We start from the raw sequence: 57671 nt of genomic DNA on the forward strand, positions 1-57671 counted from the left end.
GAAGATGACCACAATTTTTCAACCCAATAAAATTTAACTGATCAATTTGTTTTATTTTTTTGATTTCTTTTGTCCCAAGAATTCTATCATTTTCTCCACAAATAGTTTTAATTGATATATTTTTCATATATTTATATGACCCTGCAAATCCTCCGCTTTTTGCAAAAGAAGCTAATGAATTTCTCCAACCATAACATCCTAAATGAATTGAGGCAATTTGCTCCTCCATTGAACCAACACTTTTATCTGGGTAGGCAAAAGCTTGCCGGCAAAGACTTTTTCTAACTTTAGGCAATCCTAAAAAGCTTGCTCCAATTTGGTTAAATGGAAACGGAATAATTTTGGATTCTCCAAAAAGTCCTGCAGGGGATAACAGGATTATCTTATCAATAAGATCGGGAATTTCCTTCGCCAAGTTTATAGCCACAGATCCTCCCATAGAAGCTCCAATAATCATTAACTTATTTTTTAAAGTTAAAGTATTAATAATATCTTCAAGATTAGAAATTATTTTATGAGCATTATATTCCTGTGTAGCAATCCTAGGAGTGAACCCAAATCCTAATAAGTCAGGTATTATCAACTGGAATTTATTTTTTAAAAATGGATAAATTCTCCTGAATTCTAGAAAACTACTATCAAATCCATGTAATAACAGTACAGGGTCTCCTGAACCTCCAATTACAACAGGAAATTTTGCATGGTTCCATTTTTCGTCAAGTTTTATCCAATTAACATCATTAGATATTTTTTGGCCTAATGGATCTTGAATAGAAAATTTAATTTTTTCAAAATTATCAATATTAAATTTATTGAAGTCTTTATAAAGATTTTTGTTCAAAGAATTTATGAAATCTTAATTTCTTGCCTTTCAAAATTCGAAATAACTTCAATAATATCTTGTTGACTGATTTTAAAAGGTAAAAAATGAATCTCAGATTTATCCCTGCATGTAAAATCGGCAATTCTCTGTAAATTATTATTTTCAAAAACATTTATACCTAATTGAGCGATAGTAGTTGGTAAATTTAATTTCTTCATTAATACCAATAATTGATTAATAGATTGGTTAGCTAATTTATTATTATTTTTGGTTTCTTCTAGTCTTAATTGCAATAATATTCCAACTCCAACAATTTCGCCATGTAAGGGCTTTTGTGTTGAAACTATTTGAGTGATAGCATTATGGAAAGCATGAGCAGCTGCCGTTCTACACTTTTCTCCTCCTATTCCTCCTATCAATCCCGCAGTAAGTGCACATCCTTCAACTACATTGCACCAAGAAGTATTTTGAAGAGATTGACTCTGATAAGCACTCTCTCCATCAATAAGAAGCTGATCTCTTAATACTCGTGATATTTGAATTGCTTGCTGGACAAGTCCATCTTTAACTTTTGAACTAGTTAAAGAAGATTCATACCATTTGGCCAAAGAGTCAGCTATTCCGCTAGAAAGTGTCCTCTTTGGAGCTGTTTTAATAAAGGCATGATCAAATACTAAAATTTTAGGACATGATTTCAACTCAATATCCTTAATGAATTGCCCAGTTGTTGAATAAATGTTTGATAGTGCAGTCCAGCCTGCACAAGTAGATGCACTTAAGGGAATAGTAATAACTGGGATGGAAAGAGAATCTGCTAAAAATTTCCCGGAATCTAAGACTTTACCTCCTCCTATGGCAATAATAGAATCACAATTATTTTTTAGTGCAATGTTTTTTACCCTTTTGAGATCTTCATAACAACAATCGAATTGCAGGTTAGAAATATGTGTATCAAGGTTTTCGCTAAGCAAATCTTTATAGATTTGCTGCCTAATATTATTAGTTACTAAACTTCTTCCTAAAAGTAATGGGCGTTTTGAAATACTTTTAATATGTGGTATAGCTTTTATCCAAGCTCCACTCCCCCTAAATATTTTTTCTGGTGATATTGACTGCATATGCACCTAGATTATTAAAAATTAGCTCCTGCTAATTCTTGAGAAGATTCTTCTGAGGAAATATTTACTGTAACTTTCTTATTTTCATCAATATCGACTAAAGCTTTGTCTCCATCTTTAATTCTTCCTGATAAAACTTCTTCAGCCAAACTATCTTCTAATAAGCGCATGACTGCTCTTCTTAAAGGTCTTGCTCCATAGGCTGGATTATATCCCTCTTCAACAAGTCTTTCTTTAAATGCTTCAGTAACATCTAATTTTATACCCTTTTCATTTAATCGAGAGAATACTTCTTTTAACATTATTTCTGCGATGTCTTTAACTTCGTTTTTAGTTAATTGTCTGAATACAATTATCTCGTCAAGTCTGTTTAAAAACTCAGGTCTAAAGTATTGTTTTAGTTCCTCGTTTACAAGAGATTTGATCCTATTGTATTGGCTATCTTCAACGGAATCGCCGGAAAATTCAAAACCTAAACCACCGCCACCTTTCTCGATAACTTTAGAGCCAATATTAGAAGTCATTATTAAAAGCGTATTTTTAAAATCAACTGTTCTACCCTTTGAGTCTGTTAATCTACCATCTTCAAGAAGTTGTAATAACAAATTAAAAACATCTGGATGAGCTTTCTCCACTTCATCGAATAAAACTACAGTGTATGGTCTTCTTCTTACAGCCTCTGTAAGTTGACCCCCTTCGTTGAAACCAACATATCCGGGAGGGGAACCGATTAACTTACTAACAGTATGTCTTTCCATAAATTCAGACATATCTAATCTAATCATAGCTTCCTCACTACCAAAGAAATATGATGCTAATGATTTAGTTAATTCAGTTTTCCCAACACCAGTAGGGCCTGAAAAAATAAAGCTTGCGATTGGTCTATTAGGATTTTTCAAACCGACCCTAGCTCTTCTAATGGCTTTTGATACTGCTTTTACAGCCTCATCTTGGCCTATAAGTCTTTGATGCAATGTCTCTTCCATATTAAGGAGTTTGACTGACTCGGTTTCTGTTAATTTCTGAACAGGAACACCTGTCCATGAAGCCACTATATGAGCCACATCTTCTTCACTTACAAGAGGGTTTTGAGTAATATCAATGCCACCGTCTTCAGTTTCCGAAGCATTACTTGAATTATTTTTATCTAAGCTCTCTTTTTTACTATCTAAAAGCTCTTTAATTTTTTCAGACAATTCAATTTCCTTTTCCCTTAACTGACCTGCTTGATCAAAATTTTGATCTCTTACTGATTCTTCTTTTTGTTTTTGAACTTGTCTTAATTCCTTATCAATTTGTTTGGCTTCGGGAGGAAGCTTAGAATTTATTAATCTTACTCTACTTCCTGCTTCATCTATAAGATCAATGGCCTTATCAGGTAAAAATCTATCCGATATATAACGATCACCTAAATGAGCGGCTGCTTCTAAAGCATCATCAGTAATTTTTAAACGATGATGTTGTTCGTAACGTTCTCTTAAACCTTTCAAAATTTCGATTGTATCTTCAATAGATGGCTCTCCCACCATCACCGGTTGGAATCTTCTTTCCAGCGCTGCATCTCTTTCTATATGCTTTCTATATTCATCCAAAGTTGTAGCTCCTATGCATTGGAGTTCTCCTCTAGCTAAAGCTGGCTTTAATATGTTAGCGGCATCGATAGCACCTTCAGCAGCTCCGGCTCCGATTAAAGTATGGACTTCATCAATAACCAGAATAACGTTTCCAGCTGATTTGATCTCTTCCATTATTTTTTTTAATCTCTCTTCAAATTCACCTCTATATTTTGTTCCTGCAACAAGAAGTCCTATATCAAGGGTTAAAACCCTTTTATCTTCAAGTATGTCAGGAATTTCTCCAAGTTGAATTCTTTGAGCTAAACCTTCTGCTATAGCTGTTTTACCTACTCCTGGTTCACCAATAAGCACAGGATTGTTTTTAGTTCTCCTACCTAAGATTTGAATAACTCTATCTATTTCCTCATAACGTCCGACAACTGGATCAAGTTTTGATTCACTTGCAAGCTTTGTTAAATTCGTTCCGAATTCATCGAGAGTTGCTGTCTTTAAATTTCCTTTATTTGATGAAGTCCCACCTGTACCAACGTCAGCGGTCTCTCCAAGCATTCTTATAACCTGGGTTCTGACTTTTGTCAGATCAATTCCTAGATTTTCTAAAACTCTTGCAGCCACACCTTCGCCTTCCCTGATTAAACCAAGAAGTAGGTGTTCGGTGCCTATATAGTTATGTCCTAATTGACGAGCTTCTTCGAGAGACAACTCCAATACTCTTTTTGCTCTTGGAGTAAAAGGAATCTCAACTGCAACGAAACCCGAACCTCTTCCTATAATTTTTTCAACTTCTATTCTTGAGTCCTTAAGATTTACTCCTAGTGATTTAAGCACCTTAGCTGCAACGCCAGTACCTTCACCAATTAAGCCTAGTAATATTTGTTCTGTTCCAACAAAATTATGTCCAAGCCTTCTAGCTTCCTCTTGGGCAAGCATAATGACTTTTATGGCTTTTTCTGTAAATCTTTCGAACATTAGAGGGTTTTAGTTCCTTACTAATAACCTACCAGTATTAAGTCGATTTTGTGTTCAGAATGAGCTTTTGTGAATACCCAAAAGTTTCATTTAGTAAAATTAAAATTAACTTATTGATGATATAGCTTCTTTTTTGAGTGATTTCAAGGATTCTGGTAATCCGCACAAAAAAATTTTTAACAATTATTTTATGAATATTTTTTCTTTCAAAACAGCATCAGAACCGTCTTTGTAGTAGTTTTTTCTTCTACCTACAGTTAAAAAATTGAATTTGCTATAAAAGACTTCAGCAATTAGGTTGGTTTCCGAAACTTCCAATAATAATTTTTGTATATTTAGTTTTTCACATTGTTTAAGTAAATAGTTCATTAAATAGCTGCCATAACCTTTTCGACGAAAGCCTTTTTTTATAGAAAAATAATTTATTTGTGCTTCATCAATAATTGTATGAACGACATAAATTCCAATTATTTTGTTACCTATTAATATCCCAACAACTTTGACACCTTTTTTATTAAATTCACTTTCCCATTGTCTTCTAGTCCATAAACAAATTGTATTTGCATCTAATTCAAAGCATAATTCAAATTCTTTATGATCAATTTCTTTAATTGAAATCATTAAATTAATTATTGTCTCTTATAGTAATTTTAAAATTAAATTAATAATAGAAGTTCTGAAAGTTGTAGAATGATTTTATGTGAAAAGAGAACCTATGAATGAAAAAATTTCTTTTTTAAAAAATAAAATAAATTTAAGTAGTCCTAACAAAAATATTGTACCTATAACTACCAATATTGACATTACCGAAAAGTTAAATATTGGTGGTTGTTCTATTGAAGATTTGGTAAAAAAATACGAATCGCCTTTATATATATTGGATGAAATCACTTTAAGAAATTCCTGTAGAGCTTACAAAAAAGCATTAGAAAAATATTATCGAGGAGTGTCCCTACCAATATATGCCTCTAAAGCAAATAGTTCATTATTTATGAGTAATCTGGTAGCTTCAGAGGGATTTGGTCTTGATGCAGTTTCAGAAGGTGAATTACTGACTGCTTTAAAAGGGGGAGTGCCAAATGAAAAAATTGTTTTTCATGGAAATAATAAATCTGATAAGGAAATTGCATTTGCCATAAAAAATAAAATCAAAGTAATTGTAGATAATGAACATGACCTTAAAAGACTAGAAGAAATATCTAATTCATTAAATTTTGATCTAGAAATAATGATTAGATTTACCCCGGGAATAGAATGCCATACCCATGAATACATAAGAACCGGTTCTTTTGATAGCAAGTTTGGCTTTGGAATTGAGTCTCTAACTAAGTTATTCGGAGTGATAATCAAAACCAAGCACCTAAAATTAATTGGATTACATGCTCATATAGGTTCTCAGATCTTTGAACTTGAACCACATAAAGATCTCGGAGAGATAATGGTAAATGTTATGCTCCAAGCTAAAAAGTTTGGCCACAACATAAAAGAACTAAATGTCGGAGGTGGATTAGGAATTAAATATACCCAGGAAGATGATCCTCCTTCCATTGATGAGTGGATCAAAACAGTTTCTTCATCCATTGAACAAGCTTGTAAAAAAAATAAATTAGATTTACCTTTACTTATGTGTGAGCCTGGGAGATCAATAGTTTCTACCGCTGGGGTAACAATATACAAAATTGGCTCATTTAAAGAAATTCCTGGGATAAGGACATACCTATCAGTTGATGGTGGCATGAGTGATAATCCCAGGCCAATCACATATCAATCTAATTATTCTGCTTGTTTAGTAAATGACCCTTTAAATATTAATTCCAAAAATAAATATACTGTTGCGGGTAAGCATTGTGAGTCTGGAGACGTTTTATTTAAGGAAATTGAACTAGGTAAATGTAAAACAGGTGATTTGATTTGTGTTTTTGGTACTGGCGCATACAATAATTCAATGAGTTCTAATTACAACAGAATTCCTAAACCTGCTGCTGTTTTAGTTTGTAATGGGGAAGCAGAAATAATTCAAAAAAGAGAAAGTCCACATGATCTTCTTAAAAACGATGTCTTACCCGATCGCTTTATCAATCAAAGTTAGGTACATTTAAATAAATTAAATTTTAATGTGAATTTTTGGGGGTTTATAAACTTAAAGTTTTTATTAGATGTATTATTTGCAGCTGGATTTGGACTTTTATTATTCTCAAGAGTTAAAGAACAAAGAACGTTATGGCTTTTGAGAGGATATTTATTTTTAGTTTCTTTTGCTTGGTTTATTCAAAGATATGCTTATCTTCCACTAACGTCAAAATTAATTGATGCAGTTGTTCTTGCTTGTTCTTTATCTTTAGCAATTCTTTGGCAAGGAGAGCTTAGAAGATTGATGGAATTACTCGGTACTGGTAGGTTGGCGGTATTACTAGGAAATCCACCTAAAGAATTTAGAGCTACATCTACAACAGTTAATCAGTTAGTTGATGCAGCAGGAAAACTATCTCAAAATAGAAAAGGAGCTTTAATAGTTGTAGATTTAGGATGCGATTTAAGACCTGAAGATTTTTTATATTCAGGTATAAATATTGAAGCGCAATTGTCTACTGATCTTTTAATAAACTTATTTGCAACAGATACCCCATTACATGATGGAGCTGTTTTGGTAAAAGGGAATAAAATAATTTCAGCTGGAGTAATACTTCCTCTATCTCGGCAAGGGATTAGTCGATACGGCACGAGACATTTAGCTGCATTGGGAATAACAGAAAGATTCGACAGATGTATATGCATTGTAGTTTCAGAAGAAACAGGTACTTTGTCATTAGCTAATCAAGGAAAACTTGAAAGACCTATTACAAGTAGTCGATTGCAGGAGCTTCTCATAAAATTTGTAGGTAATCCAAAATCATCTGCAAACAAAAGCACTTTTTCCCAAAATATAAATACGAGTGATAATATTACTATTGAAAACGATTCAAATAAATCAGATTAAAGATTAATTCATGAGATCGCAAAAAATATCAACTAAAGAAAATTCAAAATTATCTAATGAAATAGATAAACTTCGAGTACCGAAGCACATTGCAATAATCATGGATGGGAATGGAAGATGGGCCAGTAAAAAGGGTTTACCCCGATCATTTGGGCACAATAAGGGTGTTAATGTTCTCAAGGAAATCATTAAAGTATCTAAAAACTTAGATTGTCAAGTACTTACTGTTTATGCATTTTCAACGGAGAATTGGACAAGACCTTCTACAGAGGTTGATTTTCTCATAAATTTGTTTGAAAAAGTTTTGAAAAAAGAAATTACTGAGATTCATCAAGAATCAATAAAAATTAAGTTCATTGGAGATTTATCCCCTTTTCCAAAGGCATTAAAATCAATAATAAATAGTTCAGAAACTCTTACAAAAAATAATAAAAATTTCACATTAAATATCTGTGTTAATTACGGAGGTAGGCAAGAAATAGTGAAAGCCGCAAGAGAAATAGCAATTAAATCTTTGGCAGGCGAAATAAAACCCAGTGAAATTGATGAACAATTATTTAATTCACAACTACTAACTCATGGGATCAAGGATCCTGAATTACTTATACGTACCAGTGGTGAGAAAAGAATAAGTAATTTTCTTTTATGGCAATTGGCTTACTCTGAAATTTATATAACTGATGTATTATGGCCTGATTTTAATGAAATTGAATTTTTCAAAGCAATTATTGACTATCAATCAAGGGATAGGCGTTTTGGAGGTATACAATCATTACCAAATAAATCTTGCAAAGATTCTAACTATTCTTCCTAATCAAAAATGATTAATTCAGATAATCAAAAATTTAGCAAAATTAGATTTGACTGGGCAAGGGATGAGATTTTGGAAATATTAAATTACCCATTAGTAGATTTAATGTGGGAAGCTCAAATTATTCATAGAAGATTTAATGAATATAAAGTTCAACTAGCATCTCTTTTCAGTGTGAAAACAGGCGGATGTGAAGAAAATTGTTCTTACTGTAGCCAATCAATTTATAGCTCTAGTCAAATAAAGAGTCACCCTCAATTTGAAGTTGAAGCTGTTTTAAACAGAGCCAAAACAGCAAAAAAAGAAGGGGCTGATAGGTTTTGTATGGGTTGGGCTTGGAGAGAAATTAGAGATGGCAAACCTTTCAACTCAATGCTTGAAATGGTTAAAGGTGTAAAAGAACTTGGAATGGAGGCATGTGTAACTGCAGGGATGCTTACAGATGAGCAGGCCTTGAGACTTGCTGATGCGGGACTAACTGCATACAACCATAATCTTGATACGAGTCCCGAATACTATAAAAATATTATTACGACAAGAACTTATCAAGACAGATTAGAAACTATTAAAAGAGTCAGAAATGCAGGTATAAATGTATGTTGCGGTGGAATAATAGGTCTTGGAGAAAATAATGGAGATAGAGCATCTCTTTTAGAAGTTCTATCAAACATGAATCCTCACCCTGAAAGTGTCCCAATCAATTCTTTGGTAGCTATAGAAGGAACAGGTTTGGAGGAAAAAAAAGAAATTGATTCCATTGAGATGATAAGAATGATTGCTACTGCTCGGATACTTATGCCAAAAAGTAAAATAAGATTAAGTGCGGGAAGGGAGAAGTTAACAAAAGAAGCTCAGATTATTTGTTTTCAATGTGGAGCAAACTCTATTTTTTATGGAGACGAATTACTGACCACATCGAATCCATCTTTTCAAGATGACCGGAAACTACTTAAGGATGTAGGAGTCTTATTTAATAAAGATTTTGAATATTGTGATAAAACTGTCTCGACAGTATGAAGAAGAATAATTATAAAATAGTTTCACTTTATTCTTTTTTCTCATTTCAAGAAAATTCAATAATTGAACTTAAGCAAAACTTGTTAAGGATTGAGAAAGAAAATGATCTTTCAGGCCTATTAATAATTGCTAGTGAGGGAATTAATGGAACCATCTGCGCTGAAGAGAAAATTATTGAGAATATCCTAAACTTAATAAAAAATATTGTTGGTAATAACCAATTAAATATAAAAGTTAGTTATTCAAAAGAGAAGATCTTCAAAAAATTAAAACTTAAAATAAAAAATGAAATTGTTACTATGGGCGTTCCTGAAATAAATCCATTAGAAGACGCAGGAACTTATATTGATTCATTTAATTGGAATAAATTAATTAAAGATAAGGATACAATCGTAATTGATACTAGAAATCATTATGAAGTATCTATAGGAAGTTTTAAAAAATCAATCAATCCAAATACTAAAAACTTTAGTGAGTTTCCTCAATGGGTTGATAATAATTTAGATAATCATTTAGGTAATGAAAATTCAAAAAATATAGCTATGTTTTGTACTGGAGGCATTAGATGCGAAAAAGCTACTACACTACTAAAAAACAAAGGCTACAAAAATATTTTCCATCTAAAAGGAGGAATCCTTAAATATCTCGAGGATATTTCAAAAGAAGAAAGTCTTTTTGAAGGAGAATGTTTTGTTTTTGATAAAAGAGTCGCATTAGATCACGAATTAAAAAAAGGTTCCTATTCAATTTGTCATGCATGTGGAATGCCAATTTCCATTGAAGATCAAACAAAAGTAGAATATATCGAAGGTATTCAATGTCATTTTTGTATTAACAAATTCACCGATGAAGATAGAAAAAGATTTGAAGAAAGGCAAAAACAGATAAATAAATTAAAAGTTAAAAATCAAGAAATTAGTAATAATTAATTGATGAAAATTATGGAAGTTGAAGAATTACAAAACATAGCATATTCCTTAGGTCTAGTTATAAAAATACAAGTTAGAGAAACACTTGGATTATGTTTTTTTAAAATTGTTGTAGCAGAACAAAAAGATAATGTCGTAAAGATTTGGGGAGAAATGAAAGGTTGGAATTTCTTAAACAAGCAAGGTATTCAGCTAGACACATTAAGAATACTTAGTAACTCTCCGCCTCTTGTTTCAGAATTAATATGGGCATCTACCATGGCTTGGGCCATCAAAAAGAAAAACAGTAAAAAAGTAAGGTTGTTAGCGATTTACGACACCGAAGGATATAGTAAAAAACTTGTTAGATATTTTAAGATTATTGGATTTAAAATTGTAAAAGAGGTCGGTTCTAGTCCAATAGATCTTTTTTTAAGGTTAGTTTGGGGAGGGGCAGGAACTCTAATGACAGGAGACAGTTTATATATCTTAAATAAAATTGAAAAAAAACTTTCTTCTATTAATAAGCCTCAACCAGCGTGATAACTACTTCTAACTAAAGGTCCACATGATACTTTCTTAAACCCTAATTTCTTGGAAAAATTTGTTAGATATTCAAATTCACTTGGTTCCCAATATTTTTTAACTGATAAATGCTTCAATGAAGGTCTTAGGTATTGTCCAATTGTAATTTGATCGCAATTTACTTTTTTTAGATCAAGAATTGTTGTTTCTATCTCCTTTAATGTTTCTCCTAAACCCAACATAATTCCTGATTTAGTTTGAATATCAGGAGCAATAGATTTAGCTTTTTCTAGCAAGCTTAAAGAATTTTTATAACTAGCTCCTCTACGAACTTCTTTTTGAAGTCTTTCAACCGTCTCAAGATTATGATTAAAACAAGTTGGTTTTTTTTCTAGTATGGTTCTAAGTCTCTCTTTTTGAAGTTTATCTTTATCTTCAAAACTTTTACCGCCGCCCCATAAATCAGGGGTTAGTACCTCAATTTGAATTTTTGGATCAAACTTTCTTATCTCATTAATCGTTGAAATAAATAAATTAGCTCCATGATCGGGGAGATCATCTCTAGCGACTGAGGTTAAAACGACATATTTTAAATTTAGGATTTTTACTGCTTCTGCGACTTGAATGCTTTCGAAGTTATTTAAGGGAGTAGGTTTACCTTTATTTACCTGACAGAAGGCGCACGCGCGAGAACAAATTGAGCCTCCCAGTAAGAAAGTAGCTGTCCCTGCTGCATAACATTCGGCTCTATTTGGACATCTTCCCTCTTCACAAATAGTATGAATATTCGATTTTTTTATAAGTGTTTGAATCTTCTCAAATTCAGAGGCTTTACTAATTGGAAATTTTATCCAAGAAGGAAGCCTTAAAATCTTTTCTATTTTAATTTGATTTTTATCTTTCATTTTTAAATTAAATTTGTTCTTCCTTCTAGAGCTCTAGCAAGAGTAACTTCATCAACGTATTCAAGTTCGCTTCCCATCGGAAGCCCATAAGCAATTCTTGTTACTTTGGTAAAAGGAGTTAATAATTTTCCTATATAAAGACTAGTAGTGTCTCCTTCAACACTAGGAGTTAATGCCAATATAATTTCATCAATCTCTGATTTACTAACTCTCTCAACTAAACTTCTTATTTCTAATATCTCTGGACCAATTGAATCCATTGGAGAAATCAATCCACCAATAACATGGTATACCCCCTTAAACTCTCTAGCTCTTTCTAAAGCTAATAAGTCTTTAGTCTCTGCTACTACACAAATTATATTTTGATTTCTCTCAGCATTTCTGCAAATATCACATTCTTCTTCTGAAGTTAAATTAAAGCATTTTTTACAATGGCCTACATTACTATGAGCCTCTAATAATGCCTTGGAGAAATCTCTGATACTACTTTCAGATTGTTTCAGAATGAATAATGCCAACCTTTGAGCTGTCCTTGGACCAATTCCTGGAAATTTCTCAAAATGACCAATTAATTTTGAAAGTGGTTTGGTAAAAGTTGTCAAGGTAAAATTTCTTCTAAGATTAATTTAGACGCATATTTTGAAATTTGTTCTATTTGTTTGCTTTTAATGTCTTATTATGTTTTTAATTAATAATTTCTTAAAAATGAAGAATATTAAATTTAAACCTTTTAAATACCTATTATTAATATTTTTATGTTTTACCTTAAGTGCATGCAGTGGAGGACTTAATGCAGGATTAGAGGCTTATCAAAGTCCTGATGGAAGATATGCTTTTTTATATCCAACAGGTTGGACTCGAGTGAAAGTAGATGGCGGTCCTGAAATTATTTATCATGATTTAATTAATAGTAACGAAACACTTAGTTTAGTTATTTCAGAAGTGAATAAAGAAATTGATTTAGAACAATTAGGTAGTCCAACTGAAGTTGGGCAAACTTTAATAGATAAAGTCATTGCTCCTGAAGGTTCAGGTAGATCAGTTCAACTTGTTAATGCAAATAAAAGAGAGTCCTCAAATCATATTTTTTATGATTTGGAATATAAGTTAAATCTTAATGATCAAGATAGGCATGAACTAGCTACTGTAGTAATTGATAGAGGAACTTTATACACATTTGCAGTAGGAACGAACGAAAGCCGGTGGAATAAAGTTAATGGTATGTTTAATAATGTTATTGATTCTTTTAACTTCTTAATCTAGTTAAAGAGATTTTTTTAAATCCCGACCTGTACATTCCACAAATCTGAATATAAATTCTTTTTATTTAGTAAAAACTGATGATTTCCGCTCTCAATAATTCTCCCCTTATCAATAACAATGATATTATCAGCATTTTTAATTGTACTTAATCTATGAGCTATAACTATGGTGGTTCTTTTCTTAGTTATTTTTGATAATGATTTCTGAATTAGAACTTCTGTCTCATTATCAACCGAAGCAGTAGCCTCATCTAGTATCAATATAGGGGCGTCTTTTAAAACTGCTCTCGCTAAAGCTATTCTTTGACGTTGTCCTCCTGAAAGTCTTTGACCCCTTTCTCCAACAATTGTTTTGTAGCCATCTGGTAATTCTTCAATAAATTTATGTGCTTCAGCAATTTTTGATGCTTTTACAATTTCTTTAAATTTCGGACTATTTGCGCCATAAGCAATATTTTCCTGAACAGTCCCATGAAATAAATAAGTTTCTTGACTTACTAGAGAAATACATTTTCTTAAATCTTTTAAATTAATGTCCTTTATGGGAATCCCATCTAAAGATATTAAACCTTTATTGTTATCATAAATTCTAAGAAGAAGTTTAATGATTGTACTTTTGCCGGAACCAGTTAATCCAACAATTCCTAAAGTAGAGTTATTGGGAATTTTAATATTAATATTCTTTAAAGTTGACTCTCTACAAGGATAATTAAAATTCACATTTTCAAAACTAATATCTCCTTTGATATTTTTTGAGTCAATTTTTATAGTTCCATCTTTTATTTTTATAGGCGTATCAATAAGATCTATTACTCTATTTATTGATGCCATTGAGCGTTGAAAATCATCTAATACATGCCCTAGAGTAGTCAAAGGCCATAACAATCTTTGAGTAATAAAAACTAAAAAACTATATGTCCCTACATTAAGTACCTTATTCCAGGTTTGAAACCCCCCGATGAGTAGGATGGCTATAAAAGCAAATAAAATAGCAAATCTTATTAACGGAATAAAAGCAGATGATAATTTTATTGCGGATTTATTACTTCTTTGATATGCAAGACTTTCTTTATTTAATCTATTAAGCTCCCAATTCTCTTTTGCAAAGCTTTTTATTGTAAGAATACCACTTAAATTATTATTTAATCTTGAAGCCAAAAGACCTGCTTTATTTCTAACATCTTTATATTTTGGAGAAAGTCTTCTTTGAAATCTTATTGATCCAACAAAAATCAAAGGGATAGGTAAGAAAGCGAATAATGCAATTTTTGGTGCAACAAAAATCATCGTTCCACCAATAATTAAAACAGTAATAAATAATTGAATAAGTTGATTAGCACCTTGATCAAGAAACCTCTCCAGTTGATTTACATCATCATTTAAAATAGATAGAAGTCTACCAGTATTGTCGTTTTCGAAGAAAGCCATATCTAGTTCTTGAATGTGTTTATAGGCCTTTATTCTTAATTTATGTTGTGATATTTGGGCTAAATTCCTCCATAAAACAGAATATAAATATTCAAAGAAAGATTCCGCTGACCATACTATTCCAGAAACAAATGCAAGAAATATCAATTGACTTGGAACTTCTTTTATCCCAAAACTAGCAAACCAAGAATCCTGTTCTTTAACTACAATATCCACTGCAAGTCCGATAATTACTGGCGGAGCTAAATCTAAAATTTTATTTATTATCGAACTAACAAATGCAAAAAAGACAAGCTTCCTTTCATCTATTAAATTAAGATAAAGCCTTACTATAGGGTTCTGATTAGAAGTAGATCTCATTATCTATTTATCATAAATTAAATTTTTTCTTAGTTTCTAACTTGCATTTATTAATTGCTTTTTGATGACTATTATTTTTTATAAATTCTTCTAAATAGCAATCACAAGTATCTGTTGCAATTTCTTCGTTGTAATCTATTTTTGCCTTTAACATTTCCTCCTTAAAATTTTGTATACAAAATAAATTAATAATAGAAGAATTTTTTATTTGGGCTAAATATTCAATATTTAAATTTCCAAATAATAGAAAAAAGTTTACAAAAACAAAAACTTTTTTTTGAGTAGATCTCATGATCTAAATTTAATTTCTGATTCTTAATTTTCTCAATTTATTCCTAACTTCACCATGCAAATCTTTTGGTAAATCAACCAAACTATATTCATTAAATATTTGTATCTTGCCTATAGATCTACCATTAATATTTGTAGAGTTACATATAGAAGAAATTATATTTGATACTCTAACTCTATCCATTTTGCCGAAATTAAATTTATAGGTTTCAAAAGAATCATTTTGATAATTATTCCTTCTATTTATATTTCTCATCCGATTATTTCCACTTCCATTTCTATTAGATCTATTACGATCAGAATTATTTTGTTTATAAATCCAAGATTCATCTTCATTTAGAAAAAAGGATTTATTTCCTATTGCTAAATTAATAGCTGCCATTGCAATGTTTGATTCATTCATAGAATATTTTTCTCTTAAGATGTCAAGAATATCGATCATCAAAGCTTTTTTTTCTTCGTTATTTTCTTGAGCAAGTGAAATTTCATTTAAATTTGAAATTAATTTCCCCATCCTTTTTTCGTTAATTAATTTATTATTCGGTATCTCAATTTCTTCTATCTTATTTCTTGTAGAGTTTTCCAAGTTCCTTAGAAAATGTTTTTCTCTTTGATTAACAAATAAGATTGCTTCTCCAGATCTACCAGCTCTCCCTGTTCTTCCAATTCTATGAGTATATGTTTCCTTATCGAAAGGGAAATCGTAGTTTATAACAAGTTTAATCCTTTCAACATCTAGTCCTCTCGCTGCCACATCAGTGGCTACAAGAATATCAATAAATCCTTTTTTTAATCTATCAACTGTATTTTCTCTTTGATTCTGTGGAATATCACCGTTAAGTACAGCCACACTATGGCCTGAATTTTCCAATGCTTCAGCTATAGAAGTAGTAAGTAATTTTGTCCTCACAAATATTATTACTCCTTCATTAGTAATTTCTAATATTCTTTTTAGAGCTTCTAACTTATGGTGTCTTTGAACATTAATATATCTTTGGGTAATTAATTGAGTTTCTTTCTTTACGCTTTTAATAAGTATCTCAGCTGGATCATTAAGATATTTTTTTGCTATGTTTCTTATCTCATTTGGCATTGTTGCAGAGAACAATACCATTTGTTTGTTTTCTGGAAGTTTATCTATTATCCATTCAATATCTTCAAGAAATCCCATTTTCAACATTTCGTCAGCTTCATCAAGGACTAGACAATTTATATTATTAATTTTGAATGTGCCTTGTCTAATATGGTCCATTATTCTTCCAGGTGTACCAACAACAACGTCTGTCTTCCTCTTAAGTGATGAGATTTGATTCCTAAAATCAGTCCCTCCATATATTGCTAAAGTCCTTAAATTGGTTGATTCAACACTATAACTCTTGAAAGAATCTGCTACTTGAGTAGCCAACTCCCTTGTTGGGGTCATCACCAAAACTTTAGCGTTTGATTCTTTGTTATTTTCAAGCTTTTCTATTATTGGGAGAGCGAAGGCTGCCGTTTTCCCTGTACCAGTTTGAGCTTGACCTAACAAATCTCTACCAAGCATTAATTCTGGAATTGCGGCTTTTTGTATAGGTGTAGGAATTTTATATCCTTTATTTTCCAATGAATTTAATATTAATTTATTAAACCCAAAGCAAGCAAACCCTTTTTCAATATCTTCCTTCTCGGCAGAAAGTTTATCTTCAGAAATAATTTTCAAATTATTTTCTATTTCTTTTGAATCGTGTTTAGAACTAGTTTCTTCCCCAAAATTATCTTCATCTTTCTCTTCCAATTGTTTTTGTTTATTTGATGCCATGAAAAATGCCTGATTATCTTCTGATCAGGCACTCAACATTTATCTAAAAATCTTAAATTGTTGATTAGCCTTTCAGAGCCGAGTTTCTAATCTAGCATCTAGAGGTTGAAATCCTGCTATTTGCTAGTAATTCAGTTTTAATTTAAATAATAAATATCTAAAAGTTTCTTGGCTCTAGTTATTGCTGTATAAAGCAATCTTTTCTCATAATTATCCCTGAAGAATATATTTTCACTTTCTTTTTTATCGCTATTTATGGATTCATCTAATTTAGTTTTTTTAAGCCATAAAATACTTACTTTCTCAGATTCACTCCCTTGGGATTTATGAATTGTAATTGCAATTGCTGGAACTATATTTTCTAAATTTGATGGGTCTATTAACTGAACAACAAGCTCATTATTATCATTAAACTTCCTAAAAAGGTATTTCCTATTATCATTATTTCCAATTAAAACTCCAATATCTCCATTTGATATGCCAAGCTCATAATTATTTTTAGTACACATAATTGGTAAACCTTCTTCAAGATTTTTAAAATCATAAGGTTTTGTTTTTCCAATAACGGTATCGTTTATATCTTCAACACTCCAATTTCCTGTATTCTTTTCGCATAAAATCAAATGACTTTGTAAATCAAATAAAATTTTATTAACTAAATCTTTTTCATGGGATATTAAGTTATCAATATTATTATCAAAAATATATTTTTTATTACTTAAATTTGATGTTGATTTTCTTAATTTTGAAAGATTATTTTTGATAATATTCAAAAGCTCTATAGGAATATTTGTATTATTACTTTTTAAAATATTTATTTCTTTGATTTTTTTTTCTTTTTCTAATTCATTGATCTTTTTATTAAATAAAGAATTATTATTATTAAATACAAGATTACTAAGTAATGAAATATCCCCACTATTTCTATAAGTTTTTTTTAGATTAACTATACAAGAATTTATTAATTTATTATCAGAATATTCAAATAAATAATTCCATATAGAACAATTTTTAACTGGAGATAATTGATTTCTATCTCCAACAAGAATGATTTTGCAATCTTTAGCTATTAAATCTAAAATTGTTTCGATTATATCAATATTTACCATTGACATTTCATCAATTATGAAAATATCTAGTTCCTTTAATTTAAATTTAAATTCAATAGCTTTATTATTAGAATTGAAAATCCATTTATGTAAAGTTTGACATTCTATTTGATCAAGACTATTACTTAAAAGGATATCTTTTTGTTGATTAAGAGATTCTTTAAGTCGAGATGTTGCTTTACCTGTAGGTGCGGCAAGTCCTATGTTTAAATAAGTATCACTTTTCAAGCAATAGAGTATAAAATTTATAATCATAGTTGTTTTGCCTGTACCGGGTCCTCCTTGCAAAAAAACCAAATTTGAACTTTTAAAAATATTTTTTATTTGATCAAGCTTATTATCATTATTCGAATTTATTGCAATTTTGTCTATTTTTTTTAAGAAGGCATTAAGAACTCTTTTTATTTTCCGAGACCATTTTACTAATGTTAATTTTCTATTATTAAATACGAATGGGGAATTAACTGAATTTAATAATCCTATATCCTTAAGAACTTTTAAATGAATATTAGGCCATCCATCTTTTAATAATTCAAAACCTACTACAGTCTTATCTACGTCTATTATGGTTTCACCATTTTTCTCAAGTTCTAATAATATTTTTAATGTGTCCTTAACATAATCTCCATATTTTTTTTCATTAAATTTAAGTATATCCTTTAGAAGATTAAAGATATGAATATATTCAAATTCTTCAATATCTTGTTTTTTATAATTCATTTAAAAATATTATCCAGATAACTAATCCTATTAATAGGAGCTTGGCTTATAAAAAGACCTGGAGTGTTATCTGTCTCAACAGATTTTTCAAATAAATTGATATCTGGTAATCCTTTTAAAAACAAGTATATATATCCCCCTAGATGAAGATTAGGTTGATAATTTTTTAATCTCCACTTTAATAATCGGTGTAAAGCCAATAAATAAAGATGAGCTTGTAATGGATAATGATGTTTAATCATTTCTTTTTTCATATTTTCATAGTGATAATTTTTAGGGAAACAATCACTATTTTCTTTACTAGAAATAAAATTACTTTTCCAATCAATTACCCACCATTTACTATCCTCTAACGTATTTCCTAAAGGTATTACACAATCAATACAACCTGAATGAAAACCTTTATTTAGAATTTGAAGATCATTGATTTTAGTTGCATACTCTTTACCAAATTCAAATTCTTGATCTAATAAAAAACTTTTTGCAATATCGTTCGAATTTATACTTTTCCCATTATAAGAGAGTGGTAAATCATACTTAACTTCCTTCAGAATATTATTTGAAGAGATATCAATTAATCTTTTATTAAGTAATTTTTTTCCAAACGAAACATTTATGATTCGAAAAATTCCTTCTCTCACTTTTAATGCAAAAGAAGAATCAATTTGAAAGAAATTTAATTCTTCAATTATTAATTCAAGTAATTTCTCAGGGGTATCATTTTGAAAATCAAATCTCTCTAATATTTTATGCAAACAAGTACCAGCAACAGTTCCTTTAGGAAAATCACTTAAGGGATTAGGAAGGTTTAAATATTTAGGATTATTATCTGATTTAACTAATTGAGTCTCCTCGATAGTCTTAAGAATTGAAATGTTATCTTCATAATCCTTGTATAGACTAGAAGACGATTCTGTTTTTTTATCTTTTCTTATCCAAGAGGAATAACTTGAAAAAGAAATAACATCTTCGGGAGAACTCTTTCTTATTTCTTTTGTATTAACTTTATTTATCTTCCAAAGATTATTATTTAAGCTAGAAAGATTAAATTTACTAGAAATTTCTTTAATATTCATTTTTACTACTTTATCTTCTCTTTTAGAATTAATAATATGAATATTTTTTAAGTTTGGTAGTAAATCATTATTAAGGATATTATCTGTATTCTCAATATCATTAAAAATAATAAGCTTATATTTACTTCTTGTAAGAGCCACATAAATTAACCTTTCACTCTCTTTAAATAAATCTCTTTCCTCTATCAGCTTAAGTCCCTCCACCTTACTGTAATTATTAGAAATATTGATATATATAGACCTATCCAAATTTGATTTCCATATTGGACCTTTAGTTTTTTTTGACTTATTAGAAATAATAGAAAGGTATGGACATACAACAACGTCATATTCCAGTCCCTTGCTGTTATGAATTGTCGAAAGGTTAATTCCATTTTGGAGATTATAATCTTTCGCCATATAATCTTCTCCAGTGCAAATTCTTAAAGAATCATCTAACTGATTTTGATACCACTTAAATACTTTGTTTAAATTAAAGTTATTATTTATTAATTCAATTTCAATTATTTCAGACAATTGAAATAAATTTGCATATAAATCCACTTCATTTTTAATTGAGGATGACTTGTAATTAATAATGAGTTCATTAACTACGGTTAGGAATCCTTTTTCTCTTAATTCTAGAGACCATAGAATGCATTGATCAGTTAAATTTTTTATCTTTTTACTAATTTGATGATCAATTAATTCTTCAACATCTATTTCTATAAATTTAGATGTAGCTAACAAACTTATATTTCTAAAAAGCCTTGGCGATAACAATGTTTCAATAAAAAGCAATAAAAGACTACTTGCCTCAGTATCAAAAATATTTTGTTTATTTTTAATTTGGCATGGGATATTGAACTTTAATAATTTGTTTTTTAATTCTAAACATTGAGAATTATATAAGGTTAGTATTGAAATTTTATTAATATCAATTTCCTGATTATTTAACAGAAAATCAACTATATATTCAGTTACAAATTGTTCAATATCAATTTCTTTATTAGAGAATTGTACAATTTCAAATGGACTCTCAAAATCAAATTTATAATTAATACAATTCTTAATTCTAGAATTTAATTTCTTGTAATTTAGGTTTGATTCTTTAAGTCCATTTTTATATAGGTTATTAATAAAATCAAGTAAATCATTTGATGATCTATAGTTATTTATAAGACTAAAAACCTCTTTAGCACTAGATTTAGCGTCTAAATAAGTTTCAATATCTCCACCTCTAAATTTATATATCGCCTGTTTTGGATCTCCAACACATAGTAAAAAGTGATTTTTGTTATTAAAAAATTTATTTATAATGTTCCACTGAACATTATCAGTATCTTGAAACTCATCTACTAAGACACATTTAAATTTATTTTGAATATCAGAAAAACTTCTATCATTACAAATATCTGAAGATAAATATTTATATTCAACAGTCTTTATCAAATCATTAAAGTTAAATATAGATAAACTTTTTTTTGTAGTAATTAGATTTAGATAAGCTAACTGGACAAATATTCTTACAAATTCGGTATAAATACCTTCTTTTATTTTATAAATTTTATCTTGTAGTAATTTAAATCTACTAAAATCTAAACTAAGATTAAATTTATTAATTTCCTTATTAATATTTTTATTATAAAAATATTTAAATAAAAGATCTTCTTTAGAAATATCATACAAAAGTTGACTTATATCTTCCGAATCAAGCCTTAGATTTATCTGTTCTATCCATTCGTTTATCTGAGTAAACTTATTATTTCTTGGTTTGGATGAATATATTTGACTCTTACCTCCAATTCCCTTTATTAATTTGCCTAATTCAATAAGCTGTAGAAATAATTCTTCGCCTTCATTATTCCATTCATTACAAAACTCTCTCCATTCAACAACCAAAAATTCTTTTAAATAATTAGATATATTAATATTTTTATATTTATTAGTTATTTGAATTTTGCAAATGTTTTCTTGGTCGAGATTTTTTAAAATATCAACAAAAAATGATTTGTTGATTTTACTACCGTATATAGAACTTATTTTCTTTTGACTAACTGCAGAAATTATTTCTGGATCAAGATTTAAAAATTCCTCAATCCACAAATCATTTACTATATCTTGATATACATTATCTATATTATTTTCAATAAATGGATCTTGAGGGGAACCAATATCTATACTATATTCTTCTAAAATATTATTACAAAAAGCATGAAATGTAGTTACTTTTAATTTATAAAATGCATTAACAAAATTATCAATCTCAAATATTATATTTTCTGGATATTTTTCTTCCTTATGGTATTTATCATACCATTCTAAAAGAGTATCATCTATTTCAGTATCATCATGATTCTGTAAAAACGATTTTAGTTTATTAAATCTTGAGAGTATTTTATCCTTTAATTCTGAGCATGTGTTTTTTGTGAAACTTAATAAAAGTATTTCCTCAGGTTTAATTTTTTTCTCCAAAACATTTCTTAAAACAAGATGAGCTAAAGTAAAACTTTTACCAGTCCCAGCACTTGCTTCTACTAATTTAAAATTATTATCTAACTTAATTTGATTAATATTCATAATCTTGTTTAATTAATATTTAACTTTATCTTTGTAAAGAATGTAATCTTTAAATTTATTTTTTAAATATTGATCTTCTAAGCTAATCTTAAATTTAATAATCAAGATAAGACTAAGTGTTAAACATAAATAATAAAAAGATAACTTAATTAAAAAAAAGCCAAAAGAAATAAGTATTATTGAATAATACATAGGATGACGAATTAATCGATAAATACCTGTAGTAATTAAGTTACCGTTAGCTATAGGTGTTGGGAAAGGAGATAAATTTCTACCTAAGTCTTTAATTGCTATTAAAAGAACAATCGATGCGATTAGTACAATTATGTAGCCAACAAAACTAAATTTAGAATTATCTTGAATTAGTTTTATCTTAGGAAAAGATTCATATTCTATAAAATGAAGAATGATAATAAAAAACTGTAAAATAACAAGGATTATTTCATTAGAAGTTTTAAGATAAACTTTTAAATTTAATTTAGACATTATTTATTTCTTAATGCTTCAAATAAAGGGGCATATAATCGCAATGATAAATCATCAAATTTATCATTTTCAAAAAAGAAATTAGGTTCTTTTTTATTTCCAAAACACAATTGTATTTCAGTATTGTCTCTTTCTCCTTTGGTAAAACTTTTATTTCCTATCCATCTATCTGAAAAAGCTTTTTTCTCATTTTTTGATTGCATTTTTGCCTCAACATATTTATATGTGCTTTCTGGAGGAAGAGGAAGGCATTTTTCAGAAAAATTCTTAAAAATATTTATATATTCTTCTAATATTTTCCTTGCATAATATGGGTCGGGTGATTGAAGAATTTCTGATTTATATAGATTTTCTTTTCTAAAAATTACTTTTGTCTTTGCTATTTTCTTATCTAAAGACGAAATAAAGAGCAATTTAATCCAAGCCTCTGACAAACGTTTCAAAGTAAGTTTTGAATGAATCAATTCAATAACTACTTCACCTGCAATAAAATATTCTAGTTTATTTGAATTTGATTTAATATAAGTTCTATCAATATTATTGTTTTGACTCAAATTTGTAGCAAGACTCAAAACCAAATCTTTTATCTCTTTTTCTTTTGAAAAAATACTTTTTTTTGGGGCAATTATACCATTTTCAATAAATTGTTCTCTTATGTTCAAATTTTTTAATTCATCAATACAATTATGGTTATCAATTTCTATTTTCTGAATTAAATTGTTAACTAATTGAGACTTCTGGAAATTAGTAACATACTCGTCATCTGGATGATGAATAAATATTCCTTTAGGAGAAATATTGTTTTTGTTGAGCCAATAAAGCTGAGGAGTCTTGAACCAATAAATCAATTCGGATAATTTAAAATTCTTACAATCAAATTTTTTTTCTTCCCAATCAATTTTGTCAATTAACGTATAATGACTTGTGAAGGTATTCTCTTCAGTTTTACTAAATTGCTGTTTATCATAATCAAAATATTTGATAATAGACTTTCTTTGTTTAATAGTTAAAAAACTCTCAAAATAGTTTATGAGCTCTTTTATTGGATAAGAAATATCTAATTTTTTATTATCTTTATCATTATTGACCCAAGAAACTATAAGTTGTTTCCTGCATGAAATTAGTAATTCAAGGAAAAAATATTTTTCTCTATCAAAAACTGATGGATCTCCAAGAGAGTATTTTTTATTTAAAATGTTTATATTTTCTTTTATTGTTAATCTTGGATAATAAACATTATTCATATTAATTAAGAAAATAGTATTACGAGGTATTAGTCTAATCTTCTCAATATCGCTAACTAATATCTTATTTATATAAGATTCATTTTTATACTTAGAATTATTTATACATGAAATTAATATTTCTCTAAAAACATTCAAAACAATTATTTGATCTGATTGATAAGAAATAGAGTAATTATTCATTACTCTATATAAATCACATATTTCTAAATAAAAATTTTGATGAAAATCATTAACATCATTTAATATGTACTTAATCTTTTTAACCCAAACTGAGTAACTAAATGATCCTCTTAGTAAGTTAATATATTCTTTCAATTTAATTAATATCTTAACCCATTTATTCAAATCTAAACTTATATTCTTAGGACTAAATGATTTAAGATTATTGTTTATAAAATTAAATTCTTTATCATAAATAAGGCCTAATATAATTCTATTTATACACCACTCAAGAGAATTTTTTTCTTCACCTAACCTTTCATTACTATCTAAGCCCCAATGAAACCCAACTTGATTTAAAAGAAGAATAATCTCCTCCTTCTCTTTCATATCAAAATTAAAAATATTCTGAGTAAAGTCCTGAGAAAGAAAATATTCTATTTTTTCAAGTGTAATTTTTTCGCCTGCTAATTGAGTAATATTTAATAAGAAATTATATATATTTGAAGAATCTTCATAATCTCCCTCAATAAAAAAATAAGGTAGCTTTTGACCATTTATTAATTCGTTATTAAAGATATACTTGAGGAAAGGCTTTATTAAACCAGTTTGAGGAGATACTATTGCGATATCACTATATTTTATTTCTTCACAAGTTTCTAGTATCTCAATGATTTTATTCCTAACAAATTCTAATTGACTTAATTGATTAAAATGACCTCTAAATATAATAGAATCATCTCTTTCATTTATTATAAAATCATATTTTTTATTATCAATTAATCTTTTCTGTATTTGATTAATTAAAGGAACGTCTTTCTTTCTAGAAGAATTAATAGTTGGATCAATATATATTGATTTGGTGTTCAAATTTATATCTTCAATATTAGAGGTTTCTTCAATTAATTTCTGGTAATTAGCTCCAAATTTACCAAATATACCTTCAATACTTGCATTATTTAAATATAATTTATTTTCAATCCCACCAAAATCAACTTCTCCTTCAATAGAATTTATTCTGTTCCATAAATTATCTCCTACAGATAGTAAATATAAATTTACTTTAGTAAATTCAGCTAACTTTGAATAAAAATCAACATGTAATCTAGATAAATTATTATCAGAGATAATATAAATACATTTAGGTATTTTATTTTTATAATTTTGTAATTTTTTTATATTTTTGATTACCTCAATCATGTATAAACATGACGGTTTTTCCGGCATTTTCTTCTGAAGTAACTTAAATAAAATTGGTTGCCAATACTCATTTGAATTTAAATTATTAAAAAGATTTTGGGAATTCAAATCATATTTATGCCAATTAGATATCATTTCAGGTCTAAAAATAAGATAATCAATAAAATTATTTGCAATCTTTTTTGTCAAATTATAGATATCTCCATCAATTATCTTTTTATTGTTCAAAAATTTATTAATCCAATTACGTATTGGTAATGATTCTTTATAGCTATCTAATTCTTCAAATGAATCTATAATTCCCCACTTTATGGACTCAAAATTCCATACCCCCATATCAATCTCAGGGAATAAATTTGTTAATAAAGTTTCAGTATAATTTGATATCGTCTTTAATTCATAAAGAGCACTTATTTGATTACTTACAGTTATTTCATTCCACAACCACTTTCCTAAAAAATAATTAGGAACAGCTATATCAAGTTTTTCTGTTATTAAAGGAGGACTAATTATTAATTCTTTAGCTAAAAGCTGACTAATAACTTCAATTTTATTTGAATTATAAATATTAAGCAATTTTCTATTATTAATTCTTACTCAACTTTTAGTGGATCAGTAATTTCATTATTGGGACATTCAAATTCTCCTACCGCGACGAATTCTAAGCGAAGCTTTAAGAAAGTAATAAATTTCTTATCTGTAGAAATTACGGCTGCTGGAGTATTTGGGATTTTTTCAAAAAGATCTACAAATTTTGAAGATTTTAAAAATGAAGGATTTTTTAAAAGCCAAAAATCTATTTCCTTTTTGTTTTCTTTGTAGTTACGCGCTCTCTCTTTTAAAATTTCGTGAAGGGGTTCTTCAACTGTCAAAAATTTCTCACTTGCTGCAACGAAAAAATAAGTTGTCATTTTTTAAAAAATTAATTTGTTGAAATAAGGGCCTTCATTTCGCTAACAGCCCTCTCTAGGCCAACGGCTAGAGCCCTAGCAACAATACTATGCCCGATGTTTAACTCATTGATATTGTTAATTGACGCAATCTTTTCTGCATTTTGGTAATTAAGTCCATGCCCTGCATTAACAACTAAGCCAAGATCAAATGCATAATGGGTAGATTCGATAATTTTTTGGAGTTCCACATATCTTTCTTGCCCTTTTAATTCAGAGTATTTACCAGTGTGTAATTCTATAAAGTCGAATCCTATTTCTGCTGAAGAATTAATCTGCTCACTTAATGGATCGATAAAAGCACTTACTTCAATATTTGAACTTTTTAAACTGGTAACGTAATCTTTAAGATATCTCTGATTATTTTTTACATTTAATCCTCCCTCAGTTGTAACTTCCTCTCTTTTTTCTGGTACAAGTGTAACGAAATCTGGAAGTAATTTTTTAGAAATTTTCAACATCTCTTCAGTAGCAGCCATTTCTAAATTTAGTTTAGTTTTAATAGTCTCTTTTAAAAGGAATATATCTCGATCTTGTATGTGCCTTCTATCTTCTCTTAAATGGACAGTTATTGAATCTGCTCCTCCTAATTCTGCCAAGAAAGCGAATTGAACTGGATCTGGCTCAACAGTCCTTCTAGCCTGACGAACATTCGCGATATGATCTATATTTACTCCTAATGTTGCCATAAATTTATAAATTTAGTTTAGACAATCAACTAACCGACTAATAATAGCTAATAAAAAATTACAATCGTATAATTTATTAATATACTATAAATTGAAATTGAAGAAAATTAATATTGATTTCTGTGATGAGATTAACCCTTTTTTAGGTTTGATCGCAATGTTTATAACCCAGGATATTATTGTAAAAATATTTTTTAAAGAAAAAATTATTAAAAACAGAATTTTAATACCTCATAATAGATCAGTTATTCTTGCTCCAACCCATAGATCAAGGTGGGATGGATTAATTCTTACTATGGCCATGGGTAGGAGAGTTACAAAAAAAGACTGTAGATTTATGGTTACGAATTCTGAAATGACAGGAATACAGGGCTGGTTTTTAAAGAGACTTGGTTGTTTTTCAATAAATCAAATTTCCCCCTCTTTTTCAGTTTTAAGATATGCAGTAAACCTCATTGTCAAAAAAAGACAACTTGTTGTTTTTCCTGAAGGAAGAATTAATAAATACGGAAAAAAAATAGCTCTCAAGGGAGGGCTATTTAGACTAGCCAAATTAGCGACAAAAAAAATAACTAATATAACCATAATTCCTATAGGGATTGCTTACAGTGAGGTAAATCCAAAGCTTAGAAGTAAAGTTTCTCTATGTTTTGGAGAGCCCTTGATTGTTAATGATCAAATGGATTTATCAATTAGTGAATTTAATGAAAAATTACATGAAAAAATGAAAACCGCTGAAAACGAAGCATTAAAAAATGTCGGTCGATGAATCTATAATCAGTTAGTATTAATTAGTATTAAATTGAATAAATCAAAAGAATATGAAATTCTTAAAATTAATTCCAATAATCTTTATATTTTTAGGAATATTTCCCTCTTCAAACTTAATTTATGCGGAGGGTCAAGATCCAAATTCTTATAAAGTACTCTCAAATAATAATAAAAAGCTTTCAATTAAAAACGTTCAAGCTTACATAACCGAAGGAGATACTTTTATCGAAAAAGGTAATTTTGATGAAGCTAAAAGCTCATATGATAAGGCACGAAATTTAGCGAAACAACTCGCAGGCTTTTATAGAGATTTAAATGGCGCCTTTAGAGGACTAGATTCTCGAATCCCCGATGAAACAGGTGAAAAGGGTAGGGAATCGATAAGGATTTGGGCAGAGTCTAATGCAAGATTAGTAGCACTTTACAAGAGAAGGAATCAGCCAGAAGTTGCCGTTCCTTTACTTGTAGAGATCATCAGATTAATGTCTCCAAAAAGCTCAACAGGGAAAGAGGCTTATAAAGATTTAATCCAGCTTGGTTTTGTTGAAACACCCTATAGAGGATCCTAGGAAACGTAATGACCACTAGATACGAAGTAATTAACCTGATAAAACAGAAAATTTCCGATTCTGAAGTTTTTGTTGAAAATCTAAAAGGAAATGATCATTTGCAAGTAACAGTAATTTCAGCTGAATTTAATGGATTATCATTAGTTAAACAACACCAATTAGTTTATTCTGCCCTAAAAGAAGAATTAGCTTCAGAAGCTATTCATGCTTTAGCACTAAAAACGGAAATCCCCAATTAAATTATGGAAAACCTTACTAAAAATAAAATCCAAAAACTTATCGACTCTAGTCCTGTTATGGTCTTCATGAAAGGAACTAAATTAATGCCTCAATGTGGATTTTCAAATAATGTAGTTCAAATTCTTAATTCACTGGGAGTAGAATTCGATACTTTTGATGTCTTGAGTGATTTTGAGATAAGAGAGGGCATAAAAGAGTATTCTGAATGGCCGACAATTCCTCAAGTGTATCTAAAAGGAGAATTCTTAGGAGGTTCAGATATTCTTATTGAAATGTACAATTCAGGAACTTTAAAAGAAAAGATTGAAATCGAATTAGCATCTTAAAATATTTACTAAGTATAAATACCGTAATTAAGTTAATAAAAATTAATATTTTAAAACTTTTTTTTATCAAAAAACCCCTTGTTTTCCTCACCATCTGGATTTATAAAACTCGATGGATCTAGTATCCATCTTTCAATTAATCTTTCTAACTTTTCCTGATCTTTCGGCTCTAAAGTATTGCAATTCCTTAATGCTTGAAGATAACCATCGCTAAATAATTTTAAGTCTGAGGGAGTATGAAATCTAGTTACAAGGTCTTGGCAACTATCGCAGATTGATTGAAAATGGCGAATTGATATTGGATTTTCAAATGATGTCATAATTCGATAGATTCTGATTTTTAATTAGCATTTGTTATACCTTATTAAGGATAAACAAAAAATTGCCCAGCCAAACAGTAATTAAGAATGCAATCAACTGAGCAAATCTTAGCTTCAGCTCCTGGTAACTCCCAATTGCCCTCGACCTCTCAAACCCCTTCGAGAGTTCTTGTTGTTGAACCTCACCCCACACTAAGAACTGTCTTAGTGCAAAGACTCCGTCAAGATGGCCATTTAGCCGCCGCAGTCGGATCAGCGAAAGAAGCTGTAGACTTATGCAGAGAGCAGTCTCCAGACTTGTTAGTAAGCGCTGAAATATTAGAGCAAAATACTGCCATGAGATTAGCTAAACAATTAGGTTGTTCAGTAATTGTTCTCACGGCGAGATCGGGAGTTGAAGCATTAGTCAGCTTATTAGATGAGGGTGCTGATGACGTTTTGAGAAAACCTTTTGGATTAGAGGAATTAGCAGCAAGATGTAGAACACTTCTAAAAAGGGGTCGGATAGGCTTACAGGAGAAAGTTGCAGTAGGTCCTTTAGAGGTGCATCTATTACTAAGACAAGTTACCCTAAGTGAAAAGCCTGTAGAATTAAGCCCTAGAGAGTTTGCCTTGCTTTGTGCTCTTCTTATGCCCCCAGGGATGATTAGGAGCCGCCAAGAGCTTCTAAGGTTGGCTTGGCCTCCATTTAGCGGTGGACCAAGATCAGTTGACACTCAAGTTTTGACATTGCGTAGAAAATTAGAGCAGGCAGGATTAGGAGAGGGAGGAGGTATTACTACGGTTCGACAACAAGGATATAGATTTAGTATTGATAATATTTAAATTACAAAAGCTATTATTTCTCCAGCAATCATCAAAACAGACATGTAAGTTAATAATTTATATGTCCACAAAGGCGAAATAAACGATATTTTTTCTATATTTAATTTTGTTTTGTTTTCAACTATAGATACAAACCTTTCTAGATTTTCAATCCTCTGTGGGACAAGAAAACTTTCATTTTTATTAGTAATGAAGTAGTGGACCTTGCTCCCTTGGCTCGTTGGCAAAGATTTGATTAATTTAATATCTTTCCAAAAAATTTCCCAATTTTCTTTTCCAAAAATTTTAGAAATAAAACTTGTTTGATAAGAAATTTTTTTATCACATGTGTATACATAATCATTTGTTATATTAAAAATCAAAAAAAGTCCAAAAGTAAAAGTTATTATTGAGGGTATTTTTAAATTTTCACTTGAAATAAACGGAATAGGAATCGTAAGAGCAAAATATAATGTAATAAGAGAACTTCTAACAAAAAAAAGAGTTTTAAATTTTTCTGTCATCTTATTGAAATTATTGAAACTGGTTAGTCTGGCAAATTAAAACTATTTATATTTAATTTAGATCCTATTTTGTGAGCGCAAGCATAACCACTAAACGCTACTGCATTCAGACCTTGTCCGGGGAAACATGAATCGCCGACGCAATAGAGGTTTCTAATTTTTGTAGTATTGAATGGCATGGGGAGTAGTCCCAATAATTTTTTATTAGGAATTGGTCCATAACTACCTTCGAATCTTCCAAGGAATTTCTTATGAGTTCTTGGAGTGCCAATTTCTTTATGATCAATATTTTGATCTAAGTTAGGAATTAATTTAGAAATTTTTTCAATCATAAAATTATAATATAGTTCCTTTTTCTTGATATAGTCTTTTCTTGATAGGTTCTCCCATTCATCGATTGATGAAGGTGTAAAGGTATGGATAATATGTTTACCTTTTGGCGCTAAAGATGGATCTAGTAAGGTTGGAATAGAAATAAAAATCACCCCTTTTTCATTTTCTAATTCATTCCAATTTTCAACAATAATATGATGACAATTAAAATCTTTATCTATTAAATCTTGATTAACACCAAGGTGAATTGAAACAAAAGATGGCGAAGGTTTATAAGTTTCTGACCATTTATGTTCATTTTTTGGAACCGAATCACTTTTAATTAGTCCTTTTTTTTGATTATCAAGTCCAAAAGTGTCCCATCTTGTAGAGTTAGACACGATAATATTTGAGTAGATTTCTTCTCCATTTGATAGTTTTACTCCTATCGCTTTTTTATCTTTTAAAAGTATTTCAACAACATTAGCTCTATACCGAATTTTACTGCCTAATTTTTCCAATCCTGAAACTAATTTCTCTGCAATCTTGCCTACTCCCCCTTTTGGATAATTAATACCGCCGGCATGTCTATCGGTAAAAACCATACCTGCATTGATCATTGGAGTTTTAATAGCAGGCATTACTGACCAACAAAAACATTCAATATCAATAAATTTCAAAAGTTCAGGATCATTAATAAACCTTCTTGCAACATCGCCAGCATTTATTGGTAGCCATCTCGCTAAACCTAAACAAGATAGTGGCGCCTTAAAGAAAACCTTAAAAAGATAACTAGGGTCTTCAATTGATAAAAGCGGCATTGAATCTAAACAATTGAAAACATTTGAACAAGTTTTATAAAATTTTTTAATTCCCTCCTTCTCATGTGGAAAACGTTCAGACAATTTACTTATAAATTTCTCGTAACTTTTATCTACAGAAATACTGAATCCATCAGGAAGATGATATTCGAGTTGGACAGGATCAGGGATTGTTTCACATTTTTCATTTACATCCTTTAAAGCGCGAGTTAGCAAATTGGTATATCCAGTCTCCCCAAAACCAAAAATCATAGATGCTCCTACATCAAAGGTATAGCCTTTTCTCTTAAATGATCCTCCGCTACCTCCAGGAATAATATATTTTTCAAGCACTAGAACTTTCGCACCTTTGGACGCTAATTGTGAGGCAGTTACCAATCCCCCTATTCCAGAGCCAATAATAATTGCATCAAAACTTTCTTTATAAGATTGCATTTTTAATTTTTTTAATAATTCATTTTAAGTTATCTAAACAAGTATGTGATCTTTTTCAAAAGATGAATCTAATACTTTTTTAAATTCTTTTAATACTTCTAAAGACCTTTTTTGATATGCTTTATATCTTAGTTTTTTATCCTTTATTTTATTATTTAATTCTGGTACCAAACCAAAGGAAGCAGGCATTGGTTGAAATTTATTTTTTTTCTGCTGAGACATTATTTCATTTTTATTACTTATGAAGTTCATTAAAGCTCCAATCATTGATTCGTCAGGAAAAGTTACTGGACTTTTATTATTAGCTAATAATGAGGCATTTAATCCTGCTAACAAACCACCCGAAGCAGCTGCAGCGTAGCCTTCTGTTCCTGTTATTTGACCTGCTGCAAAAAGATTTTCTCTTTTAAGAAATTGAAGTGTTGGCAAAAGTAATTTAGGAGATTCTAAAAATGTATTTCTATGCATCACTCCAAAACGAACAAACTCAGCTTTTTCTAATCCAGGAATCATCCTAAATATTCTTTTTTGCTCTGACCATTTAAGGTTAGTTTGAAAACCCACCATATTAAGTAATTTCCCCTTAAGATCTTCTTTTCTTAATTGAACAATTGCATGAGGCCTTTTTTTTAATCTATTTTCCCTGTCAAATAAATCTCCCCATTTCGGATTCCACAAACCGATAGATTTCAGAGGTCCATATCTCATTGTGTCAACTCCTCTTCTAGCCATCTCTTCTATGGGTAAACAAGCTTCAAAAAAATTTGCAGACTCTTTTTCAAAATCTTTTAAAGTCGCCTGTTCAGCTTCAATTAAAGCATTTCTGAAATTTAAATAATCTATTTTATTCATAGGACAATTTAAATATGCAGGATCTCCTTTGTCGTATCTACTCGCCCTAAAAGCAATATCGTAATTAATTGTCTCCCCATAAATAATGGGGCTAGCTGCATCAAAAAAATGGCAAGAATCTAAACCAGTAAAGTTTTTTAATTTATTAGCTAATTCATTAGAAGTCAGGGGTCCTGTTGCAATAACAGTGATTCTATTTTTATCTGGAAGATCTAGTTGCTCAAACCTCTTTATCTCCACAAGAGGATGATTCGATAATGTTTGCGTTAATGACTTACTGAATTTAGACCTATCTACTGCTAAAGCTCCTCCAGCAGGCACAGAAAATTCATCTGCCGTATTTATTATCAAAGAATTAAAGGTTCTTAATTCTTCCTGTAATAAACCTGCTGCTCTATCAGTGCTTAAAGCTCCAAAACTATTACTGCACACTAATTCACCAAATTCACTCGTATGATGTGCTGGAGTTGAATGAATGGGCCTCATTTCAACAAGTTTCACTTCTACTCCAGAATTAGCTATTTGCCAAGCGGCTTCACAACCAGCAAGACCAGCTCCTATTACGATAACTTCTTTATTTAACAATTAAATTTAATCCTTTTTTCCCAAAAAATCTCGATTAAATTGTTCTCTTGCGGGTTTTTGTATATTAAAAATAACCCACGCAAGAGCAGCAATAATGGGAGCAAATACGACAAGAGTTCTTAACATTTTAAAATTTTAGTTATTTATTCTTTTTATCCTACCTTTCAAACTTAAATAAAGAGAGAAATTTAAAGTTTTGATGTTTTTAATTAAAAAAATATATTTCAATTGTTCAACTTAGGATATTAAGTTGTTTTTTTGGCCTTTAAAAGGGATAATTTCATATGTACTCGATTTTACATTTGGGTCGCTAGCTCAGCGGTAGAGCATCCGGCTTTTAACCGGCTGGTCCTGAGTTCGAATCTCAGGCGACCCACATTTCAAAAGTCGAGTTTATCTTTATGATGCAGGAGAACTTAAAAAATAAATTTTAAGTTAAATCAAAAATACATCCTTTAATTTATGCAATTGTTTGTTATTGATTGGTCGTTCGAAAATAATGAAGATCAACTATTCGCTACAAATGAATTTTGTCAATACCTAAATGAAGGAATTTTAAATGAAACCATTGAAGGGTTTGACTTGAAATTTATTGCTCATACACCACAAAATAAATCTGGTGTAATTATTTGTCTGGCTCAAAATACTTCTGTTTTATTTAAGATTCTGAAATTCTGGAGAGAAAGTTTTAATATTACTTTCAACTTTAAACCGGCTTTAACAAACGAAGAATTACTCTCTTCTCAAAACGAAAAAGTATTCTGGTCAAAAGAATAGTTATCGACATAACAAATATGTATCATTTTTGTTATGTCACTAATAAATAGTCCTAAGAAGTTCAGCTTTTAATCCAATTATGCAAAAATGCTTTACAAAGATTTACATATCCTGTTACAATCATTTACATAAATTATCTTTATTATCATGACTCCTGAAGCAGAACGTTTTAATGGTTGGGCAGCAATGTTAGGTTTCGTTGCAGCCGTTGGTGCATATGTTACTACTGGTCAAATCATCCCTGGATGGTTCTAAAAAACTAATTACTAAAGTCACAGAAAAGGTGGATTGAAAACACCCAAAATGTTGATTTAAATACCATTGTTGATTTCTATTTCCATTTTAAGATTATCCTTTAATCATAAAAAGTTTAAAATCATTGGTAAAAAATAGTATTAATAGCACTAGTTAAAACTAAACAATACCTCTCAAATTTTCCTCTTGATATTTTGATGTTATTTATAGTTTTTCTATAAAATTTAAATTTACGCTATTATTTACAACTTTTATAAAAAGATTTTGGCTATACACCAAAGTCTTTTTTTTTGTTTTTTGATCAATAGGATTTTAAATAAAGAACATTCAAAATCTCAATTTTTGCTTAATTAAAATTTATTTGATCTTTTTATTTCTAATATATGTAAGGCCTTTAATCTGGGAATAATGTTCCTAAAATCCAACTATAATCAAACTCCAATTTTGATATCTCCAACAATAAACTAAAAATAAGTAAAAGAATAAATTACATAAAAAAATAAGATAAAACAAAAAAGATCTTATAACTTTAATTCTCTGGTTTATTATTATTTATCTGTATATTATCTCTGATTAATTATTTATAATTTTTTTGTTATCAATTAATAAAAAGACCTGCCAGGAGGCAGGTCTTTTAATGTGTGTAAGATTTTCTAAATTAAATTAATAAACTTAGAAACTAAATGATGTCTTAACCATTATCCCAGTCTTGTCGTCACTACCAGCTCTATCGGATCCACCGAATATTGCAGGAGTAACGTTAACATAACTCGGACAAATAAAGCAAAAAAATCATATAATCGTCTCCCTATTGGGGAAAGAGATGATTATTGATAAATATAAATAAACTTAAAAAAAAAAAAACCGCTTATTAAAGCGGTTTTAGTAAATAAAACACCGTTTAAGGCATTCTAAATTTTGAGTTAGAACTTAAAGGTTGTTTCAACAACAGCACCTAAATGATCTCTACCCTGTCTACCGGCACTACCAGCTCTATCGGATCCACCGAATATTGCAGGAGTAACGTTAACAGAATCATTAACTTGATAAGAATAATAAGCTTCCCAAGCTATAGGATCAACAGTTGTTTCGTCTTCTCTTGTTTGAGGCTGACCAAAAGCAACTCCAATTTTATCATCAGGAGTAAATGTATCTTCCCATGTTAAACCTACGAAATAAGCCGTAGTATTAGAGTTGGTAGTAGCATCTGTTTCTGAGGTGTCATAACCTAGAGAGATTGAAGGGGTCGCCTTACCAGCATCTTCAGGTCTCCACCAGCCTCTCAAACCGATGTTTGAACTATTACCACCGTTTGGTCTTAATTTACCAAATGGAGTTGTGTAATATGAGTCAGTCCAGCCGTTATACTTCATGTTAAGAATTACAGAAGCAGAGTAGGTTGGCTGTGTATATCCAATTTGAGTAGCCCAACTAGTAGCAGATTCGTTAGTTCCCCAACCACTGGTAGAATCGCCTTCTTTACTTACAACGTTTGAACTGATTGCAAAACCGTTATCAGCTTTGTAAGCCCAACCAAATCCAGGGTTAGTACTTGCACCGTAAGCTGCTCCGTTACCACCTAGTGTAAATTGCTTAGTTATAGGCTGGTATATGGATGGAGTAGTCGCATGCATATAGTAGTTTTCAATTTTTGGACCAATCCAAACTGTGTGTTTTTCACCAACAGGGAATGTGTACCAAATTTTGTCAACTTTTATAGCGTCGGCATTACCTTTAGATGAAGACAAATATGTTCCATATGTATAAGAAGTTTGCCAACCAGTTGCATTACCAGTTTTCAACCTAACATAAAGATTATCATCACCTGTAAAACTTGTATTGAGGTTACCCTGCCACATGTATGTAGCTAAAGTACCTTCAGTTTCTCCTGTTTCTTCAACATTTAATGCACCAACAGTGAAGATTACTTTACCGTCAAGTGTTGTTGTCTCAGAGAACCCACCATCATGACTATGGTTCTCAACTAATCCTTCACCACCCGCAATCAGTTTTTTTGCTGATGAAACATCATCAAAAGTACTTGAATTTATTTCGAACTCTTCAGAGTAGTTTGAAACATCATTAAAATTAACTTCAGATGCATTAGCAGCTAGAGGTGCTAAAAGACCTAAAGCAGCTGGTGCTACCAGCAAACGCTTAAAAAGCTTCATTAAATTCCTCACACAGAATATTCTTTAATATATTAACAAAGGATCACTAATTAGTTAAGAGTTTGTGGGAAAACTTATATATAGTCACATCAAATTATAAAGGACAAAAAAAGACCTGCCAGGAGGCAGGTCTTTTAATGTGTGTAAGATTTTCTAAATTAAATTAATAAACTTAGAAACTAAATGATGTCTTAACCATTATCCCAGTCTTGTCGTCACTACCAGCAGCTGTCTCCTTGATATAAACCAATGGAGTTATAGACATTCCATCATTTATTTCATAGGAGTAGAAAGCTTCGTACATCAAGAATTCAGGATCATATACATCGCCAATAGATGAACCGATAGTTCCTACAGCAGTACCAAGAGTACCTGGTCCCATCTCATCCCACTGAAGTCCAACAAACCATTGTGTTGTATCCGCAAGACCTTCACCTGTTCCTACTTCATAACCAGCACTTATTGATGGAACAGCACCTGTGTCAGATGGAGTCCAGTAGCCATTCAGTCCCAAGAAGTTTCTGTCATCATCTCCAGAATAATCATCTGTTTTCGCATAGGTTACAGAAGCACCATAGGAATCAGCAGCATATGATAGCTGACCGCCAAATACATCTGAACCTTCTTTAGTTGCAATTCCGGAAGTTGAACTCCCAGCGCCGGTGTAACCAACAGCGACTGTAAATCCATTACCGATGTCATAGCTTGCTCCTGCTGCGGTTCCAGCTCCTTCAGTCATCGCTGAATTACCGTTACCACAATCATCTAGATTGTTAGAAGGTCCTCCATAAACACAAGCTGTGTTGTAAAGGGTACTTCCATCGATATTGTCACCAACAACAACAGTTGTTTTATCACCAAGAGGGAAAGTATAAGAAATACCATCAATATTCAAGGCGTCAGATGTAGAGTTGAGATCAAATTCACTACCACCAGCGTTACCAGCATCGATAGAGACATCAAAAGAATCTTCTCCAGTAAAACTAGTGTTTAAATCGATTTGGAACCCATAATATGCTTGAACAGCTTCAGATGTTGTTGAACCATCCTCAGATCCTATTTCGAAATCAGCTGAGAAAGAGGCTGTTGTTGTTTCAGAGAAAGAACCAGCTTCAAAGTTGTTGAATCGAGCCTCTAAACCATCTACACGGCTATTAGTTACAGCCAATTCATTAGCAGGGTTAAAGTCACTAATACCTTTAACTTCCTTAGTGGAAGTATAACCAGAAACATCGGTTAGATTAATTTCATTTGCTGTAACAGACATTGGGGCTAATAAACCTAATGCCGCAGGAGCTACCAGCAAACTTTTAAAAAGTTTCATAAATTTCCTCACACGAAATTTTAAAGAACATTCAAATGGTACCATAAAAGCTACATAAAAAAGTATAATCAGTTACATTTCTGGCATATAGTGCCACTTCCCGATCTGTATTGTTTTTATTAAGGGAATAATTTCAATTGGGGACTCTAATCAGTTATTTTTTTTTGAAATTTTATAAGAAATCTCTTTAGTTTTATATTTTTTTTCTTTTTTGCTTCCAACTGAGTCCACATACCAACCTGTAGCTAATCTAGTATCAATTTCTTCATAGCTTTCATGTAAATTAAGCTTTTTAAGTGATTTTTTTTTATAGTCCATGAATTAATTAGTTTCAATAAGAAATATAGCATTCTGATAAAAATATGTCCTGAAACAAAAAATGATAGTAATACCAATTTTTTTATATGTAAAACAAATATCGTGAGAAATTTGAATTCTTTAGAAAAACGAAAAAAATATAGGATTACTCCTCAACTTTATAAAAAATTAGTTAGTTTTTATGGACAATATTTATTCACCTGAGGAGCACAAGGTAAAATGACTCAAATCAGTCTTTTAGTAAATTCTTTACCAAGAGAATTAGCAGAATTTTCTTTCTTTTTAATAATAGGATTTACGGCTGGATCCATGGGATTAATTTAATCCACTAGTTCCATTATTTAGAGGGATTAAAATCTTTGGATACACTGAATTAAAAATTAATTTCGTAACCAATCCATTAATATTTCTCCTAATAAACATTTAAAAATACATTGAATACCTCTACAAATTAGGCATGGTATTCTCAATAATTCATAAATTTATGAAAAGTTATATTTTGAAATTGCTATAGCTTTCAAAGCATATGGTGAAAAAATAAATTCAATTTTCAAAAAGTTATCGATGATTCAACAGGAAACTTCAATTTAAATCTTCCTTTCAACTTCATCAATTCAACGACAACTAATAATCCTAAAACTTCTTTACCATTACTCTCAAGTAATTTAGAAACACAACTCACCGTTCCACCAGTAGCCAATAAATCATCAACAATCGCATATGAGTTATATTTCTGAAGGCATTTTTTTTGTATTGAAAGTGAATTCTCACCATATTCTAAACTGTATTTTTTTTTTGAAAGTTCTCCTGGGAGCTTACCAGGCTTTCTTGCTACGATCATTGGTTTTGAGGCTTCCAGGGATATTGCAGAACCAAAAATAAAACCCCTAGCATCTATAGAAATTATTGCCTCAGCATTTCTAATGATTTGACTAGATGACATCTTTAAAATAAGTTCTTTAAATATCTTTGGTTCTTGAATAATTCCTAAAACATCTTTGAATTCAATTCCTTTTCTAGGAAAATCATTATATGTTTCAATCAACTCTATAAGCTTATTCTCCATTTCTCAATTTCGATTTAAATAGGTTCTATTAAATTTAATTTTATTTTAATTTTAACTAGTTTAAGTTATTTACACTAAATCTTTTTAAAAGTAGATGAAATTAAGTCCCGAGCAAAAACTACTAAAGGGAAAAGATCAAATTACAAATAAATGGTGAGAAAGTTTTGCAAAAAGTGACTTTATGAGAAACCTCATTATTAATTCAAAATTAATAATCAGAAATCATTGAAAAGACAAGAGGAAGAAGCATCTATTTTTTATCAATTATTTGTTAACTTATCCTTTTGTATATCTCGGCTAAAGACTAATACTTTATAAGCAAGTAGTGAAGCAGCTTGGTAGGCCCAGCTCGTTCGGAGGATCCTTTTTCACAATCGAGAATGTTTGAAAGAAATGATTTTCTTACTTTTCTAACCAATTATATATAGAGAGCAATAGAGATTAAACTCCAATATTGTTAGCGATAAAAATCATTTTCTAAATACAAAAGTGATTTATTATAAAAAAAATAGCACTTTGCTCTTTTATAGATGACTGTTATGAATTAAGATCTTATTAGCGGGGCGTGGCGCAGCTTGGTAGCGCGGGTGCTTTGGGAGCACTAGGTCGCAGGTTCGAATCCTGTCGCCCCGACTCAATCAAAACCAAGTTATACTAGCGAGTTACCCAGACTCGCTTTTTTATTGGAAATATTTGTTCACGCCTAAAGTGGACAGATAGTGGACAAATTACTATCCAAATATATGCATAAAAAATCTTATATTCTAAAATTTATGATTCTAAATTTTAAAAATACTAATAATATCTATATATAAGAACCTGAATGGTTATTCTAAAAGATATTTTATTGAGCAAAAAATTCTTCCCATTTATAAAGCGCGGTCAATCTAAGAATTTAATTTCTATATTATTAATTTCTATTTTTTCTGGTTATGGTTTTCAAAAGACGATAGCTGCAAACAATGAAACTAACATCACCGTTGGTCTAACATGCGGAATAATAGGTTGGAATAATGGAAAATGGGAGGAGCTTTCTTTAAATAGTGGACACTTAGATGCTCCTTGGTATACAGGTGAAAAAGGAGGGAATAGTTGGACAGAAAATGAAAATAATAAAGCTTCAAGGATATGGTCTGATAAATATTTTGAACAAAATTCCATCAATTGGATAAGATTTGCATATTTTTCAGATGAAGTTACCCAACCCACAAGAACGATGGTTCGTCATCATAGATGGAAAAATTCTACTTCTAGTCAATTTACTTGGACTGATGATAATAGAGTTCAAAATTGGGCACAGTATATAGGTAACTGCTCAACTGAGAATGGTATACCTGATGTTGGCATTCCAAATGAAGATATTGAGTTGTTGGCAAAAAATATAGTCTTAGAAGTATCAAATATTAGAGAAAACAACTATAAAATGGCACTAAACTTTTTACCGAAAAGTTTATTTGCAACAGGAGGGAAAGCTATTCAGGCTTATCAAAACGACCTCGTAACTGCAGTTAAAAAGAAATCAAAAAATAATAAAAAAGAAAAAGTTTCAATATGGACGTCAATATTTAGTGGAAATAACTCACCTTTTGATTTCAATACTAATAATTTTGGAGAATATGGGAATTGGAAAAGTGATCACAATGGTTTTCTTATTGGTCTAACTAATGAAGTTGGTTCAAATAAATTTATTTCTATATTTGGGAATAATGGTTCTGTTAAAGTCGATTTTCTTGATCAAGGAGGAGGAACATATAAACCTAAAGGGAATGGTTTTGGAATTGTTATTGGTAATGAATCAGAAAAAAATTATTCGCATTTTCTTTTTAGTAATACTAGCTTTAGTGGGAAACACAATCGCGGACTTATCCCGGTAGGTGACTTTGCTGGTGGATCTGCGAGCGGGAATAAGAGCATAACTTCTTATGTTTTTGATCTAACCATTGGCAAGAAAAAAGAGGTAAATGGATTTCTCATTAATCCTGAAATAAGTGGCACCTGGAATCAAAATGTAGATCATGAATGGAAAGAGTCAGGAGGTGATCCATTTAATCTTCAGTACAGCGAATACAAAGATAATTTTCTTCTCACAGAAATCTCAATTGCCATATCAAAAAAGGCTAAAGTTTATGAGAAATTCATATTAACTCCAACAATTAAAGCTGGATGGATTGTTGATTGGGATTTAAATAATAAGCCAGCAACAATTACTAATCTCAAAAATAACCAAACAATAACTATTAAACCTGATGAACAAAACCAGCAAGGAATATTAATAGAGAGTTCTATAAAACTAGGTTCAACGAAAGAAAGTGAGTCCAAGCTTGAGGCTGAAGTTTCATATGGAATAAAACTTTGGGAATCAAACCAAAAGTTTTCTGATTGGAGCGCCGCAATAGGATTGTCTTATTATTTCGATTAATAATAGATAATCAATTTAGTGGACAAATAGTGGACAAATAGTGGACAAATGTTGCTTGAATTGTAATGACAAAATACGCATAACTAAGAAATAAATTAGTCATAGCCTGAAAACCTAGTGCTGCACTAGAGCTGTTAAGTGCTTTGGGAGCACTAGGTCGCAGGTTCGAATCCTGTCGCCCCGACTCTTAAAAACCAAGTCATATAGAGAGTTTTCCCAAGCTCTCTTTTTTATTGTCTGCAATCTCAAATGAGAAAAGGGATCTGTAGGGGGATCTAAAAAGTTTAAACTTTCTGAAAAAGTGCTTAATTTACAGCAGTGGTGCAAGTAGTAAGCGTTGCATTTTAACTTTTTAACTTCTCTACTAATTTTTTACCAATACCTTTTATGTTCAATAGTTCTTCTTGTGGTGCATTTTTTACAGCTTCTATTGAAAGATAACCAGCATCCCAAAGTAATCCAGCAGTTTTACCACCAACACCATCTAGTTCACATAAAAGATCAGTAAAGAATGAGTCTGGGAATCCATGTTCAGTAACTAGTATTTTATAGATTTTTTTATAGCCAGTTGAACTTTGCGACATTACATCATTAATCTGATATAGCTTTTCTTCAATAGTTAAATCGGACTCCACAATAGTTCTAAAATCAATTAAATAATTTATCCAATCCTTATACATTTGGGATTCTGTTTTTAGGTTTCCAACTATTGTTGGTACTCCTACAGCAGACTCACCCCAACCACCATCTAGAGCAAATTCAGACGTTTGAATCCAATGACCATATCTTCTAAAAGGAGTTCCATCATCTGAATATCCAGTAGGTTCACCAAATAATTCTGGTTCAGTTGCACTTTTTAGTACTTCTTCGTGTTTCTCAAGATGAATTTTAGGTGTTGTTAATTGCAAAGTAGCAAAATATTCCCAAGTTAATAATCCAGTTTTCTCTTCTTCATCTGCTTCTTCCAGCATTTTTACCATATTAGGACTAAAGTTATGTTCTCTAAATTCTTTTTCATCAACCCAACCACGTTTCTTCCATTCGGGTTTAATCTTAGGTTTTAAATCTTTTAGAAAGTCAAACAAACCCATAAAAAGATGACATTTATATTTTCTACTTTAGAGCTACTGTCAATAAGATATTTGGTTTTAAATAAAATGTTATTTGGGCTTTAGTTTCCCCCATATGTATAAAAATTAAGTAGGAGATTTATTGTTTTTTCTTACTTTAATTATTCCTTCATTACTTTCTTGCAAAAAATTGATTAGTTATTATCTATAGACTTAAATGTTCTAATGTTTGAATCGATTTCATTTGTAGTATTAAATTCAGGATTTTGTCCGGACAATTCAGCAATACGTTTTGCTTGAGGTAATAACCTCTTTTCATAAGATCCTTGCGCATCGTTATAGGATTTATTCAATTTAGAAATATTTGAACCTATAGCAGAAAACTTTTCTACAAAGTTTATAAACCTCTTATGAAGTTCCGTAGACATTTGCTGAATCTCATTTATATTTTTTGTCATCTCAGCTCTTTGTATAGTCATAGAAAATCCTTTCAGTATTGCTAGGAGACTTGTAGGAAAAGTAAGAATTATATTTTTCTCAAATGCATATTCTAAAAGATAAGGATCTCGCTCTAAAGCCATGGATAATGCCCCCTCGACTGGAATATACAAAACAACTCCATCAACTACTTCACCAATTTCACTTAATTGATTTGCATAATCCTTTTTAGCTAGTTGATCAATATGGCTACGCACTTTTCTAAGATGGTCTGTTACCGCCTTTTCTTGAAGATTTTGATCAGTTTCTTTTATAGCATCTAAATAACTTTCTATAGGTGCCTTTGAGTCAACTATTAGTCTTCTTGATCCAGGGATAGTAATTACACAATCGGGTCTTAATCTACCCTTCTCTTCAGTTTCAATACTAACTTGCTCGTCAAAATCACAATAATTAATAAGTCCTACAAATTCTAAAATTCTTTTTAAATTAACTTCTCCCCATCTGCCCTTAACGTTGGGTGATCTTAGTGCACTTGTTAGTTGCATTGCAGCACCCTTAACATCATCACTTTTTTTGTCTAAATTAATTGTTGTTTGGTTTAACGCACTCAATTTTTCTATCGAATCCTTTGATAATAATTCCACTTGCTTTCTAAGAATTTCAACTTGTTTTGTAAATGGCTCTGTAACTGTTTCTTTAGTCCTTTTTAATAGATCTTCTTTTGATCCTTTAAGCATTTCGGCACTTAGTGCACGAAATTGTGTAACAAGATTAGCTTTAGCTTGCTCAAGAAATTTAGTTTGAGTTTCTTGGGATTTTAACTGTTCTTTTATTTCAGCAAGTCTATTATTGAGTTTCTCTTTTTCATTTCGAAGAATTTCTTTATCACTTATAGTAATTTTATGAAGCTCTTCTAATTTCTCTTTTTCAGATTCGATGCGTGATGATTCTTCAAATAGTGATTTATTTTGTTCCTTCAATTCTCCAATTTCAATACCAAGAGTTTCCTTTTGGTTTCTGAGATATTCAAAATCTTTTTTAAATTCTCTTTGATTATTCTCCAGCTTTATCTTTTCCTCTGAGACAACCTTTAATTCTGTTTCTTTTATTGCAGCTTTCTCACTTGACTCTAATAAATTCTGTTGATAAATTTTTACTTCTTTTCTTTGATTATTAAGTTCTAATAAAGTTTCTTCAAGGTTCTTTTCAACCTTTAATAGATTTTCTTCTAGAAAGCTTTCTTTACTTCCATCATTAGTCCTTGATTTTTTTGAATAAGAGCGACTAATTATAAAACCCACAATAATTCCAGATAAAACACCTGTGATGAAAAGAAGGACATTATCCAATAGATTCCTTTGCAGTTAAATTAATATTAATAAAATCTTTTAAATCAAACATCAATAAAAAAATTATTTACTATCACATCAAAAGCTCTTTTATTTACGACCCAATTAACCTTTAGCACTAGGTCGTTGAGGGGGATCTGTAGGGGGATCTAGAATGTATAAAGAAGTTAAATCAAGTTTAAACATCATGCAAAAGTGAGACTCAAACATATACCTGTATCTAAAATTATTCTTTACTACAACTGAAGCCTTACGATTTTCTCAAAATAACGTACTGGTGCTTTGGGAGCTCTAGGTCGCAGGTTCGAATCCTGTCGCCCCGATCAGTTATAGCAATAAGTCTCAGCTTATAATAAATTACACCCAAAAAAGGTTGCACCCAAAATGCACCCAAAAGTTATTTTCTCAAAATAATTGACATAACTTTAGGAGATAGTCAGGTATTTGGTTCTACCCGACTTATGGTGTAACTATCAAGAGTTTTTCTGTAACCCTTTTTTTATTACTTGGCTTACTAGTTCTAAATTACCTTCCTATTCTTCCAATAGCCTCAATTGATTTTTTTAAAATTTCTCCTTTCAAGGGAACGAAACCCAAGGCAGGAGCTTTATCTTGGTATTCATCGCTGAGTAATATATAGAATGTATCTTGAATTGCCTTAGTATTCCTGCCATTACCTTTTTCATAAGCAAGTATCCAAGTTAAGGTTGCTATTGGATAAGCTCCTTTAGCAGCAGGATTTGGATTTTTACCTGCCAAATTTTCATCTAGATTTATTCCATTTAAAGCTATTGCGCCTGATTCAGTATTGGGGGTAACGAATTCACCAGAAAGATTTTGAAGTGCAGCAGCCTTAACATTACCTTTAATGTATGACTGGTTTACATAACCAATTGCACCTGGAGTATTTTGAATAACACCTGCAACACCAGAATTTCCTTTTGCTCCAACTCCCGAAGGCCATTTAACAGATTTACCAGTACCTAAATTCCAGGTTTTAGAGAAAGCCTCCATAGAATTTGTAAAAGCTTTAGTCGTGCCTGATCCATCAGAACGATGTGTCCAAGTTAACTTACCTGATTTACAACCTAATTCTTTCCAGTTTTTAACCATACCCAATGCAACTTGTACTGCTTGCTCTTGAGTAAGTTTCAAATCACAATCATAGTTATATCCAAAAGCAATAGTTCCACCAACCATAGGTATTTGAACAAGTCCTCTTTTAACTTTCTCTATATCAGAATCTTTCATAGGGTCATCTGATGCACCAAAATTTACAGTTTCGTCTATGAAAGCTTTTCTTCCAGATCCAGAACCTAATGCTTGATAATTAACTCTAGGGCCTCCAGATTTAGCTAAGTCAAAAAACCACCTGGTATAAATTTTCGAAGGGAATGATGCACCAGCTCCACTCAATCTTTTTGAAGCCATCGCAGATGGAGAAAGTATTAATGAAATTGCAGAAGATAAAATGAGAGTTTTTTTAAAAATACTCATTAGCCACTTAGATTAAAGACAATTTATTTATAGCATCAAACAAAAGACGAAATTCAAAGATTAAGAAATGGAGCAAATTATTTTGATACAAGCAATAATTCTTGATATGTAGTCTTATTGATAGTTTTAAACGCTTATTACTTGCATAAAAAAGAGGGTTTTATCCCTCTATGTTAGATCGACTGTCAATCAATGATATTTTACAGCTCCTAAAGCACTAGGTCGTTGGTTAGCGATTATTTAGCGATTAATTGTATATCTAAGGATAATTTTGTATAACTTTGGCCTATTTTTAAGACTCGTAATTTTGTAGATATAGCAACTAACAAGCTATAGCCTGACTTGTTTATTTAACCTACTGTCTCAAATTGGAGGGCGGGTGCTTTGGGAGCATTAGGTCGTACGTTCAAATCGTATCGCCCCGATTAGCTGTAGCAATAAGTCTCAGCTAATACATATTTCACGCAAATTATTGCTTCACGCAAAACTCACGCAAAAGTTAGTAAATATGTGAATATTACGTCAAATATAAATTAGGAAACATCATTTCAGATGCGAATGCTAATGAAAAAGAAACAATTGCAAGCAGTATAAATAAAACGATAATTCCATAGATAGAGTCAAAGACTTTAATAGTTTTGGTAGAGGTCATTACAAAGGTAATAATTGATTTTGAGATGAAATACTTTCAATAACCATTAAGAGATCCATTTCATTGAGATTAGATAATCGTTCTTAAATTAGATATCATTACTATTTTCTTTCTAATAATTTTAAAAGATTAATGTATGAGGAGAAAGACTTAAATTTAAATTAATTTAAAGATTTAAATATAAATACTCAAGTATATCTACCTATATGATATGAATAAATAAAATAGGTAAATAACTGCGGCAGAACAATTTCACAGGGCATTTTAAGATTACAATAAAAATTATATATTTTTTTATTAGATATTAATTACTTAATATATGTAATATTTAATATCATTACATAATACTAAAAATTATATTTCTATTCAGGAAATTAGGAAATCTAAGGTATAGTTTCTCCACCTTAATTAAGGAGGTTTAGTTATGAAAAAAAGAGTCATAGTATTAGATACCAACGTTCTTTTACATGATCCGGAATCTCCACTTCATTTCACTAAAGATGATGTTGTTATTCCAATTCAAGTAGTTGAAGAGGTCGATAGGTTTAAGCGTGATCCAAGTGAAAAAGGCAGGAATGCCCGAAGAGTTTCTAGATTATTGGATAGCTTTAGAGAGAGAGGGAATTTATCTTCTGGTGTGAGAATAAATAATAAAGATGCAGGTCAAATAAAAGTTGCTTTCTGTAGAAAAGAAACTACTGATAGGTTACCCTCTGAGTTAAATGACAATAGTGGAGATAACAAGATTTTAGCGGTTGCTCTTGAACACAAAACTAATAAGGTATTGGCAAATTCTCCAGATGTAATTCTCATCTCTAAAGATACAAATTTAAGGATAAAGGCGGATGCAATTGGATTAAAAGCGGAAGACTACAGTAGCAATAAAATTTCTTTAGATAATTTAAATAGAGGATTTAGAGAGGTTATTTCTGATCAAAATGAAATTAATAAAATTCAAAAAGAAGGATTCATCTTTTTAAAAGATATTAAATTCAATTTAAAGCCAAGCTTATATTCTAATGAAGGTGTAATTCTCAGGGATAATCTTAAAGAAAATCATACATATTTATGCAGATATGACCCTATAGAAAAGAAATTGATTTCTTTGAATTGGTTAAGAAGATCTAATTTAGGAAAAATAAAACCAAAAAATTTAGAACAAAGTTTTGCCTTGGATTTGCTCCTTGATCCAGATATTCAGTTGGTTACTCTTATAGGAAAAGCAGGTACAGGAAAAACTTTATTGGCATTAGCTGTGGGATTAAATTTAGTTGCAGATGAAAATATGTATGAAAGATTATTAGTCTCAAGACCTCCAATTTCTTTGGGGAAAGAATTAGGATTTCTTCCAGGCAGTTTAGATGAAAAATTAGCTCCATGGATGAAACCTATTATTGATAACTTGGATTATTTAACAGGCTCAAAATTTAATAAAAAAGGTGAAAAAGTTGCACCTAAAGAGAGAGATAATAATGCAAGAAATTCATGGGAAGATCTCAAAGGGATGGGACTTTTAGAGGTTGAAGCAATCAATTATATTCGCGGAAGGTCAATTTCACATCAATTTATTCTTATTGATGAGGCTCAAAATTTAACGCCTTTAGAAGTTAAGACGATCGTTACTAGGGCTGGTGAAGGTACAAAAATTGTATTCACTGGGGATCCAAATCAAATAGATCATCCTTATTTAGACTCTGATAGTAATGGTCTTACATGGTTGGCTAAAAAACTTCAGGGTCAGAAAATAGTTGGCCATATTACCCTGTCACAAGGCGAAAGAAGTGATTTAGCTGAATTGGCCGCAAATATCTTGTGATTAAAAACTTAAAACATTAAAAAAATGGAGGAATTTTATGAAAAAAAATTTAAATTGTGATTTTGCAAAAGAACGAAGTAATGAGGCTCAAGTCGTCGCTAGTAATTTAGAAGCAATTTTAAAATCTAACTCTTATAAACTTGCGCATGAAGATTTGGAATTACTAAATACTGATGAAATGCGAGGCGTTCGAATGCTTCTTGAAATAACGAAGCCTGATCAAGCGATTGAAAAGGAAAATATAATTTCTACGGTTATTATTTTTGGTGGCGTTCATATATCAGAAGAAATCACTTCAAAGAGAAGATTGGACGAGACTTCAAAACTTCTTGAAAAAGATCCAAAATCTACTTTGTTAATGCAAAAAGTAAAAAGATATAAGAATCTATATTCAATGTCTCACTATTATTCTTCAGCTAGGGAATTATCTAAGTTAATATCAATTGAAACAAAATTAGAACGTCCTCATGCTCATGTGATAGTAACTGGGGGTGGACCTGGGATTATGGAAGCTGCTAATAGAGGGGCTTTTGATGCGGGTTGTAAATCTATTGGATTAAATATTAGTTTACCTAATGAACAGCATCCAAATTCATTTATTACTCCGGGATTATGTTTTAAGTTTAACTATTTTGCTATGAGGAAATTTCATTTTGTTATGAGATCTGAGGCCGCAGTTTTTTTCCCCGGTGGATTCGGAACTTTAGATGAATTATTTGAATTATTAACTTTGAGGCAAACTGGGATGAAGAAAAATATACCAATTATTTTATTTGGAAGAGATTATTGGAACAAAGTAATTAATTTTGAATATCTATGCGATATGGGTTTAATAGAGGAAAAGCATTTATCAATTTTTAAATATGCTGACAGTGCTCATGAGGCTTGGGCTTTGATAAAGAAGTTTAACAATAGTGATTGATTTTTAAGACATCATAATCTTTTAGCCCACGCAAAACTCACGCAAATCACAACTATTTAGTCCGAATTAGGCCACACTTATTTCTCTGAAAGTACTGATAGCAAGACAAGTCTCAGTTATAGCTTCAATCTTGCGGGTACTTTGGGAACACTAGGTCGCAGGTTCGAATCCTGTCGCCCCGACTCAATCAAAACCAATTCATAGGAAGCCATTCCAATGTTGCCTTTTTTCTTTCTCATTTGTCTTAAAAACTTAAATAGCTATTATTTGTATAACCTTGTAGGCTTTGTCCAGTTAATCGCTAACCACCACTACCACTTTGGCTCAGTAACCTGCCATCCTGAGGTGATTAATTGTTGGTACTCTTTACGAGCATCTTCAATTTTAATTTCCTTTCTAGTCTTCATAAAAGGTGGTGATTCACCATTAGAACCAACAACAATTCCACTATCAACAAACATATACTCAAAAAACTTATCCTTATTATTTCTATTTTTTGTAAAACGTCTTACCTCAGTCCAGTTAGGACATATTAACCATGCCTCTTCTGTTAGTTTCCTAGAGTCCTTATCCATTTACTATCATTTCCGTACTTTAGGTTTCTCCTCACAACCTAGTGGTGGGAGTAGTAAGTGTTTCATTTCTTTGAAGGAATATTATTTTTAACCTTTTCCTTTTCTTTTTTTTCTAATTGATGTTCTGGAGGACAATAATAATCATTGCATTCATCTAAACAATTCCCACTATTTCCATGACTTAACATTGGTGCTATTGGTAAAGCGAGGGCTGCTAGTAGTGGGAGTAGTAAGCGTCTCATTTATTTAATCCCATTATTATGAGGTTTGTTTTCTTTGTACTTGCCCATCGTTTCTTAGTTAGCTCTTGATATTCAGGACTATTGTAAGCATCTATCGCAGCTTGCTTTGAGGGGAATGAAATGACGACTGATAGTTCTCCACCTCTACCTTCAACAATTTGAGGCTCAGAATCTTTCATAACTAAAGATCCTCCTACTGACTTAAGCCAAGGTTTAAATTCTTGAACATATTCTTTGAAAGCTACTGGTTTTTTAACTGTGGTAATTAACAGCCAAAAGCCTGAAGCATTGACAGAAGTAGGCAAAGAAAGGGCAAGTAATAAAGGTATTAATATTTTACGCATTTAAAAAAGAGGGTTTTATCCCTCTATGTTAGATCGACTGTCAATCAATTAGTAATTAATTAATTTTTTATTTTCATCTCTTTTATTTATTCTTAACCCAATAAACAGCATCCATATAACTGCAAAGACAATTGGTAGGAAAACGATAGCAAGTTTCATCATTTTTTAAAAGTGTTATTTGATGAAAATAATAACCTTTAAATAAAAAACTAATGATAGGTACTTTATCTAAAAAATCCGATTTTGTTCTACTATGTGCCTTCTTAGCTAGGTAGTTGGTGAGTAGGAGGTGCGTGAAACTTCCTCTTCTTTCTTTTTAATCTCTTATACCCAACAAAAGAAACCAATATCAATAATAAAATAGTTATGGAGTTAATCATTTTTTAAAAAAACTTATATATATATATATATATACAAACTTATTTCTAATAAATATCAAATATTTTTACTTTATCTGATTTTATTAAAAAGAAAAAATAAACATTAAAAATGATGTGAATACTAGTTCAAATATCCCAGTAAAGACCAGCAATGAAAATCCCATAAATTACGAGTGAAGATGTAAGGAAATCAGCCTTGCCGCTGCTTGTTTCTGGGCTTTTTCTTATTGATTACATATAGCCTGCCCCTCCTTTTTACTATTTGATCATCTTGATCGATTTTTTTGATAGAGGATCTTACTTTCATAATTTAAAAACTGACATTTAGATCAATTATATATATTATAGAAATGATTATCATTTCTATTTGTCAAACTTAATGAATTTATGAACTTAAAATTTTCCTGGTATGTTTCAAACCAGCTCCAAGATTGGATTGTAAGTAAAAAACCTTTTTATCCAAATTTAGAAGAATGCATTAATTGGGTAAAAGATAAATTGAAAAGAGAGGGTTCAAGCTATGAGCTAACAAAAGAAGATCTTGAAGATATTGAAATGGCTTACGAATTTCAAACAAGTGATATAAATCAGAGATTAATCAATTAATATTTGGTTAATTATCAATTTTTGAATTTTAGCTTAGAGGTAAGTAAATACGAAAAATTCAATAATACTGAAAATAATACTGCTGAATATTCTAAAAGAGCTGAAAAGAGACTAGAAAATATGAAGACTCATGCTCGAATGCTGGGTAAATTCTTCTTGGTTTAATGACCCTAAATATGGCGAAGAATATAGAAATATCTTAAATGAGCAAGAAAATAATACTTTTATTGATTGACAGTTAATCGCTTGGGGATTTACTTCCTTTTTTTTCTGAGTGAAAAAACTTTCTGGGTATTTTAATTTAAATAGGTTCTTTTGATACAGGTATCAGTTAATTTGATTTAGAAACTTTCTACTCCTTTCATTACTAGCATTTGAAAAGAAAGCTTGAGGAGAGGACATTTCTACAATCTTTCCTGAATCAATAAATAAAACTTGATCACTTACTTCTTTAGCAAATTTAATTTCATGTGTTACTACAATCATAGTCATACCTTGATCAGCAAGCCTTCTCATTGCATCAAGCACTTCATTAATACGCTCAGGGTCTAAAGCACTAGTAGGTTCATCAAATAATAATAATTCAGGTTTTAATGCTAAAGATCTTGCAATAGCAACTCTTTGTTGCTCTCCACCACTAAGTTGACCAGGATACTTATTTGCATGAGATTCTATTCCCATTTGACAAAGTAGATTCATCCCATATTCTTCTGCTTCTTTTTTATTACGTTTTTGAACCTGGATCGGAGCAAGTGTTATGTTTTCTAAAATTGATAAATGAGGAAACAAATTAAATTGCTGGAAAACCATCCCAACTCTACGTCTAATTTTTTGAATTTTTCTTTCGTCAGAATCTGCCCTAATTTTTATCCCTAAAACATTTAATTCACCTTTATCAAAAGTCTCAAGACCATTAATAGTTCTAATAAGTGTACTTTTCCCTGATCCCGATGGCCCCATAATCACAAGAACTTTACCTTGATCTAAGGTAAATGAAACTTTATTAAGAGCAAGAGTACCTTTAGCATAAGATTTAGTGAGATTTTTAGCACTTAGTATTGGCTTCATAAGTATAAAATTAAAATCCTTTGTTAATTGTCATTCTCTGCTCGAGCTTTTTTGAAACAAATGCCATAACTGTGCAAAATAACCAGTATACGGAAGCTAACCAAATATATACTTCAATATATTGTCCTATGAATTCTGGATTGGCAAGAATACTTCTACTTACCCCAAGTAATTCCATTAAACCTAGGATAGACATTAAAGATGTATTTTGAAAAAGCCCAATTAACTGGTTTGTAATAGCTGGCAATGCAACTCTTAAGGCTTGAGGAATAAGAATAAATATATTGACTTGATATTTGTTCAAGCCAAGACTTTTAGCAGCTTCTATTTGATTATTAGGTATTGATTGTAATCCCCCGCGAATATCTTCAGCTATATATGCTGAAACAAATAAAGTAAATGCTATTATTGCCCTCCAGACACGTTCTATTTCTAGACCGACAGGTAGAAATAAAGGTATTAACAATTGTCCAAAAAAAAGTACGGCGATAAGAGGAACAGCTCTCATTACATCAATATAAAAAGAACTTAGTTTTTGAATTAAAAACATTGAACTTCTTCTGCAAAGAGCTAATACAATTCCAATTGGCAAAGAAAAAAGAATACTACAAGAAGTTATAAGAATTGTTAGTGTTAACCCACCCCAATGACGAGTCATTACAGGAACTAAACCCAAACCACCATTTAGCAAGTAAATCCCTAAAGGTACTGTTCCCATCCATCCAAAAATTAAATTTTTACGGAGCCAATTCCATTTTGGGCCATAAACAGTAATAAAGGTAATAGATAAAAGACTTAAGAACCAAAGAGTAGGCCTCCATTGCTCATTAATTGGAAAGCTCCCAAATGCATATAAATTAAGATTTGATGTTACAACTTTCCAATTTGATTTAAAAAAAATCCAAGTTGAAATTTTTAAAGTCAATAAAATTGAAAACACAAAAAATATAAAATTGAAAAAATTATATTTTGGTTTTGATTTTAAAAATTTTTTAAGTTTTTTAAATGAATGTGTATTTAAATTATTCATTAATAATTTATATCCTTTTTTTCATTATTGATTTATCAATAATTTCCATTACTTTTGTTATTAATAAATTAAGGATTAAAAAACTGAAAAGTAAAATTATAAAGCACTCTAAAGCTCTTCCCGTTTGGTTTATTATCGTATCATTTATCGCATAAATATCTGAATATCCTACGGCTATAGCGAGCGTACTATTTTTTGCAAGATTTAAATATTGACTTGTAAGTCCTGGAATAAAGGCTGGTAATGCTTGAGGTATTATTATTTTAATAAATCCTTGTTTCTCAGAAATACCTAAACTTCGAAATGCTTCCCATTGACCTAAAGGGACAGACTGAATTCCCCCTCTAATTACTTCCGCAATAAACGCACTTGAAAATATACTTAAACCAAACAATAATGCTGAAAACTCTGAAGAGAAATTAAGTCCAAATAACTCTATCCCTCTATTTGAAATATTCACTATATTTCTTACATTCAAAAAAGAATTATTTCTAATACTCAAAAATCCAACAAAATACCAACACATAAGTTGGATTAATAGTGGTGTCTGTCTAATAACTGTAATATATCCAGCTGTAAAAATTCTAAAAAATGAATTTTTACCTACTCTCAAAAAACCTATTAATGTTCCAAGACAAGTCGCTAAAATAAGAGATGAAATAATAACTTTCAAGCTATTCATCCATCCAATAAAAATGGCCCATGCATAATTATCTGAAGGACTGTAGGGCAAGGAATGTTCTGCTAAAGAAAAGCTTGCTGGCTTTATTAACCAATCAAACTTGAATCCTATGTCCGTTCTTTTAAGGTTAATCATTAAATTATTAATTAATATCCCTAAAAAACCAAGAACGGCAAACATCAAAACAAACTGAAGAACTATTTTTTTATTTTTACTCATTCTTCAACATATGTTGAAATTAATTAAATGGTGGAGAGATATGCAAACCACCTTTACTATAAATTTTATTTAATCCTCTTGGAATAGGCACATCACTGTCTTTCCCAAGATTTCTATCATAAATCTCACCATAATTTCCTGTAGCTTTTATAACATTTACTACGAAGTCATTTCTTAATCCAATTTTTTCTCCTAATCCTCCATCAATTCCAAGGAATCTTCTTAATGATTTTAATTGTGGATTATTTTTTGCGAGCTGAACCTTATCATCAATATTTAATTGGGTTATCCCTTGCTCTTCAGCTGCAATCAAAGCAAAAATGGTCCATCTCATAGCATCTGCAAGTTTCTGTTCAGACCCATTTGATGCTGGAGCTAAAGGCTCCTTACTTAAAACATTATCAAGAATGATATGATCTTTTGCATTCTTAAAACCTGATCTAGCTGCTGCTAATTGAGATCGATCAGAGGTCATCGCTTCGCATCGACCTTGTAGATATCCTGCGACTACCTGATTAAGATCTTGATATTTAATTGGGACATAAGGAAGCGAGAGACTTTCAAAAGTATCATTAATATTTTGCTCTGTGGTTGTTCCTGAGCCTACACATATAGACTTATTTGCAAGTTCTTGAATACTGTCAATACCACTATTTTTTTTAACCATTAATCCCTGTCCATCATGAAAAACTACAGGAGCGAAAGTCAGCCCATTCCCCTCAAAAGAATCTCGACTAAGAGTGAAAGTAGTGTTCCTTGACAACAAATCAATATCTCCTGTTTTAATAGCTAAAAATCTTTCAGCAGCGGTCAGAGGTCTAAACTGAATTTTTTCTGAATCTCCTATTATTGCTGAAGCAAAGGCTTTACATATATCTACATCTAATCCTTTATATTTACCATCTCTTTCAATAAAGCTAAAACCTGGAATTTTTCCACTGACCCCGCAAATCAATTCATCTCTTTTTTGAATTAGGGAAAGCCTAGAAATATTTTCTTGTTGATTGCTGGCGCAACCAGTTAAAAGTAAACCAAAAGCGGCAATTCCAAAGAACAATCTATTTATCATATTTTTTTAATAAATTAATTTTAAATTTTTCTTAATTTTAATGTGCATGTCAATTAATAAAAATATTTTAGATATTTTTCCCTACTGTCATAGAAGTAGTAAAAGAGTAAATAATTTATTCTTTTTTTTCTCTAAGGCGGGCGATCTCCCTGTGATTAAATGTATAACTATGCGATAGTTTGCTACATATGAAATAATCCTTGACACTCAAACAAATCCCTTTTATACCAACTAATAAGCTAAAGCCTCACTTGTTTATTTAGACTACTGTCGCAATTTGCGTAACGGGTGCTTGGAGAGACTAGAACGCAGGTTCGAATCCTTTCACACCGATTGACTTCTCAGGAAACAAGAAATAAGACCTAGCGATTTGATGGAGATTATCTTCTATACCTTGTCATACTTTGCCAACTTAATCGTTTTTTTTACTCTCTATAGTATTAATTTAATCATCGGCTTCAGCATAAATATCAAACGTATTTGCCTTTCCAAGGGAATATTCTAGGCTTTGCCTTAATCACATTTCTTGTGATTTTCTAGTTAAATAAAGTTATTTATTTTTTAGTGGTGCTATTTCTTCCCTAAACCAATTCATTTCGGTCTAATTTTATTTTCAGCCTTTTTATCAAGCAGCAGTGACATTACTTAATCTTTAAGATGAAGTGATGGATATAGAACAAAAACTAATAAAATTACTTTTTGATAAACCAAATTCAAAAGATATTTTATTATTAGCCACAAAACTTGAAAGCAAATCAAATTTTCTTCTTAGCAAAGATATTGAAAAATTAGAGGGAATATGGGAATTAAGGTGGAGCAGCTCTAATGCTCCATTTTTAAATTATTCTCCATTAGTAGATAATCTACAAATCTTGGATCCTTTAAAGTCAAGTGCCATGAACTTGCTTAAACCAAGAGGTATTAATGCAATTGTTGGGACTGGGATCATAGCAAAGTTAAAAGCAATCAATGAAATTAGAGTTGGAGTGCAATTTACTCATGCCGGATTAATAGGTCCCCAAATAGGATTCAATAAAGTAAAAGCATTAGCAGAAATAAAAAAAGAGCAAAAAGGATGGCTAGATATCACCTATTTAAGTGAGGAGCTAAGAATATGCAGAGGAGATAAAGGGACATTATTTGTATTAAAGAAAAGAAGCGATGAAATATTATTCAAAAGATTCCAAGGATTTATTGATAAGATTTCGAGTGAAAAAGAACGAACTTAGCTACTAATAAAAAAAAGACATTTAGAACAAAATAAAATATATGAATGAAGAACATTGGCTAATAAATTCAAGCAGGTCAAGAGTAAAAAGATTCATGAGAAATAGACAGAACAAAGATAAATTCTTTGAATATATGTTTATTGATTCTGGAAAAATTGTAGGCATATTAGGACAACAACCACCAGTTATAACAACAAGAGAAGAACTAAAAATTGATGAAGCCAGAGAAGAATGGAAAAAGTTTATTTCTCAAGGATGGAGAAAAACTAAAGTAGTTTGGTAAATCAAATATTCACACTCATTAGAAGTGAATATCTTGATTGACAGTCGATCTAACATAGAGTGATAAAACCCTCTTTTTTTTAATTGATAAAAGATTTATAGTTGAAAAGATAATGACTCTTTTTATTTATTGAATTGGTTAAACAATGGAATTACTTCATCAAATATTTCCCCCGTGGCATATATATTTAGATGTTTTTCTGCTTGGTTTTGGTTTATATCTTTACCTAAGAATTACTAATAAAATAAATACAAAATAAACACCTATATTAATTTTTAAGTTTAATTTTCCCATCAATTTCAAAAAATCAAATATTCAACAACATCAATATTTGGGTCATTATG

General features: G+C 30.5%; 55 protein-coding genes and 2 tRNA genes (1 of these 57 running past the window's edge). 22 read left to right on the top strand and 35 right to left on the bottom strand.

Annotated features, from left to right (window positions below):
* The 4 genes from P9515_RS05695 to P9515_RS05710 all read right to left on the bottom strand — a co-directional run.
* Positions 1-841 carry the 5' portion of an alpha/beta fold hydrolase gene (locus P9515_RS05695; RefSeq protein WP_011820484.1) on the bottom strand. It extends 59 nt beyond the left edge of the window, so 841 of the gene's 900 nt are visible here — the first part of the coding sequence; its start codon is at positions 839-841; its stop codon lies off the left edge, out of view.
* A gap of 5 nt (positions 842-846) precedes the next feature.
* Positions 847-1941 carry an iron-containing alcohol dehydrogenase family protein gene (locus P9515_RS05700; protein WP_011820485.1) on the bottom strand — a complete coding sequence of 365 codons (1095 nt, stop codon included), beginning with the start codon at positions 1939-1941 and terminating at the stop codon, positions 847-849.
* A 14-nt stretch (positions 1942-1955) separates the two neighbouring features.
* Complete coding sequence (locus P9515_RS05705; RefSeq protein ID WP_011820486.1) at positions 1956-4487, bottom strand: ATP-dependent Clp protease ATP-binding subunit; 2532 nt, start codon at positions 4485-4487, stop codon at positions 1956-1958.
* A gap of 183 nt (positions 4488-4670) precedes the next feature.
* Positions 4671-5108, bottom strand: coding sequence for a GNAT family N-acetyltransferase (locus P9515_RS05710; RefSeq protein WP_011820487.1), 438 nt, complete (start codon positions 5106-5108; stop codon positions 4671-4673).
* 94 nt (positions 5109-5202) lie between these two features.
* Between P9515_RS05710 and lysA the strand changes: the two genes are divergently transcribed.
* The 6 genes from lysA to P9515_RS05740 are packed head-to-tail and all read left to right on the top strand — an operon-like array spanning position 5203 to position 10743.
* Positions 5203-6576: a diaminopimelate decarboxylase gene (gene lysA / locus P9515_RS05715; protein WP_011820488.1), complete on the top strand. Its 1374-nt coding sequence runs from the start codon at positions 5203-5205 to the stop codon at positions 6574-6576.
* Between the two features lie 27 nt (positions 6577-6603).
* Positions 6604-7464 (top strand): diadenylate cyclase CdaA, encoded by an 861-nt coding sequence (cdaA, locus tag P9515_RS05720; protein WP_011820489.1) that lies wholly within the window; start codon positions 6604-6606, stop codon positions 7462-7464.
* Positions 7465-7474: 10 nt separating this feature from the next.
* The gene (locus tag P9515_RS05725; RefSeq protein WP_011820490.1) at positions 7475-8278 is read left to right on the top strand and encodes an isoprenyl transferase; all 804 of its coding nucleotides are present in this window, start codon (positions 7475-7477) and stop codon (positions 8276-8278) included.
* A gap of 6 nt (positions 8279-8284) precedes the next feature.
* Positions 8285-9292, top strand: a complete 1008-nt coding sequence (bioB, locus tag P9515_RS05730) for a biotin synthase BioB (protein ID WP_011820491.1) — start codon at positions 8285-8287, stop codon at positions 9290-9292.
* Positions 9289-10221, top strand: a complete 933-nt coding sequence (trhO, locus tag P9515_RS05735; RefSeq protein WP_011820492.1) for an oxygen-dependent tRNA uridine(34) hydroxylase TrhO — start codon at positions 9289-9291, stop codon at positions 10219-10221. The genes bioB and trhO overlap by 4 nt, the downstream gene beginning before the upstream one ends.
* A gap of 12 nt (positions 10222-10233) precedes the next feature.
* Positions 10234-10743, top strand: a complete 510-nt coding sequence (locus P9515_RS05740) for a hypothetical protein (RefSeq protein WP_041710732.1) — start codon at positions 10234-10236, stop codon at positions 10741-10743.
* Here the strand turns inward: P9515_RS05740 and lipA are convergent.
* Both lipA and recR read right to left on the bottom strand, forming a co-directional pair.
* Positions 10731-11630, bottom strand: a complete 900-nt coding sequence (lipA, locus tag P9515_RS05745) for a lipoyl synthase (protein ID WP_011820494.1) — start codon at positions 11628-11630, stop codon at positions 10731-10733. The two genes, P9515_RS05740 and lipA, sit on opposite strands and share 13 nt — an antisense overlap.
* Before the next feature lie 2 nt (positions 11631-11632).
* Positions 11633-12232: a recombination mediator RecR gene (recR, locus tag P9515_RS05750; RefSeq protein WP_011820495.1), complete on the bottom strand. Its 600-nt coding sequence runs from the start codon at positions 12230-12232 to the stop codon at positions 11633-11635.
* A gap of 103 nt (positions 12233-12335) precedes the next feature.
* Here recR and psbP point away from each other — a divergent pair, with 103 nt between their 5' ends.
* Positions 12336-12893 carry a photosystem II reaction center PsbP gene (psbP, locus tag P9515_RS05755; RefSeq protein WP_041710733.1) on the top strand — a complete coding sequence of 186 codons (558 nt, stop codon included), beginning with the start codon at positions 12336-12338 and terminating at the stop codon, positions 12891-12893.
* Between the two features lie 14 nt (positions 12894-12907).
* Here psbP and P9515_RS05760 read toward each other — a convergent pair whose 3' ends face one another.
* From P9515_RS05760 to P9515_RS05800, 9 genes are all read right to left on the bottom strand, one after another.
* Entirely contained in the window at positions 12908-14680 is a 1773-nt protein-coding gene (locus P9515_RS05760; RefSeq protein ID WP_011820497.1) for an ABC transporter ATP-binding protein, read from the bottom strand.
* A 10-nt stretch (positions 14681-14690) separates the two neighbouring features.
* A complete protein-coding gene (locus tag P9515_RS05765) occupies positions 14691-14972 on the bottom strand; it encodes a hypothetical protein (protein ID WP_011820498.1) in 282 nt (93 codons plus the stop codon).
* Between the two features lie 9 nt (positions 14973-14981).
* The gene (locus tag P9515_RS05770) at positions 14982-16769 is read right to left on the bottom strand and encodes a DEAD/DEAH box helicase (RefSeq protein ID WP_011820499.1); all 1788 of its coding nucleotides are present in this window, start codon (positions 16767-16769) and stop codon (positions 14982-14984) included.
* Between the two features lie 137 nt (positions 16770-16906).
* Positions 16907-18598: an ATP-dependent DNA helicase gene (locus P9515_RS05775; protein WP_011820500.1), complete on the bottom strand. Its 1692-nt coding sequence runs from the start codon at positions 18596-18598 to the stop codon at positions 16907-16909.
* Positions 18595-22233, bottom strand: coding sequence for a UvrD-helicase domain-containing protein (locus P9515_RS05780; RefSeq protein WP_011820501.1), 3639 nt, complete (start codon positions 22231-22233; stop codon positions 18595-18597). Before P9515_RS05780 ends, P9515_RS05775 begins: the two co-directional genes overlap by 4 nt.
* Positions 22234-22245: 12 nt before the next feature.
* Complete coding sequence (locus P9515_RS05785) at positions 22246-22719, bottom strand: methyltransferase family protein (protein ID WP_011820502.1); 474 nt, start codon at positions 22717-22719, stop codon at positions 22246-22248.
* Positions 22719-25901, bottom strand: coding sequence for an exodeoxyribonuclease V subunit gamma (locus P9515_RS05790; protein WP_011820503.1), 3183 nt, complete (start codon positions 25899-25901; stop codon positions 22719-22721). The genes P9515_RS05785 and P9515_RS05790 overlap by 1 nt, the downstream gene beginning before the upstream one ends.
* A 17-nt stretch (positions 25902-25918) precedes the next feature.
* Positions 25919-26236 (bottom strand): MgPME-cyclase complex family protein, encoded by a 318-nt coding sequence (locus P9515_RS05795; RefSeq protein WP_011820504.1) that lies wholly within the window; start codon positions 26234-26236, stop codon positions 25919-25921.
* An 11-nt stretch (positions 26237-26247) separates the two neighbouring features.
* Positions 26248-26964 (bottom strand): pyridoxine 5'-phosphate synthase, encoded by a 717-nt coding sequence (locus P9515_RS05800; protein ID WP_011820505.1) that lies wholly within the window; start codon positions 26962-26964, stop codon positions 26248-26250.
* Positions 26965-27121: 157 nt separating this feature from the next.
* Here P9515_RS05800 and P9515_RS05805 point away from each other — a divergent pair, with 157 nt between their 5' ends.
* Genes P9515_RS05805 through grxD form a run of 4 tightly spaced genes read left to right on the top strand, consistent with a single transcriptional unit; the run spans position 27122 to position 28870 of the window.
* Complete coding sequence (locus P9515_RS05805; protein WP_011820506.1) at positions 27122-27733, top strand: lysophospholipid acyltransferase family protein; 612 nt, start codon at positions 27122-27124, stop codon at positions 27731-27733.
* Between the two features lie 52 nt (positions 27734-27785).
* The gene (locus P9515_RS05810; RefSeq protein WP_011820507.1) at positions 27786-28304 is read left to right on the top strand and encodes a hypothetical protein; all 519 of its coding nucleotides are present in this window, start codon (positions 27786-27788) and stop codon (positions 28302-28304) included.
* An 8-nt stretch (positions 28305-28312) separates the two neighbouring features.
* Positions 28313-28543: a BolA family protein gene (locus P9515_RS05815; protein ID WP_011820508.1), complete on the top strand. Its 231-nt coding sequence runs from the start codon at positions 28313-28315 to the stop codon at positions 28541-28543.
* 3 nt (positions 28544-28546) lie between these two features.
* Complete coding sequence (grxD, locus tag P9515_RS05820) at positions 28547-28870, top strand: Grx4 family monothiol glutaredoxin (RefSeq protein ID WP_011820509.1); 324 nt, start codon at positions 28547-28549, stop codon at positions 28868-28870.
* Between the two features lie 50 nt (positions 28871-28920).
* On the opposite strand, the gene P9515_RS05825 is transcribed toward grxD, so the two are convergent.
* The gene (locus P9515_RS05825) at positions 28921-29190 is read right to left on the bottom strand and encodes a DUF6761 family protein (protein ID WP_011820510.1); all 270 of its coding nucleotides are present in this window, start codon (positions 29188-29190) and stop codon (positions 28921-28923) included.
* Positions 29191-29277: 87 nt separating this feature from the next.
* Between P9515_RS05825 and P9515_RS05830 the strand changes: the two genes are divergently transcribed.
* The gene (locus tag P9515_RS05830; RefSeq protein ID WP_011820511.1) at positions 29278-30015 is read left to right on the top strand and encodes a response regulator transcription factor; all 738 of its coding nucleotides are present in this window, start codon (positions 29278-29280) and stop codon (positions 30013-30015) included.
* Here the strand turns inward: P9515_RS05830 and P9515_RS05835 are convergent.
* Genes P9515_RS05835 through P9515_RS05850 form a run of 4 tightly spaced genes read right to left on the bottom strand, consistent with a single transcriptional unit; the run spans position 30012 to position 33649 of the window.
* Positions 30012-30518: a hypothetical protein gene (locus tag P9515_RS05835; RefSeq protein WP_011820512.1), complete on the bottom strand. Its 507-nt coding sequence runs from the start codon at positions 30516-30518 to the stop codon at positions 30012-30014. The genes P9515_RS05830 and P9515_RS05835 overlap by 4 nt on opposite strands.
* Before the next feature lie 23 nt (positions 30519-30541).
* Entirely contained in the window at positions 30542-32086 is a 1545-nt protein-coding gene (gene crtH / locus P9515_RS05840; protein WP_011820513.1) for a carotenoid isomerase, read from the bottom strand.
* A 33-nt stretch (positions 32087-32119) separates the two neighbouring features.
* Positions 32120-33523 (bottom strand): methylenetetrahydrofolate--tRNA-(uracil(54)-C(5))-methyltransferase (FADH(2)-oxidizing) TrmFO, encoded by a 1404-nt coding sequence (trmFO, locus tag P9515_RS05845; RefSeq protein WP_011820514.1) that lies wholly within the window; start codon positions 33521-33523, stop codon positions 32120-32122.
* A gap of 6 nt (positions 33524-33529) precedes the next feature.
* A complete protein-coding gene (locus P9515_RS05850; RefSeq protein WP_011820515.1) occupies positions 33530-33649 on the bottom strand; it encodes a photosystem II protein Y in 120 nt (39 codons plus the stop codon).
* A 178-nt stretch (positions 33650-33827) separates the two neighbouring features.
* Here P9515_RS05850 and P9515_RS05855 point away from each other — a divergent pair.
* From P9515_RS05855 to P9515_RS05865, 3 genes are all read left to right on the top strand, one after another.
* A tRNA-Lys gene (locus P9515_RS05855) sits at positions 33828-33899 on the top strand.
* 86 nt (positions 33900-33985) lie between these two features.
* Positions 33986-34300, top strand: a complete 315-nt coding sequence (locus P9515_RS05860) for a DUF3303 domain-containing protein (protein WP_011820516.1) — start codon at positions 33986-33988, stop codon at positions 34298-34300.
* Between the two features lie 147 nt (positions 34301-34447).
* Positions 34448-34555, top strand: coding sequence for a high light inducible protein (locus P9515_RS05865; RefSeq protein ID WP_011132751.1), 108 nt, complete (start codon positions 34448-34450; stop codon positions 34553-34555).
* Between the two features lie 923 nt (positions 34556-35478).
* Here the strand turns inward: P9515_RS05865 and P9515_RS05870 are convergent.
* The 4 genes from P9515_RS05870 to P9515_RS05880 form a co-directional block, all read right to left on the bottom strand.
* Positions 35479-36726, bottom strand: a complete 1248-nt coding sequence (locus P9515_RS05870; protein WP_011820517.1) for a porin — start codon at positions 36724-36726, stop codon at positions 35479-35481.
* Positions 36727-36898: 172 nt separating this feature from the next.
* The gene (locus tag P9515_RS05875; protein ID WP_011820518.1) at positions 36899-38050 is read right to left on the bottom strand and encodes a porin; all 1152 of its coding nucleotides are present in this window, start codon (positions 38048-38050) and stop codon (positions 36899-36901) included.
* 150 nt (positions 38051-38200) lie between these two features.
* The gene (locus P9515_RS09760; protein ID WP_011820519.1) at positions 38201-38368 is read right to left on the bottom strand and encodes a hypothetical protein; all 168 of its coding nucleotides are present in this window, start codon (positions 38366-38368) and stop codon (positions 38201-38203) included.
* 550 nt (positions 38369-38918) lie between these two features.
* Entirely contained in the window at positions 38919-39434 is a 516-nt protein-coding gene (locus tag P9515_RS05880; RefSeq protein ID WP_011820521.1) for an adenine phosphoribosyltransferase, read from the bottom strand.
* Positions 39435-39993: 559 nt separating this feature from the next.
* On the opposite strand from P9515_RS05880, the gene P9515_RS05885 reads away from it, so the two are divergent.
* Both P9515_RS05885 and P9515_RS05890 read left to right on the top strand, forming a co-directional pair.
* A tRNA-Pro gene (locus P9515_RS05885) sits at positions 39994-40067 on the top strand.
* 190 nt (positions 40068-40257) lie between these two features.
* On the top strand, positions 40258-41853 hold the full coding sequence (locus P9515_RS05890) for an autotransporter outer membrane beta-barrel domain-containing protein (RefSeq protein WP_011820522.1): 1596 nt from the start codon (positions 40258-40260) through the stop codon (positions 41851-41853).
* A 344-nt stretch (positions 41854-42197) separates the two neighbouring features.
* Here P9515_RS05890 and P9515_RS05895 read toward each other — a convergent pair whose 3' ends face one another.
* From P9515_RS05895 to pstS, 3 genes are all read right to left on the bottom strand, one after another.
* Positions 42198-42944, bottom strand: coding sequence for a helix-hairpin-helix domain-containing protein (locus tag P9515_RS05895; protein WP_011820523.1), 747 nt, complete (start codon positions 42942-42944; stop codon positions 42198-42200).
* 173 nt (positions 42945-43117) lie between these two features.
* Complete coding sequence (locus tag P9515_RS05900) at positions 43118-44713, bottom strand: DNA recombination protein RmuC (protein ID WP_011820524.1); 1596 nt, start codon at positions 44711-44713, stop codon at positions 43118-43120.
* 525 nt (positions 44714-45238) lie between these two features.
* Entirely contained in the window at positions 45239-46210 is a 972-nt protein-coding gene (pstS, locus tag P9515_RS05905; RefSeq protein ID WP_011820525.1) for a phosphate ABC transporter substrate-binding protein PstS, read from the bottom strand.
* Between the two features lie 1076 nt (positions 46211-47286).
* Here pstS and P9515_RS05910 point away from each other — a divergent pair.
* Positions 47287-48678: a PhoH family protein gene (locus P9515_RS05910; protein ID WP_011820526.1), complete on the top strand. Its 1392-nt coding sequence runs from the start codon at positions 47287-47289 to the stop codon at positions 48676-48678.
* Between the two features lie 37 nt (positions 48679-48715).
* Entirely contained in the window at positions 48716-49600 is an 885-nt protein-coding gene (locus tag P9515_RS05915; RefSeq protein ID WP_011820527.1) for an LOG family protein, read from the top strand.
* Between the two features lie 311 nt (positions 49601-49911).
* On the opposite strand, the gene P9515_RS05920 is transcribed toward P9515_RS05915, so the two are convergent.
* From P9515_RS05920 to rpmJ, 4 genes are all read right to left on the bottom strand, one after another.
* Positions 49912-50175, bottom strand: a complete 264-nt coding sequence (locus P9515_RS05920) for a DUF1651 domain-containing protein (RefSeq protein WP_011820528.1) — start codon at positions 50173-50175, stop codon at positions 49912-49914.
* A gap of 62 nt (positions 50176-50237) precedes the next feature.
* Positions 50238-50417: a hypothetical protein gene (locus P9515_RS05925; protein ID WP_011820529.1), complete on the bottom strand. Its 180-nt coding sequence runs from the start codon at positions 50415-50417 to the stop codon at positions 50238-50240.
* Complete coding sequence (locus P9515_RS05930; protein ID WP_011820530.1) at positions 50414-50761, bottom strand: DUF1330 domain-containing protein; 348 nt, start codon at positions 50759-50761, stop codon at positions 50414-50416. Before P9515_RS05930 ends, P9515_RS05925 begins: the two co-directional genes overlap by 4 nt.
* Before the next feature lie 570 nt (positions 50762-51331).
* A complete protein-coding gene (gene rpmJ, locus P9515_RS09360) occupies positions 51332-51448 on the bottom strand; it encodes a 50S ribosomal protein L36 (protein ID WP_011820532.1) in 117 nt (38 codons plus the stop codon).
* An 80-nt stretch (positions 51449-51528) separates the two neighbouring features.
* On the opposite strand from rpmJ, the gene P9515_RS05935 reads away from it, so the two are divergent.
* Positions 51529-51747, top strand: coding sequence for a hypothetical protein (locus P9515_RS05935; RefSeq protein WP_011820533.1), 219 nt, complete (start codon positions 51529-51531; stop codon positions 51745-51747).
* Between the two features lie 327 nt (positions 51748-52074).
* Here P9515_RS05935 and P9515_RS05940 read toward each other — a convergent pair whose 3' ends face one another.
* Genes P9515_RS05940 through P9515_RS05955 form a run of 4 tightly spaced genes read right to left on the bottom strand, consistent with a single transcriptional unit; the run spans position 52075 to position 55815 of the window.
* On the bottom strand, positions 52075-52815 hold the full coding sequence (locus P9515_RS05940) for an amino acid ABC transporter ATP-binding protein (RefSeq protein WP_011820535.1): 741 nt from the start codon (positions 52813-52815) through the stop codon (positions 52075-52077).
* 10 nt (positions 52816-52825) lie between these two features.
* Positions 52826-53845: an amino acid ABC transporter permease gene (locus P9515_RS05945; protein ID WP_011820536.1), complete on the bottom strand. Its 1020-nt coding sequence runs from the start codon at positions 53843-53845 to the stop codon at positions 52826-52828.
* Positions 53846-53852: 7 nt separating this feature from the next.
* Positions 53853-54746, bottom strand: a complete 894-nt coding sequence (locus P9515_RS05950) for an ABC transporter permease subunit (protein ID WP_011820537.1) — start codon at positions 54744-54746, stop codon at positions 53853-53855.
* Between the two features lie 19 nt (positions 54747-54765).
* Complete coding sequence (locus tag P9515_RS05955) at positions 54766-55815, bottom strand: amino acid ABC transporter substrate-binding protein (protein ID WP_011820538.1); 1050 nt, start codon at positions 55813-55815, stop codon at positions 54766-54768.
* A gap of 665 nt (positions 55816-56480) precedes the next feature.
* On the opposite strand from P9515_RS05955, the gene P9515_RS05960 reads away from it, so the two are divergent.
* A complete protein-coding gene (locus tag P9515_RS05960; RefSeq protein WP_011820539.1) occupies positions 56481-57044 on the top strand; it encodes a PAP/fibrillin family protein in 564 nt (187 codons plus the stop codon).
* 40 nt (positions 57045-57084) lie between these two features.
* Positions 57085-57327: a DUF1651 domain-containing protein gene (locus tag P9515_RS05965; protein ID WP_011820540.1), complete on the top strand. Its 243-nt coding sequence runs from the start codon at positions 57085-57087 to the stop codon at positions 57325-57327.
* The last annotated feature ends 344 nt before the right edge of the window (positions 57328-57671 follow it).

The sequence above is a fragment of the Prochlorococcus marinus str. MIT 9515 genome (genome assembly GCF_000015665.1).
GTDB lineage: Bacteria > Cyanobacteriota > Cyanobacteriia > PCC-6307 > Cyanobiaceae > Prochlorococcus_A > Prochlorococcus_A marinus_P.

What these genes read in the sequence shown, in the direction of transcription:
- P9515_RS05700 (WP_011820485.1), bottom strand. Translation starts at nt 1,941, where the DNA reads ATGCAGTCAATATCACCAGAAAAAATATTTAGGGGGAGTGGAGCTTGG.
- P9515_RS05705 (WP_011820486.1), bottom strand. Translation starts at nt 4,487, where the DNA reads ATGTTCGAAAGATTTACAGAAAAAGCCATAAAAGTCATTATGCTTGCC.
- P9515_RS05710 (WP_011820487.1), bottom strand. Translation starts at nt 5,108, where the DNA reads ATGATTTCAATTAAAGAAATTGATCATAAAGAATTTGAATTATGCTTT.
- lysA (WP_011820488.1), top strand. Translation starts at nt 5,203, where the DNA reads ATGAATGAAAAAATTTCTTTTTTAAAAAATAAAATAAATTTAAGTAGT.
- P9515_RS05725 (WP_011820490.1), top strand. Translation starts at nt 7,475, where the DNA reads ATGAGATCGCAAAAAATATCAACTAAAGAAAATTCAAAATTATCTAAT.
- bioB (WP_011820491.1), top strand. Translation starts at nt 8,285, where the DNA reads ATGATTAATTCAGATAATCAAAAATTTAGCAAAATTAGATTTGACTGG.
- trhO (WP_011820492.1), top strand. Translation starts at nt 9,289, where the DNA reads ATGAAGAAGAATAATTATAAAATAGTTTCACTTTATTCTTTTTTCTCA.
- P9515_RS05740 (WP_041710732.1), top strand. Translation starts at nt 10,234, where the DNA reads ATGGAAGTTGAAGAATTACAAAACATAGCATATTCCTTAGGTCTAGTT.
- lipA (WP_011820494.1), bottom strand. Translation starts at nt 11,630, where the DNA reads ATGAAAGATAAAAATCAAATTAAAATAGAAAAGATTTTAAGGCTTCCT.
- psbP (WP_041710733.1), top strand. Translation starts at nt 12,336, where the DNA reads ATGAAGAATATTAAATTTAAACCTTTTAAATACCTATTATTAATATTT.
- P9515_RS05760 (WP_011820497.1), bottom strand. Translation starts at nt 14,680, where the DNA reads ATGAGATCTACTTCTAATCAGAACCCTATAGTAAGGCTTTATCTTAAT.
- P9515_RS05765 (WP_011820498.1), bottom strand. Translation starts at nt 14,972, where the DNA reads ATGAGATCTACTCAAAAAAAAGTTTTTGTTTTTGTAAACTTTTTTCTA.
- P9515_RS05770 (WP_011820499.1), bottom strand. Translation starts at nt 16,769, where the DNA reads ATGGCATCAAATAAACAAAAACAATTGGAAGAGAAAGATGAAGATAAT.
- P9515_RS05775 (WP_011820500.1), bottom strand. Translation starts at nt 18,598, where the DNA reads ATGAATTATAAAAAACAAGATATTGAAGAATTTGAATATATTCATATC.
- P9515_RS05780 (WP_011820501.1), bottom strand. Translation starts at nt 22,233, where the DNA reads ATGAATATTAATCAAATTAAGTTAGATAATAATTTTAAATTAGTAGAA.
- P9515_RS05785 (WP_011820502.1), bottom strand. Translation starts at nt 22,719, where the DNA reads ATGTCTAAATTAAATTTAAAAGTTTATCTTAAAACTTCTAATGAAATA.
- P9515_RS05795 (WP_011820504.1), bottom strand. Translation starts at nt 26,236, where the DNA reads ATGACAACTTATTTTTTCGTTGCAGCAAGTGAGAAATTTTTGACAGTT.
- P9515_RS05800 (WP_011820505.1), bottom strand. Translation starts at nt 26,964, where the DNA reads ATGGCAACATTAGGAGTAAATATAGATCATATCGCGAATGTTCGTCAG.
- P9515_RS05805 (WP_011820506.1), top strand. Translation starts at nt 27,122, where the DNA reads ATGTTTATAACCCAGGATATTATTGTAAAAATATTTTTTAAAGAAAAA.
- P9515_RS05810 (WP_011820507.1), top strand. Translation starts at nt 27,786, where the DNA reads ATGAAATTCTTAAAATTAATTCCAATAATCTTTATATTTTTAGGAATA.
- P9515_RS05815 (WP_011820508.1), top strand. Translation starts at nt 28,313, where the DNA reads ATGACCACTAGATACGAAGTAATTAACCTGATAAAACAGAAAATTTCC.
- grxD (WP_011820509.1), top strand. Translation starts at nt 28,547, where the DNA reads ATGGAAAACCTTACTAAAAATAAAATCCAAAAACTTATCGACTCTAGT.
- P9515_RS05825 (WP_011820510.1), bottom strand. Translation starts at nt 29,190, where the DNA reads ATGACATCATTTGAAAATCCAATATCAATTCGCCATTTTCAATCAATC.
- P9515_RS05830 (WP_011820511.1), top strand. Translation starts at nt 29,278, where the DNA reads ATGCAATCAACTGAGCAAATCTTAGCTTCAGCTCCTGGTAACTCCCAA.
- P9515_RS05835 (WP_011820512.1), bottom strand. Translation starts at nt 30,518, where the DNA reads ATGACAGAAAAATTTAAAACTCTTTTTTTTGTTAGAAGTTCTCTTATT.
- crtH (WP_011820513.1), bottom strand. Translation starts at nt 32,086, where the DNA reads ATGCAATCTTATAAAGAAAGTTTTGATGCAATTATTATTGGCTCTGGA.
- P9515_RS05850 (WP_011820515.1), bottom strand. Translation starts at nt 33,649, where the DNA reads ATGTTAAGAACTCTTGTCGTATTTGCTCCCATTATTGCTGCTCTTGCG.
- P9515_RS05860 (WP_011820516.1), top strand. Translation starts at nt 33,986, where the DNA reads ATGCAATTGTTTGTTATTGATTGGTCGTTCGAAAATAATGAAGATCAA.
- P9515_RS05865 (WP_011132751.1), top strand. Translation starts at nt 34,448, where the DNA reads ATGACTCCTGAAGCAGAACGTTTTAATGGTTGGGCAGCAATGTTAGGT.
- P9515_RS05870 (WP_011820517.1), bottom strand. Translation starts at nt 36,726, where the DNA reads ATGAAGCTTTTTAAGCGTTTGCTGGTAGCACCAGCTGCTTTAGGTCTT.
- P9515_RS05875 (WP_011820518.1), bottom strand. Translation starts at nt 38,050, where the DNA reads ATGAAACTTTTTAAAAGTTTGCTGGTAGCTCCTGCGGCATTAGGTTTA.
- P9515_RS09760 (WP_011820519.1), bottom strand. Translation starts at nt 38,368, where the DNA reads ATGGACTATAAAAAAAAATCACTTAAAAAGCTTAATTTACATGAAAGC.
- P9515_RS05880 (WP_011820521.1), bottom strand. Translation starts at nt 39,434, where the DNA reads ATGGAGAATAAGCTTATAGAGTTGATTGAAACATATAATGATTTTCCT.
- P9515_RS05890 (WP_011820522.1), top strand. Translation starts at nt 40,258, where the DNA reads ATGGTTATTCTAAAAGATATTTTATTGAGCAAAAAATTCTTCCCATTT.
- P9515_RS05895 (WP_011820523.1), bottom strand. Translation starts at nt 42,944, where the DNA reads ATGGGTTTGTTTGACTTTCTAAAAGATTTAAAACCTAAGATTAAACCC.
- pstS (WP_011820525.1), bottom strand. Translation starts at nt 46,210, where the DNA reads ATGAGTATTTTTAAAAAAACTCTCATTTTATCTTCTGCAATTTCATTA.
- P9515_RS05910 (WP_011820526.1), top strand. Translation starts at nt 47,287, where the DNA reads ATGAAAAAAAGAGTCATAGTATTAGATACCAACGTTCTTTTACATGAT.
- P9515_RS05915 (WP_011820527.1), top strand. Translation starts at nt 48,716, where the DNA reads ATGAAAAAAAATTTAAATTGTGATTTTGCAAAAGAACGAAGTAATGAG.
- P9515_RS05920 (WP_011820528.1), bottom strand. Translation starts at nt 50,175, where the DNA reads ATGGATAAGGACTCTAGGAAACTAACAGAAGAGGCATGGTTAATATGT.
- P9515_RS05925 (WP_011820529.1), bottom strand. Translation starts at nt 50,417, where the DNA reads ATGAGACGCTTACTACTCCCACTACTAGCAGCCCTCGCTTTACCAATA.
- P9515_RS05930 (WP_011820530.1), bottom strand. Translation starts at nt 50,761, where the DNA reads ATGCGTAAAATATTAATACCTTTATTACTTGCCCTTTCTTTGCCTACT.
- rpmJ (WP_011820532.1), bottom strand. Translation starts at nt 51,448, where the DNA reads ATGAAAGTAAGATCCTCTATCAAAAAAATCGATCAAGATGATCAAATA.
- P9515_RS05935 (WP_011820533.1), top strand. Translation starts at nt 51,529, where the DNA reads ATGAACTTAAAATTTTCCTGGTATGTTTCAAACCAGCTCCAAGATTGG.
- P9515_RS05940 (WP_011820535.1), bottom strand. Translation starts at nt 52,815, where the DNA reads ATGAAGCCAATACTAAGTGCTAAAAATCTCACTAAATCTTATGCTAAA.
- P9515_RS05945 (WP_011820536.1), bottom strand. Translation starts at nt 53,845, where the DNA reads ATGAATAATTTAAATACACATTCATTTAAAAAACTTAAAAAATTTTTA.
- P9515_RS05950 (WP_011820537.1), bottom strand. Translation starts at nt 54,746, where the DNA reads ATGAGTAAAAATAAAAAAATAGTTCTTCAGTTTGTTTTGATGTTTGCC.
- P9515_RS05955 (WP_011820538.1), bottom strand. Translation starts at nt 55,815, where the DNA reads ATGATAAATAGATTGTTCTTTGGAATTGCCGCTTTTGGTTTACTTTTA.
- P9515_RS05960 (WP_011820539.1), top strand. Translation starts at nt 56,481, where the DNA reads ATGGATATAGAACAAAAACTAATAAAATTACTTTTTGATAAACCAAAT.
- P9515_RS05965 (WP_011820540.1), top strand. Translation starts at nt 57,085, where the DNA reads ATGAATGAAGAACATTGGCTAATAAATTCAAGCAGGTCAAGAGTAAAA.